Source organism: Halochromatium roseum (assembly GCF_016653315.1).
Taxonomy (GTDB): Bacteria; Pseudomonadota; Gammaproteobacteria; order Chromatiales; family Chromatiaceae; genus Lamprobacter; species Lamprobacter roseus.
Map to the genome: position 1 here is coordinate 1 of NZ_NHSH01000052.1, position 55518 is coordinate 55518.

Sequence of the window (55518 nt, forward strand, 5' to 3'; positions counted from 1 at the left end):
TTTTGACGTGATCCGAACCGCATTGCGGGCATAGCACTGAGATCTCGGCCATACAATAACCTTATAAAAAGCAAATATCGATATTATTCTACAGATTTTACGGATAAACCACGTCTAGAGCACTACCGCCGACTGTTTCTAACCAAGGCTGACGCTCTCCGAGCAAGGCCAGGCAACGTTGCTCGTTGCTGCGTGTCAACCTGCAGTCTAGCAAGGTCGTTGGACGAGGGTGAGCGCATGGGCTCGTCGCTGGCGGATTCGCGACAGATCGTTGGCGCCTTGGTTCAGGGAGACTTAAGCCAACGACTGCACTTCATGAGGTCTAGGCGTTGAGGCCGATCACGACTGAGAGAGGAGAAACCTTGATGCCCAGTTGGTCGAGCTACGCGCTGAGCGATTTTCTGCCGTTCTCGCTCGAGACCTATCAGCGGCTTGCGGAGCTCTACAACGCGCGTTTCAGCGCCGCGGTTGCCATCGGCCTGGGCATCGGCCTACTGGCATTGTTCTCGCTATGGCGACCGACGCCTTGGCGCTTGCGCTGGGTGTTGGCCGGTTTTGGCCTGTGCTGGCTGTGGATCAGTTGGGCCTTCCAGCTTCAGACCCTCGCACCGCTGCTTTGGGCCGGTGAGCTGTTTGCGATCGCCTTTGCCCTGCAAAGCGGGTTGTTGCTTGCCAGCGCAGTCTTGTCGACGCCTCGCTTGACGCACCACTGGGTTGCGCAGGGGTTGGCACCACAGTCACCGGTCGGTCAGCCTCAACGGGGTGTCTGGCTGGGTGCTGGGATGCTGGTGTTTGCCGTCCTGCTGCTGCCGCTGATCGAGCTTGCCGCGGGGCGGGCTTGGCTGGGACTCTCGTGTTTCGGCAGCGCAGCGACCCCCACTGCGATTGGAACACTGGGTCTTGCTGCCATGCTTGGTCCGCGACTCGGGTGGCTATTGATGCCGGTTCCTGTGCTTTGGTGTCTGGTTGTGAGTCTGCTGCTGTTTGGGCTGGATGATCCACTCTGGGTGCTACCGGCGTTTGCGGTCCCTGTCAGCCTGGTCGCGGCACTGCTTGGTCGGCGGACCTGGGAGGCCCCCGGCAGATGAATCCTGTGAGATCCAGGTTAACCGTAAGGACCGAGAAAGATCATCCCTCCCCAGAAGATCGAGCAGACGACCGAAAAAGAAAAGCAGGCGCGGAACATCAGGAAATGTGACGGGCTGACCGACCGTAACGCCTCGCGGAAGAGGCCGACATCGTCTGGCAGGTTCGCTTCGGCCGCCACGATTGCCGTGACCAGTCGGCGCTGGATCTCCATCGACTGCCAAATGAAGAGACTTCCGGTGATCGACCAAAGACAGACGACCGTGTTTGCCGCCCGCGCTGTATCCGGATGGATCTGAACCTTGTCGAATGCCAGCATCAGCGCCACAACGGCCAGGATCTCGATCGCCGCGTAAAGGTTAAACCGCGACCAGAACCGATCCAGTTCCGAATTGATCGTCCTAATGTAGATCTCGAGGTAGCGGGGGATCTGTATCGTCGCTGGAGAATGCATTGCCGGGCCTTGTTAAACCTGTGCCTGTTTGGTCAGAGCGAGCGCTTGCTGGTAAGCGAAGCGAGGTTAAGCGTCAGCGAGCTTTGCTCGCATCGCGGGTCGATCGTTCAACGCCGCCTTTCGGCAGATAGTACAGCGACAGCCCAAGCTGTGCTGCATCGCCGTCTTACTTATCGCGATCATGCTCTGAATCCTGGTCTCAAGGACCGGGTCGTTGGTCGCCGGCCCCCGAGCGAACCAATGTGACCGAGCAGTTGACTGAGGTGAAGGCCGCGCCCCAGCTTACAACCGACGTCCCTCCGATGGCGAACGCATGCTGCTTCCTTAGGGGCTGTAGAGAAACGCGAGGGTGATAAGCGCAGATCGAGTGCGTTTGTGCGTCTTGTATGTTTCATCCCTCATTCAGATCGCCCAGCTTGAGAGGGTTTTTCTGTTTTTCTTTTTTCTGAGGCAAAGAAATCATCGGCCTTGTCGCCTTTTTGAGTGATGATTGGAGCCGGATTTGGTTGACTGCTGTGAGATGTAGTGCGCTGGCATTCTTTGTTCAGCAAGCTTTGTTCAGCAAGCTTTGTTCAGCAAGCTTTGTTCAGCAAGCGGGCGGCTTCTTGCGTTATCTGCCCTAGATTGTGGCTTGGCAGCTATTGCCGTAGTTCTACAGGTTGGCTGCCTGTCATTGTCAAACATCACGTGCGGACGTGGGATCGCGGCAAGGCTATCCGTCCAAGACTGCTATACTGACGAATGGGTTTTCAGCTGCCTGGATAGCCAGTGTTGCGCTTAGCGGCGTTTGCACGGAGGGCTCGGCAACAGAGGTTTTGAACGATGGGCAAAAAAACGCGCGCATGCCGGTTTTGGGTCGTTGGGTTCGGTGTGTTTCTTGTAATCTTGGTGGTGCCGCCTGTCCTCGCTGTCTTCTATGCGGATACGCTGGTCGAGTTTTGGTGGTACCAGTCTCTCGGACTCGGCTTTTATTTCTGGCAACGCCTGCTCTACAACTATTTGATATTAGGCGGCGCAACAGCGCTATTTTTTGCGTTTTTCTATTATAACTTTAACCTTGCCTCGCGCCTGCTCAGGGTCCGTCCCTCAGGGTCGGCAAATTTCTTTCTGCGCCTGCAGCGCAAATTCAAATGGGCGGCGCCGAGAAACGCCTTGGTCATGACGGAACAATCGTGCGCTCCGAGCGATTCGGGTGAAAACAGGAGGTCGTGGCAATGGCTGATCATTAATTCGCGGCGCTTCTATGTGCTCGCGTCACTGATACTTGCACTGTTCGTCGCCTATCCGCTTTACCACCACTGGGAGACTGCACTACTCTTTTTGTTCGCGCCGTCTGCGGGCATCGCTGATCCTGTGTATGGGCTTGATGTTAGTTTTTATTTGTTTGGCCTGCCATTGTTTCGCACCATCGTCTACGAACTGTTGTTAGCTCTGGGTATCTTGCTGATCATTCTTTCCGTCGTTTATTATCTGCAACTGCGAGAACTGAGCAGTCGCCATCTGTTTTTGCCGCCTGGTGTCAGACGGCATCTGAGCGTAATCATTACGCTCATCTTTTTGGTGTCCATTTTCGAGTTGCTGATGCAGCGCTATCTGCTCTTGTATCGTGATAGTAATACGCCGTTATTCTTTGGTCCCGGCTATACTGATATGACGGTCGTGCTACCACTTATCTGGTCATCCATGATGGCGATGGTCATCCTGGGGGCAACTGTGGTCCTATATATCAATAAGCGGTGTAGTCGTATCTTTGTATTAATTTCTACTTTTTTTCTAGTGGCTATCATCGGCCTTAACCAATGGGGTGCATTAGCACAAGGTGTGCAGGATATTGTGGTTGAACCGGATGAGCTTGCACGTCAGGAGCCCTATATTCGCAACAACATTGATGCTACCCTTAATGCTTTCGATCTGACTGAGGTGGAAATCCGTCCCTATGTCGTTGGGGGTGGCGCTGGTCAGGCAAACAGTGGGCCGGGCGGGCTTGAGTTGCGTAATATTCCGGTATGGGACCGGGATATGTTGATCGATGTCTATCGCGAACTCCAGGAGTTGCGAACCTATTATCGCTTCCCGCAGGTAAATAGTGATCGCTATACCATTGAGGGCGAATATCAGCAGGTGTTTGTCGCCGCGCGAGAGTTGGATTTCGACCGCCTACCGCCGGACTCGCGTAATTGGGTCAATCGCTGGTTTAAGTATACCCATGGCTATGGTGCCGTGATGTCACCGGCCGCGCAGGTTGGCGAAGACACCAAAAAGTGGTTTCTTAAGGATATTCCGCCACAGTCCGATGTCGGGGTGACGCTTGAGCAGCCTGCTATCTATTTTGGCATGCAGGATCTCTACGATGTGATTGCGCCAAATGCGCTGCGGGAAATCTCCTACCCAGGTAAGGATGGAGTGGTGCTTGATGATTATAGTAGTGAAAGCGGTATTCCTATTTACAGCTGGTTTCGGCGCGCGATCTTCGCGCTCTACTATCGCGATTACAAGTTGCTTTTTACCCAAGCCATTATTCCTGAGAGTAAGATTCTGATCAGGCGTAATGTGCCGAGTACGATCGAGGTTGTGACTCCTTTCTTGGAGCTTGATAGCGATCCTTATCTCGTGATCACGCCGAAACGGCTGTTTTGGATCGTCGACGCCTATACCCTGTCGGATCTCTACCCTTATGCCGAACCGGTAAACCGTGGCTTGGGCTCAGATCCAGATAGCTCTATGGTTAGTCCGATTCAGAAGGAGTTCAATTACATTCGTAATTCTGTGAAAATCGTGGTCGACGCTTATAATGGCGATATGACCTACTATCTGGCTGATCCCAATGATCCCATCGCGCGTGCCTACCAGCGCATGTATCCTAGTTTAATCAAAGGCATGGATGAGTTCCCAGTCGCGTTGCGAGCGCATATTCGTTATCCACGGGATTTGTTCATCACGCAGATGCAGGTCTACGCGAAGTATCACCAGACAGACCCAGATGCTTTTTACGGCCAAGAGGACCGTTGGATGTTTCCACGTGTCTCGCGCGAGGGCGAGGTTCAATCGCTATTGCCCTACTATGTCACCCTCAATCTGATTGATCCTGCTCGCTTCGAGCATCTCTTGATCGCACCAATGAATCCGGAGGGTCGTGAGAACATGCGTGCCATCGGGTTGGTCAGTTCGGATGGAGATAATTATGGCCGCATCATCGTTTATAGTTTCCCAACTGGAGCGCTGATTCACGGTCCATCGCAGATTGATGCACTCATCAATCAGGATTCCGACATTGCCGAACAGTTTACCCTGTGGGGGCGCGGGGGCGCGGAAATCCACCGAGGAAAATTGATTCTGATCATGGTCAATGGCATCATCACTTATGTTCAGCCGGTTTACTTAAAAGCGGCTGGAAACGTGGCGATCCCGCAACTCAAACGGGTCATTGTGAGTCAAAACGGCAAGGTTGCGATGGAGCCATCCTTGGAGGCTGCCTTCGCCGCATTGTCACGCAACGAGTGAATGCAACAGTGAAAGAGGCAAGGGGAACGACGAAGCAATAAAGTAATGCATCAATTCCGGTCCATGTCGCCTTCTGCTCAACGAGCAAACCAAGTTGACTGAACAGCTCTCGATTGCAAAACATTTGATCCACGAGCGCCTAGGGCTGCATTTCGAGGGGTTGCGCGAGCGCCAGCTGCGGCGTGCGCTGACGCAGCGGCTGCAGGCCACGGCGGCGTCTTCGCCCGCAGCCTATCTCGAGCTGCTGCGTCGCAGCCCGGCCGAGATGGATGCCTTGGCCAGCCTGGTGACCATCAACGAGACCTTTTTTGATCGCGAGCCGCATCATCTGCAGCTGCTAGCTGATCATCTGTTGCCGAGTTTGCTCGCTGCGCGCAAGGGTGCTGAGCCTGTTGGTATCCTGTCGCTGGGCTGCTCAAGCGGCGAGGAACCCTATTCGTTGGCCATGACCGTTCAGGAGCGCTGGGGTCGGCAGGCGACGGCCTTGGTGCGGATCACCGGCGCTGATCTGGATTCGACCCGGATCACGCATGCGCGCGCCGGTTGCTACCACAAACACGCGCTGCGCGAACTCTCTGTGCAGCGTCGGCAGCAGTGGTTCGTGATGCAGGATGCGCACCACTATTGCCTAAAGCCGCAGATTCGGCAGGCGGTTCGGTTTCAGGTGGTCAATGTGTTGGATGCCCGGCTGCCGTCGATCCTGGGTCAGCAGGATCTGGTCTTTTACCGCAACATCTCGATCTATTTCGATATCCCGACGCGCACCAAGGTCTTGCAGAACATCAAGCGCCTGCTGAAGCCGGGTGGCTTCCTAGTGGTCGGTACCACCGAGGTCCTGTCGAACGATCTCGGGGTGTTTCGGCTGCTTGAGCAGCAAGGTATTTGGTACTTCGTCAACGCGCTGCCTAAGGCCTAGCCACCTCGCTAGCCTGGCGTTGGGCCTAGCTGCGACAGCGCGAGCAACCCCCGGCGTCCAGGGTGGTGAGGCGCCATGCTCGCTAGAGCAGATCTCTAAGCCGAAAGCCGTTGCCGTTGTCTCGATAGGCGACCTGAGCGAGGAACAGCTCGGCGGCTGCTAAGGCATCGTAGAAGGCGTTATGGGCGCGATAGCGCGGTAGGTTGTAGCGCTCACAGAGCGAGTGCAGGCGCAGCTCAGACGGCCGAAAGGGGATGTTGCGGCGCTCGAAGGTGCGCCGCGCGAGCACCTCGGTATCGACGCAGCGGATCAGCAGCCCTTCGCCATAGAGTTCGCGGCAGGCGGCGTCCAGAAAGCTGAGCTCGATCTTGGCGTGATGGGCGATCAGCACCCGTCCGGCGAGCACGCCGAGCAGCTCGCGCAGGACGCGGCCTTGGCGTAGGCCGGCGGCCGACTCGTCATCGGTGATTTGGTGGATCACCGCGGTCTCGGCCGGGATGTCGCCCTCGCAGCGCAGCAGCCGGTGGCGGGCGCTGGCAAGATCGATGCGTTGGCCGCGCACCAGCACCCAGCCGATACTCAAGATCTGGTCTCGCTTGGCGTCCAGCCCGGTGGTCTCGAGATCGAGCGCGACATAGTCGACGCAGCGGTAGTCGAGCGCCGGCGCGGGGAACGGGCGCCCGAAATAGTCACGCAAGGGGCCGGCATCAAGCTGCCGCAAGCACTGGCGGCGATGTCCTTCCGTTGGCGATCGCATGTTGCGTTCCTCAAGAACTGCTCAGAAACAACGGCATGATCGCAGACAAAAACAAACAGCGCAGATGAGGCGTGAAAGACGCGATCTTCAGCGGGATCTCCGCTGAATACCGACCGGTTTCACGCGTATCTGGTGGCTGGTGGTTCCAGATTGGGCTCATCCGAAACGTCCTGCTTGATAGCGTTGTCCCAGCGTCTCCTGCATGCGGTCGATCAGCAAGAAGGCGTCCTTCAAATGGCCGCGTTCGAGTGGCGAGAGCTGCTCTGGGGCGAGGAAGTTGTTGGCCTTCTCGCCGTTGCGCAGCTGATTGGCCTGATGGCGGATGCGCAGGCTGTTGATCAGCTCGAAGGCGTCGATCAGGTTGGCGGCGCCGTCGTGGCTGAGCGCGGCGGTCTCGGCGGCGGCCTCGAGTCGTTCAATGGTGTTGATCGGCGCCAGCCCGGTGGAGAGCGCATAGACGCGGGCGAGGTCGATGATCGGCACGGTGCCGCGATGTTTGAGATCGAAGGTGTGGTTGTGGTCACCGCCATGGATGAGCACGAAGTTGCGGAAGAAGCCCAGCGGTGGCCTGTGCTTGATGGCATTGGCGGCCATGTAGGCGATGAAGATGCGATTGTCACGCGAGAGTTCGAGCACTTGCTCATGCAGTCCATCGAACAGCCCAGCCGGGTCATGCAGGGCGCGCAGGTCGAAGAAGACGCTGGCGAGCATCAGCGCTTTGGGGTCCGGGCGTTTGATCCAGTTCTCGAAGTATTGTTGCCAGACCTTGAGTGGCTGGCGCCAGTTGGCGGTCTTGGCCATCACCTCGCCGGGACAGTAGATGTAGCCACAGGCATTCAGACCGTCGTTGACGCGCTCGGCGAGCTGGCGGAAGTAGTGGTCATCGTCCTTGCTCATGCTGTCGGCGATCAGCAGGGCGTTGTCCTGATCGGAATGCGAGGATTGCTCGCGCCTGGCCTGGGAGCCGCCGACCAGCCAGGCGTAGGGCACCGGTGGTGGACCCAGCTCGGCCTCGGCGAGTTCGAGCAGGCGCTTGGTGATGGCGTCGGTGATCGCGCTCACCGCTTGGCCGACATGGCCGCCGGTGGCGCCGCTGCTGATCAACTGCACCTGGAGATCGGGCACCTTGTCACTGATCGCCTCGAGCGCGGCGACCGAGTCGGCCTTGTGGATATCGCCGACCAGGTAGACGCCGCTGGTGCTCTGAAAACGCATGAAGTCACTGGTGGAGAGCATGCCGAGCAACCGCTTGCCATCGACCACCGGCAGGTGATGCACATTGAGCCGGGTCATCTGCAGCAGGGCCTCGAAGCCGAGCGCATCGGCATCGATGGTGGAGAGGGTGGCGGTCATGATCTCGCGCACCGGTTGCTCGGTGGAGAGGCCGGTGGCGACGCAGCGGTTACGCAGATCGCGATCGGTGATGATGCCGCTGAGGCGTTCGTTCTCCATTAGCAGCAGGGCCGAGACGCGCTCGGCGGACATGATGCGGGCGGCCTCGCGGATGCTGATTTCAGGGCTGGCCTTGATTGGCGTGCGGCGCAGTAGATCGCGCGCGCTCACCGTCATCAGCCCGCCGGTGGCGGCGGTGGGCTCGGTGAAGGCGTCGAGGGCCTTGCGCAGGCGCGTGGTCGTGGAGCCGTCGAAGTACTCGGCGAACTCGGGATGCGCGGAGCGGAGTTGCTCGAACTGGGCGCAGGTCATTGAATACAGCAGGCTGTCTTCGACCGTCTCGCCGCTGAGTGTGGGCTTGCCAGCGTTCTTGTTGCTTGGATCGCTGGAATCCTTGCCCTCGCTGCGGTTGCCCTTGTTGGTTTCGCTACCCTTGCTGCGGCGGCCGGCTGAATCAGTGCCGCCGGTGTCACCGCCCTCTACACCGCTGAGACAAACATCGCTAAACAGATCGCCCTCGGCCAGTTTGCCGACCAACTCGCCTTGGGCGTTGCGCAGTTCGATGGCGCCGCGGCGCAGGATATAGAGATGTGCCGCCTGATCATCGTTCGGCGGGAAGGCGGAGCCGCGCTTCAGGTAGCGCACCTTGAATTGGCGCGGCAGCGGTTCGAGCGCCTCGGTCGGCAACTGCTCAAACGGCGGATGCTTGGCGAGAAACTCTTGGATTTCGATCAGCTCGACGTCCATCGGGGGGCATCCTCAGGTGGAAGATTGGTGACGACCCGTTGTCTTTTTTGTGGAGTATGCCGTAAGTCGACCGAGTGCTGCTTGCGCTGGCTGTTCAGCGCGTCTTCGCGCGCTGCGTCAGCAACGCTGTGCATCTGTTGTCCCCACAAAAAAGCCCCGCGAATGCGGGGCAATCTGGGTTGTGGGCAGAGGCGCCGATAGCGCGCCCTGCTCAGCGGTTGGTTTTAGTGGCCAGTGGCCTCGCCGGCGCCACGCGGCACGCGGACATCCTCGACCAGGTGCTGGATGTGCTCTGGCGGCGGTGCGGTGACCGCGGAGACGATGAAGGCGACGACGAAGTTGACCACCGCGCCAACGGCACCAAAGGCATTCGGCGAGATGCCGAAGAACCAATCCGCGCCCATGCCCAGCTGCGGAGCCAGGAACTCGGTACCCGGGATGAAGAAGATGCCCTTGTGCTGGAACACATAGAGCAGGGTCACGGTGATACCAGCAATCATGCCAGCGACCGCGCCGGTGTTGTTCATCCGTTTATAGAAGATACCCATCATCAAGGCCGGGAAGATCGACGAGGCAGCCAGACCAAAGGCGATGGCCACGGTGCCGGCCGCGAAGCCCGGTGGGTTGAGACCCAGGTAACCAGCGACGATGATCGCGCCGATCATCGACAGGCGCCCGGCGTTGAGCTCGGCCTTCTCCGAGATGTCCTTCATGAACACGCTCTTCAGCAGGTCATGCGAGATCGCCGAGGAGATGGCCAGCAGCAGACCAGCCGCGGTCGAGAGCGCGGCGGCCAGACCACCGGCAACGATCAGGGCGATGACCCAATTCGGCAGACCGGCAATCTCCGGGTTTGCCAACACCATGATGTCGAGGTCGGGTCCTGGCTTCAGCGCGTCGCCGGTGCCGTGGAAGATCTCGCTGCCCTTGTAGCCGAGTGCATCGGCCTCCGCGACCGTTGCATCGTTCTTGTCGTTGTAGTACTGAACCTGGCCATCGTCATTCAGGTCTTTCCAGACCAACAGGCCGGTTTGCGACCAGTTCTGGAACCAGCCAGGCAGCTCATCACCGGGCAAGGGCTCGAAGGCCGCTAAGCCCTGCTCGCTGGTCTCGGTCTTCTGAATCATCAGAGTGTCGACGAAGTTCAACCGCGCCATGGCGCCGACCGCCGGGGCGGTGGTGTAGAGGATGGCGATGAAGACCAGCGCCCAACCGGCGGAGAAGCGCGCGGACTTGACCGTGGGAACGGTGAAGAAACGGATGATGACGTGCGGTAGACCGGCGGTGCCGATCATCAGCGACAGGGTGTAGGCAAACATGTTCAGTGTGCTGCCCATGGTCTGCGTGGTGTATTCCTTGAAGCCGAGCTCAGTCACCACCTGGTCGAGCTTGGCGAGCATGCTCATGCCGCTGGGATCGCCACCGGGGGCGTATTCGCTACCGAGACCGAGCTGCGGGAAGGGGTTGCCGGTGAGGTTCAGCGAGATGAAGATGGCCGGGATGGTGTAGGCCATGATCAGCACCACATATTGGGCGATCTGGGTATAGGTGATGCCCTTCATGCCGCCGAGGACCGCATAGACCGCGACGATGGCCATACCGATGTACAGGCCCATGTCGTAGGAGACCTCGAGGAAGCGCGAGAACGCCACGCCGATGCCCTTCATCTGGCCGATGACGTAGGTGATCGAGGCCAGGATCAAGCAGATGACGGCGACGATGCGCGCGGTCTGCGAGTAATAGCGATCGCCAATGAACTCCGGCACCGTGAACTTGCCGAACTTGCGCAGGTAAGGCGCGAGCAAGAGCGCGAGCAGCACGTAGCCGCCGGTCCAGCCCATCAGGAACACCGAGCCGCCGTAGCCGTTGAAGGCGATCAGGCCGGCCATGGAGATAAAGGATGCGGCGGACATCCAGTCAGCGCCGGTGGCCATGCCGTTGAGCACGGGATGAACGCCCTTGCCGGCGACGTAGAACTCGCCGGTGGTTCCGGCACGCGCCCAGATGGCGATGCCGATGTAGGTGGCGAAGGTGAAGCCAACGACCGAATAGGTCCAGATATCGAGATTGCTCAGATTGCTCATGTTAGGTATTGGCTCCTGACTATTCTTCGACGTCGAATTTTTTATCGAGCCGGTTCATGCCGAACGCATAGGCGAAGATCAGCACCAGAAAGACGTAGATCGAGCCCTGCTGGGCGAACCAGAAGCCAAGCGGGTAGCCGCCGAGGTGGAATTGGTTCAGTGGCTCGACCAGGAGGATGGCGAGCCCATACGAGGCAATGAACCAGATGATGAGTAAGATGGTTACAAGGCGAATATTCGCCTTCCAGTAGGCCGAACGGTTTTCGGGTGTCACCGTGATGTCCCTCCCTCAAGAGATCAGAGTGGGTGATAAGGTCGGGGGCTGGCGCCCGGGCCCCGGGCCATGCCAGCAATGTCTCGGACTAGCGCAGGTTGCCGCCGAGATCCCCGCCATTGTTGTTGGGATCGTTTTGCAACGCTGCCGAGCGGCATTTTCGAGGCTTGGCAAGCGGTCGCGCATTGTGTTGCTCGGTGCAATCCCCTGTCAACGACGGGGTGTCCGGGCTGAAGCGGCTGAATATCTGAGAAAAAGTGTCAAACTAACGCGATCTAGTGGTTCTGAGTGGCATCTTTGATCAGGCTTTGATGATCGGCTCGGTGTCGCCGCGGGTAACCATGATGGCTCTGGTGCGGATTTTACAACCTGCTGTTTTGAAAGGATTATTGACGAGATCGCTCGACTTTGCTGGGACTGCTTGTTGCGACTGGCGTGCCTTTTCACTACCTTGGTCTGGCGTTCCTTGGTTTGGTCTCTCTTGGTCGGATCTCTGGCCACAAGGCCCCAGCGCCTTCTCTTCTAGACAACAATTCTTAAGTATGCAATGCGATATCTGAGTACACGCGGTGGCGTTGAGCCGGTCGACTTTGCGGATGCGGTGATGATGGGGCTGGGGACCGACGGCGGGCTGCTGGTGCCGGAGCAGATCCCAAAGATCCCTGCCAAACGCCTCGAGGACTGGTCTCAGCTCAGCTTTCAACAGCTGGCGGTGGAGCTGTTGTCGCCCTTTGTCGGCGAGAGCATCCCGCATGTTGATCTGGTTGAGCTGGTCGAGCGCTCCTACGCGACCTTCCTGCATCCAGAGGTCACGCCGCTGGCGGAGCATGGCGGGCGGCGGTGGCTCGAGCTGTTCCATGGCCCCACCGCGGCCTTCAAGGATGTCGCCCTGCAACTGCTCGGCAACCTGTTCGAGTATCTGATTGCTCGCGAGGGAGGGGTGTTACGCATCCTCGGCGCCACCTCGGGCGATACCGGCTCGGCGGCGATCTATGGGGTGCGCGGCAAGGCCGGCATCGATATCTTCATCCTGCACCCGAAAGGCCGCGTCTCGCCGATCCAAGAGCGGCAGATGACCACGGTGCTGGATGCCAATGTGCACAATATCGCCGTGCTGGGCACCTTCGATGATGCCCAACGCATCGTCAAGACGCTGTTCAATGATCTGCCGTTCAAGCAGCGCTATCGGCTCGGTGCGGTCAATTCGATCAATCTGGCGCGCATCCTGGCGCAGACCATCTACTACTTCTATGCTTGGGGCCGGATCAGTGGTGGTGATCCTGAGCATCGCGTCAGTTTTTCGGTGCCGACGGGTAACTTTGGCGATGTCTTCGCCGGCTGGCTCGCGAAGCGCATGGGGCTGCCGATCGATCGGCTGATCATCGCCACCAATCGTAACGACATCCTGAGTCGTTTCGTCGCCTCGGGTGTCTATCAGGCCGGCGAGGTCTTCCAGACGCTGAGCCCGGCGATGGATATTCAGCTGGCCTCGAACTTCGAGCGCTATCTGTACTATCTGCTCGACGAAGACCCCGCAGCGGTGCGCGCGCTGCTGGCGGAGCTGGAGCAGACGGGCCAGCTGCAGGTCGATGGCGAGCGGCGGCGGCGCGTGGCAGACGACTTCGACGCGCGCGCGGTCTCCGATGCCGAGACCCTCGCCGAGATCCGCCAGGTCTATGCGACCAGCGGTTATATCCTCTGTCCGCATACGGCGGTGGGTGCTCGGGCTGCGGCAGATAACGCTGAGGCCGTGGTGCTGGCGACGGCGCACCCCGCCAAGTTCGATGCCGCCGTGGTTGAGGCCATTGGCATCGAGCCACCGCCGCCGCGCTCGTTACAAGGGCTGCTAGAGCGCGAGACCCGTTGCGCCGAACTCCCCGCGGATGCCGAGGCGATCAGCGGGTTCATGCGCGAGACGCTGGGCGCGGTCGAAGACTGAACTTTGGGCGCGGCGCCTTGGCGCGATGCCGCCACCCCGGGACATGAATCGCATGAGATTCAGGTTAAGCAATGAACAATCGAGCCATGAGCTCCGAGATCCTGTGACCCCAGACGACCCTCGTATCCTGATCCTCGATACCACGCTGCGTGACGGCGAACAGACACAAGGGGTCTCGTTCTCGCCGGATGAGAAGCTCAACATCGCCAAGGCGTTGCTCGAGATGCTGCGCGTCGATCGTATCGAGGTGGCCTCGGCGCGGGTCTCCGAGGGCGAACTCGGGGCGGTGGCACGGATCATCGACTGGGCGCGCGACAAGGGGCTCGATCAACGCATCGAGGTGCTCGGCTTTGTCGATGGTGGCAAGAGCATCGACTGGATTCGCCGCGCCGGTGGTCAGGTGATGAATCTGCTCGCCAAGGGCAGCGAAAAGCATTGCCGCACCCAGCTCGGCAAGACGCCAGAGCAGCATGCCGCCGATGTGCGCGCCAATGTGCGGATGGCGCGCGAGCAGGGGCTGTCGGTGAATCTGTATCTGGAGGACTGGTCGAACGGCTACGCCGACAACCGCGACTATGTTTTCGCACTGACCGAGTCGCTGGCGGATCTGGGCATCGGCCATTTCATGCTGCCCGACACCCTCGGCGTGATGACCCCGGAGCGGGTGTTCGCGGCGATCTCGGACATGATTCGCCGCTTTCCTGACCTGCGGTTCGACTTTCACCCGCATAACGACTACGGGCTGGCGACCGCCAATGTGTTCGCCGCCGCCCAGGCTGGCGCCGCCGGGGTGCATTGCACCGTCAACTGTCTCGGTGAGCGTGCGGGCAATGCCTCGCTTGCTGAGGTGGTGGTGAACCTGCGCGATCAGTTGGGCATGGCGATCGGCATCGACGAGAGCCACTTGGGCCATGTCAGCGAGCTGGTGCAGTATTTTTCGGGCAAGCGGATTAGCGATAACGCGCCGATCGTTGGCGATGACGTCTTCACTCAGACCGCCGGTATCCATGCCGATGGTGACAACAAGGGTAGCCTCTATGTGACGCGCCTGTCACCGGAGCGCTTCGGGCGGCGTCGGGTCTACGCGCTCGGCAAGCTGGCCGGCAAGGCCTCACTGGCGAAGAATCTCGAGCGCATCGGCATTAGTCTCTCCGAAGAGAACCAGCGCAAGGTGCTGAAACGCATCGTTGAGCTGGGTGACTCGAAAAAGACCATCACCGCCGATGATCTGCCATTCATCATCGCCGAGGTGCTGGAGAGCAAGGACTACAGCCATGCCGAGCTGATCGCCTGCAACATCTCCTCGAGCTATGGGCTGGAATCGACCGCCAGCATCAAGGTCTGTCTGCGCGGTGAGCATCTGACCGCCACCGGCAGCGGCAACGGCGGTTTCGATGCCTTCAATCGGGCGCTGGCGCGGGTGGTGAAGACGCAAGGGCTGACCCTGCCGGCGCTGGTCGACTACGAGGTGCGCATCCCCAAGGGCGGCCGCAGCGACGCGCTGACCGAGTGCACCATCACCTGGGAAGATGAGCGCGGCCCGTTCAAGACCCGTGGCGTGCATGCGAATCAGGTCTTCGCGGCGATTGGCGCCACCATGCGCATGCTGAATCTGGTGATCCACTGGTCGGTGAAGCGTCAGCGTGATTTGGCCGGCGCTGCTGATGACGCTGAGGGCACACCTGTCGCGGCCCACCCTCCACCACCGGTTTGCTGATGAAAAAGAAGCTGAATCTCCTCCTGTTCTCCGGGTTTTGGTCATGCGTGCTGGCGCTGGTGATGACCCTGATCGGCTTCCTGCATCAGGAACAGGTCGATCTCACTGAGGCTGCCACCGGCGGTATCGTTTGGTCGCGGGTGCTGTACCTGTTTCTGGGCTGGTTCGGCTTTTCGATGGTGGTGATGCTGATTGGCTCGCTGATTTACATCCTGATGACCCGGGGGAGGCGTGGTTGATGCACAGGGGTTGATACACAGGAGGTTGACGCGAAGCCTGCTGAGGCTCGTGCGGATCTGCCAGAGCCGCGGTGACAAGGCCGATCATAGGCGCGGCACCTCGGCCGGGTAGGTACTCACGCGCAGTTGAAGGCGCAACTGATGGAGGCGTTGATGCGATGAAGATCCAGGAACTCGACCTTTACCGCGACCTGCTCAGCGACATCAAGACTCGTGTCCGCCAGGCCCAGCACCGCGCCGCCCTCTCGGCCAATGCTGAGATGATCCACCTTTATTGGGACATCGGCCGAATGATTGCCGCGAGGCAGGAGCGGGAAGGCTGGGGCGCCGGGGTGCTCCCGAGGCTGGCCGTGGATCTCAAGAACGAGCTTCCTGACGAAAAGGGATTTTCGCTCAGAAACTTAAAACTGATGGTTCAGTTCTATCGCGCGTATCCCGAGCGCCTCGCAATTGGGCAACGGGCCGTTGCCCAATTGATGGAGCCGTCGTTATCGACGGAAATTGGGCAACCAGCCGTTGCCCAAACAGGGGTGCCGAGCGTGCCTGAATCAGAGCAGATCTCTGCCGCCGCGATGTTAAAGCGGGCCGTCGTGCAACTGAGCTGGGCTCACAACGTCATCCTCATCCAGAAGATCAAGCATCTCCCCACCCGCCTCTGGTATGCCCACCAGGCACTGGAGCAGGGTTGGAGCCGGGACATCCTCACCGTTCAGATCAAGAACCGCGCCCACGAACGTCAGGGTGCCGCCGTCACAAACTTCTCCACGACACTGCCCCAGCCTCACGCCGCGCTTGCTCAGGGGCTGCTGAAAGACCCCTACCTCTTCGACTTTCTGACGCTGGACGAACCCTTCCGCGAGCGCGAACTCGAAACCGGGCTGCTGACCCACATTCAGAAATTTCTGATCGAACTCGGACGCGGCTTTGCCTTCGTCGGTCGCCAGTATCGGCTGGAGGTCAGCGACCGCGAGTTCTATCTCGACCTGCTGTTTTTTCACCTGCACCTGCGCTGTTTCGTCGTGGTTGATCTCAAGAAGGGTGACTTCAAGCCCGAATATGCCGGGAAGATGAATTTCTACTGTTCGGTCGTCGACGAACAGCTTCGCCACCAAGAGGACGCACCAACCATCGGGCTCATCCTGTGCCAGACGAAAGACCGCATCCTCGCGGAATATGCCCTGCGCGACATTAAGAAGCCGATTGGTGTTGTTGACTACGAGCTGACGCGGGCGTTGCCAGCGGAATTGGAGAGCAGCTTGCCGAGTATTGATGATATTGAGACGGAGTTGTCTTTAAGTATGAAAGATGAAGGTTGAAGTATGAAAACAGATCGCGCTTATCCTTCAGCCCTGATCCTTCAACCTTCATGCTTCTTCGAGAGGTTTGCCCCCTTCGCCGACGCTCCCGGTGCGTTGGAGAAGACACCCCTCCCCGAGCAACGCCGCATCGTCGCCAAAGTCGACCAACTGATGGCCTTGGTCGACCAATTGGAAGCTCAACTCACCACCTTCCGCGCCACCGCCGCGAATCTACTCGAAGCCCTCGTCGCCAAACTCACCGCCGCCTGATCGCCGCCTGATCGCTCATGCCACAATTTGAACGCTACCTTGGCATCGACTATTCCGGCGCGCAGACTCCCAGCAGCAGCCTCAAGGGCCTGCGCCTCTACGCCGCGACGCGCACGGAGCCGCCGGTCGAGATTCCACCGCCGCCGAGCCCGCGCAAGTATTGGACGCGCCTCGGCCTCGCGCAGTACCTGGCAGAGCGACTGGCAGAAGACCGGCCCACACTGGTCGGCATCGATCACGCCTTCTCGTTTCCCTTGGCCTATTTCGAGGCCCACCAGCTGCCGCTCGACTGGCCGGCCTTCCTCGAAGACTTCCAGCGGCATTGGCCAACCGATCAGGACATCTATGTCGACTTCGTCCGCGACGGCGACGTCGGCCAAGGGGCGCTACGTACCGGTAATCCCCGTTGGCGACGGCTGACGGAGGTGCGCGCCGGCACGGCCAAGTCGGTCTTCCACTTCGATGTCCAGGGGCAAGTCGCCAAGTCCACGCACGCTGGCCTGCCTTGGCTACTGTCGCTGCGTCGGCAGCTCGGCGATCGACTGCACTGCTGGCCCTTCGACGGTTGGGAGATCCCGGCAGGTCGGTCAGCCGTGACTGAGGTCTACCCAGCCCTTTGGAAACATGACTTCCCGACCGAAGGCCGCACCCCGGACCAACACGACGCCTATGCGGTCGCCGCCTGGCTTCGTCAAGCCGATCTCGATGATCGACTGCAAGGATTCCTCTGCCCCTGCTTAGCGCCGTCAGAGCGCGCCCTGGCCGAGGTGGAAGGGTGGATTCTCGGAGTGGTGTTGAGCTGAATGCCGGTCCAAGGCGCCGGCATCTAAAGATGGGAATTGTCCGTGGGCGCTAGGAGTGCTCGCGGTGCTGGAGCCATTCGCGCAGCGCCGCGTTGGCTCGCGTCTGCCAGCCTTTGCCGGTCGCGCGCAGTCCTGCGAGCACGTCCGGGTCGAGCGGGATGGTGGCTGGGATCTTGGTCGGCGCCTTCTGCGGACCGCGCAAGCGGCGCCGTTCAGCTAACGCGGCCTTGACCGCTTCTGGCCCACCACCCGCAACGAAGACTGCGTTCTCCCAGAACTCAGGCTCAAGCGGTGGGTTGTCTGGGTCGAACACGGCTTCCTCCGGAGCCGCATCGATCATCGCCTGTATCTGCTCAGGGCTGAAGCTGTTTGAAGAAGTCTCGGGTTTCACGCTTGTCACCATATCGCAGTGAGATCAAATGCAGGTCGTCGTCCCGTTCGGTCCAGACGAGCACGATGACGCGGCCGTGAAGGACGCCCAGGGTCTTAAACCGTGGCTCACCATAGGCTTCACGAATATCCTGCTCGGTAAAGATCGGTCCATCGAAGATCGCGTCGGCTTCGGCAAAGTCCAAACCGTGCTTGGCGATGTTGCTGCGCCGCTTGGCGTCATCCCAGGTGATCATGTCTAGACCCTAGTCACAGGCTGATTCGCGGTCAAGCAGATGGTCAATACAGAGAAGCGAGCCATCTCTCCTGCTGCTCTGAGTGGCGATCCACTAGAACCGCCGAACCGCCCTCTCAACCCCCAGTCCAAAACCGATCCAAGGCCTCAAACAGCGCCTCCGGCTGCTCCCACTGCGGCAGGCTGAGATGCGGGGCGAGCGTTTCGTGCCGCCAGTTGGGCTGACGCGAGACCAGGTCGTCGAGCTCTTCGAAGGTGACGTAGGGATCGCGGTCGGCGATCGCCAACACCGGGAGCTTGGTCAGGCGGGCGTAGAGCTTGTCGACGGCGTTGCGGGTGAACAACTGGGTCGAGAGGAAGATCAGCGGTGCGTAGCGGGCGCCCGGCTGGTGCGAGGTGGCATAGGCGTAGTCGAGGAACGCCTGCGGTGGCTGGCCGCGGAAGGACTTGCCGAGGTAGTAACGGATGCTGCGTCTGGAGGCGACCAGATCATAGAGCCCCTGGCTCCAGAGCGGCGCACCGAGCACGCCATGCAGGCCGCGACCGAGGCCCATGGGCGGTAGCGGTCGGCGTGAGAAACCGGTGGGCGAGATCAGCACCAATGAGGCGACGCTGGCCGGCGAGCCCGGTGAGGCGATGCTGGCCGGTGAGCCAAGCGCCGCGCGCGCGGCAAACTCGGCGCTCAGTGAGAGGGCGAGTAGGTCCGCCGGCGCTTGCACCACGTCTTCGAGCAGGGCGCGGATGGCGTTGGCATACAACTCAGCGGAGTAGCGGCGATCGGCGCGCTCGGAATGGCCGAAGCCGGGCAGCTCGATGCTATAGACCGGGCGGCGGCCGGCGTAATGCTCGAAGATCGGTTTGACCTCGTAGCTGCTCGGCGCGGCATTGATGCTGTGCACCAAGACCAGCGGTCGACCCTCGCCGGCTGGGTCATGGTAATAGGCGATGCGTCCGGCCTGAGCGGTGCGGAGCTCGGCCCGTGGAGCGTTGAGTGCCTCCGGTAAAGGCGGGATCTGGGGCGATTGGCTCATAAGGTAGAGGCGCCTGTGCGCGGTGAGCGAGCGGCGGACGGCGCTCAGCGCTGAAGCCCGCGGCACCAAATCGGTATAGGATACGCGCCTGACCTACGACTGTCCGCGTTGTACGAGGAGAACCGCATGAATCCCGAGAAGGTTGTCTTTGGATTCTTCATCCTGCTGGCCCTGACGCTGAACTTTGGCTTCGTCTACGGCGAGATCGACAATCCGGATCATCATCATGCGCTCGAGCTTGCCGTGGTGTTGGTGGTGAACCTGATCGCCACCGTGCTCAAGCTCGGTGATCGCTCACAGATGGGCGCGGTGCTGCTGGCGACCAGTCTGGTGGCGATCCTGCAGCTGATTGGCGGGGCGGTGATCTGGACTATCGCCGCGCATGCCTCGGCGGAGGGGTTCACTCCGGCTGTGCTGGCCAGTGTCGTCTCGCTTGCCGCTGGCGCCATGGTGGCCAACGTCGTCTCGGTGATCTTGCTGATCATCGAAACCACCATGCTGCGACGCTAAGCGGCTGAGATAACTGCTCAGCCATCGGGGCCTGCGCTTGGACAGCGTCATCTTTCTCATCCTTCGGCGCATGCGTGCGCCGCTGCTCACGCTGATCGTGCTCTATTCGGTCGCGATCATCGGGCTCGTGCTGATCCCTGGACAACATCCAGACGGTAGCCGCTGGCATCTGAGCATCTTCCATGCCTTCTACTTCGTCAGCTATATGTCGACCACGATCGGCTTTGGTGAGCTGCCGCAAGCATTTAGTGACGCGCAGCGGATCTGGGTCACGCTTTGTATCTACGCCACCGTCACCGGCTGGCTGTATTCGGTCGGCTCGATGATCGCGCTGCTGCAGGACAAGGCGCTGCGCCGGACCATGGAGGAGCATCGTTTTGCCGGCCATGTGCGACGCCTCAAGGAGGACTTCTATCTGGTCTGCGGTTATGGGCAGACCGGCAGTGGGCTGGTGCGGGCGCTGACCGAGCGTAGTCAGCGGGCCGTGGTGCTCGACAATAATCCGGAGCGGATCGACCTGCTCAAGCTCGAGTCGCTGCAAGAGTTCGTACCCGCGCTGCGTGCCGACGTGCGCCGCCCCGATTCTTTGCTCTTGGCTGGGCTACGCAGTCCTTACTGTGCTGGCGTATTGGCGCTGACCTCATCCAATGAGGTGAACCTGAAGGTGGCGTTGGCGGCCAAGCTGATGCATCCTGATGCCAAGGTGATTTGCCGTGCGGACTCGCATGATGTCGAGGCCAACATGGCCTCGTTTGGTACCGACCACATCTATGACCCCTTTGATATCTTCGCCCGCTATCTCAGCACCGCGATCGACTCGCCCTGCCTGACCGCATTGCAGGACTGGCTCGGCCAGCTGCACAGCTCGATGTTGCCTGAGCCCGTCTACCCGCCAGCCGAGGGGCTGTGGATCATCTGTGGCTATGGTCGCTTCGGCAAGGCGTTGTATTCTCAGCTCGCCGCACAGGGGGTTGAGCTGATCGTGGTGGAGATGGAGCCGGAACGCACCGGCCTGCCGCCGGGGCTGTTGATCAAGGGGCGCGGCACCGAGGCGGTGACCTTGGAGCAGGCCGACATCCATCGCGCGGTCGGCATCATTGCAGGCACCGATAACGACGCCAACAATCTGTCCATCATCATGACGGCAAAGGAGCTGAACCCGAACCTGTTTACCGTGGTGCGGGAAAATCAGCTGATGAATGAGGAGCTGTTCCGAGCGGTGGATGCGGATATCCTGATGCATCCGAGCCTGATCGTGGCGCAGCGGATTCGTATCCTACTGAGTGCCCCGCTGCTGACCGAATTCGTGAGTCAGGCGGACAAGGAACCCGATAGCTGGTCTTGCGAGCTGTTTAGTCGCATCGTTGCGCTGGCGGACGAACGCCCGCCGATCCTGTGGGAGTTCAAGGTAGGCGGAACCTTCGGGCTGGTTGCTTACCAACTGGCCGGTCAAGGCCAGGAGCCGAGCTTGCAAGACCTGATCCGCGATCCCCGCAACCGCGATGATCCGCTCGCGGCGATCTGTTTGATGCACACCCGCGGCTCAAGCTGCTGTGTGCTGCCCGACCTCAGCCAGCGGTTACGTGTGGGCGATCAACTGCTACTCTGCGGTCGTCCTGAGGCGCGTGACTGGATGCAGTGGACGCTCAATAACCCCGACGTGCTGACCTATGTGGTAACCGGTGTCAGCCTGCCGCGGGGTAGCTTTTGGCGCTGGCTACGGCGGCGCCAGTTCTGATTGCAACGCATCACCGAGAGGTGGCCGGAATGAACGAGCTATTGCAGCGTCTCGATCAAGATCATCGCCGGCTTGAGCAATTGCTTAGGCTGCTTGAGGGACTGCTCGATGAGTTTCGCGATGGGCTCGAGCCTGACTACGAGCTGATGTGCGAGCTGATGGAATACCTGATCGATTATGCCGATCAGGTCCACCATCCCAGCGAAGATCTGATCTTTGCGCGCGTGTTGGCGCAGCAAGGTGCCGGACACGCGTTATTGCAACAGTTGATGCAACAGCATCAGGCCTTGGTTCAGCTCAATCGGCGTTTCAAAGAAGCGCTGGAGGGTATCGTGCACGAGGAGGTGTTGCGGCGTGACGAAGTGGAGCGCCGTGGACGTGAGCTGATCGGGCAGCTGCGTGCCCACATGCGGATCGAGGACGAACAGGCGTTTCCGTTGGCTTTGGCCTGTTTGTCGGCGGCTGATTGGGATGAGCTGCTGGCCGCAGCGCCGGACGTGCAGGATCCGGTCTTTGGCCAGGATGATCCGCTGCGATTTCGGGCGATTCTGCGCCAGCTCAAGGGCTCGCAGGAGGTTTGACAGCCATTGGCACTGCCCTTGGTTGGTCATGAAGTGGCTGGGGGCTTTGATGATAATTGCGCAATCCGGTTGAAACCCGGCTCGGCGTGCGCCAATCTGTGGACTTGGTGATGAAGATCAGGGAAAACGCGCACAACCCATGGGACCCCGATGAAATATAAGAGCATCGTCGGCTTTGAGCACGACATGTCAGAGCACCTGGGCGTGCTCATGTTGAACCTTGGTACTCCGGAGGCGCCGACGCCAACGGCGGTCCGCCGTTATTTGGCGGAATTTCTGAAAGATCCGCGCGTGGTCGAGATACCTAGACCAATCTGGTGGCTGGTTCTGCATGGGGTGATCCTGCGCGTGCGCCCGAGCCGCTCGGCCAAGGCCTATCAGGCGGTCTGGACCGACAAGGGCTCGCCGCTGCTCGATGTCGCCCGGCGGCAGGCGGCTGGGCTGCAGCCGATCCTCAGCGAGCGACTCGGCGGCCGGGTGCATGTCGAGCTGGGCATGCGCTACGGCAAGCCATCGGTGCCCGAGGCCTTGAATCGACTCAAGGCGTTGAACGTGCGCCGGCTGCTGGTGCTGCCGCTGTATCCGCAGTATTCGGCGACCACCACCGCCTCGACCTTCGATGCGGTGACCAATGAGCTGACCACCTGGCGCTGGCTGCCCGAGCTGCGCTTCATCAACCATTACCACGACGAGCCCGGCTATATCGACGCGCTCTGCAACAGCATCCGCGCCGCCCGCGCCGAGCATGGCGAGCCGGAGCGGCTGCTGTTCTCGTTCCACGGTATCCCCAAGCGCTACTTCATGGCCGGTGATCCCTACCACTGTCATTGCCATAAGACCGCGCGCCTGGTCGCCGAGCGCCTGGGGCTGGAGGATGACCGCTGGATGGTGTCGTTCCAATCGCGGGTGGGTCGCGATGAGTGGCTGCAGCCCTATACCGACGAGACGCTGAAGCTGTGGGGTGGGGATGGCGTCGAGAGTGTGCATGTGATCGCCCCCGGGTTCTCGGCGGATTGCCTAGAGACCCTGGAGGAGATCGATGTCGAGAATCGCGGCTACTTCATCGAGGCCGGCGGCAAGGAGTATCACTACATCCCCTGCCTCAATGATGATCCGGCGCATCTGGAGATGCTCGCCGGACTGATCGAGCGGCATTGCGGCGGTTGGCCGGAGGTCGAACGGCTTGCTCAGGCAGCGGCGGCCTGAGATCCAATCCCCGCGTTCTCTCGGCGCGGCAACATTGCAAACCCGGTCGACGTCCGCACCTGAGTCGGCAGATGAACGACGAACACCGTGACGGAGTTGCCGACCGATGGAACAGCATCCGCTGCCGACCGAGATCAACCTGCATCAACAATCCCGCATCCTCGAGATCGTCTACGACGACGGGGCGCGCTTCCGACTGCCCTGCGAATACCTGCGCGTCTATTCGCCCTCCGCCGAGGTCCGTGGCCATACCCCGGATCAGGCCAAGCTGCAGGTGGGCAAGGAGGCGGTGAACATCACCGATCTGCAACAGATCGGCAGCTATGCGGTGAAGATCGTCTTCGACGATAACCACCGCTCTGGTCTCTACGACTGGCAGTACCTATATAAGCTTGGCCGCGGCTGGCAGCCATTGTGGCTGGATTATCTGAGCCGACTCAATGATGTTGGCCGCAAGCGCACCGCGCCGGACCCGTTCGAGGTCTTGCGCGAGCGTGGCGAGTTGCCCTCCGAGCTGCCTGCGGTAAATGCCGGAGCCTGATGCGCCCCACTCATGAAGTTGCTGGTACCTGCTTCAGGGCGGGTCGGGTGTATCCGGCAGGAGCCTCCACGGGTACAGTTTCAACCGTCCACCTGTTAAGAACGCCGCGGCTCAGCGGCCGCGACGACGCCCAGCCACGCGCAACCGCAGGGCATTCAGCTTGATAAAGCCGGTGGCGTCGCTCTGATCGTAGGCGCCGGCGTCATCCTCAAAGGTGGCGATCGACTCATCGAACAGGCTGTCGCTGTCTGACTGGCGACCGACCACCAGCACATTGCCCTTGTAGAGCTTGAGCCGGACCTGGCCGTTGACCACACGCTGGCTCTCATCGATGGCGGCCTGCAGCATCATCCGCTCGGGGCTGAACCAGTAGCCGTTGTAGATCAGCGTGGCATAACGTGGCATCAGCTCGTCTTTCAGGTGCGCGGCCTCGCGGTCGAGGGTGAGGGATTCCATCGCCCGATGCGCCTTGAGCATGATGGTGCCGCCGGGGGTCTCGTAGCAGCCGCGGGATTTCATGCCGACGTAGCGGTTCTCGACGATATCGGCGCGGCCGATGCCATGCTCGCCGCCGATACGGTTGAGTTCGGCGAGGATCTCGGCGGGAGACATCGGCTGGCCATCGATGGCGGTGATGTCGCCGGCGCGATAGGTCAGCTCGATCTCCTGCGGGGTGTTGGGCGCATCGACAGGGTCGCGCGTCCAGCGCCACATGCCCGAGCCCGGCTCGACCCAGGGGTCTTCTAGATCGTAGCCTTCATAAGAGATGTGCAGCAGGTTGGCGTCCATCGAGTAGGGCGATTTGGTGCCGTCGCGCTTCTGCTCGACCGGCACGCCGTGCTCGGCCGCGTAGGCCATCAGCTTCTCGCGCGAGAGCAGGTCCCATTCGCGCCAGGGGGCGATGATCTTGATGTCGGGCCGCAGCGCCAGCGCGTTGATCTCGAAGCGGACCTGGTCGTTGCCCTTGCCGGTGGCGCCGTGGCTGATGGCATCGGCGCCGGTCTCGGCGGCGATCTCGACCAGGCGCTTGGCGATCAGTGGCCGGGCGATCGAGGTGCCGAGTAGGTATTCGCCCTCGTAGATGGCGTTGGCGCGGAACATCGGATAGACGAAATCGCGCACGAATTCCTCGCGCAGGTCTTCGATATAGATCTCTTTGATGCCAGCGGCCTCGGCCTTGGCGCGGGCCGGCTCGACCTCCTCGCCCTGACCAATGTCGGCGGTGAAGGTGACCACCTCGCAGCCGTATTCCTCCTGCAGCCAGGTCAGGATCACCGAGGTATCGAGCCCGCCGGAGTAGGCGAGGACGACCTTGTTCACGGATTCGCGTGCCATGGAAAAACGCCTCGTTTCAGTTTCAAGTCTGGTGTTAAAGGGGGTTCGCCGATGCTTTGCTTGCCTGCCCTGAGGGGCACGGGTTGGTAAGCATCGGCAAGTCGGACATCGACCGCCGCTGAGTCGCTGTCTAAATTCCACTTCCCAGTGATGGCCCTACAGTGGTGCTCAAATCGGGAAGCAGTTGATGGACATTGTCTTAAGGGGTGCCAGTATACGCATGCACGGCCGCGTGCTGCGGGCGGCAACCTGCCTCGGCGGCGCGACCGCAGCGCGGGCGTTTTCACCAGATCTTCATCGCCTGTGCATCCTCTCGCAACAAAGACGCGAGACCATGGCCGCCACGTCATTTTACTGGGGCCTGATCAGCATGAGCCAGGTAACACATCTACGGCCGTTGAAGTACCGGAGCATCTGGATCTCGGACGTCCATCTCGGGTTTCGCGGCTGTCAAGCCGAGTTCTTGCTCGATTTTCTGCAAGCGACCGACTGCAAGCAACTGTACCTGGTCGGCGACATCATCGATGTCTGGGCGATGAAGAGCGGGCTGTTCTGGCCGCAGTCGCACAACAATGTGGTGCGGGCGATCTTGGACAAGGCGCGCGATGGCACCGAGGTGGTCTATGTGCCGGGCAATCACGACGAGATCCTGCGCGATCACCTGGACTCGGAGTACGGTCAGGTGAAGCTGCGCGACGAATTGGTGCATACCACCGCCGATGGCCGGCAGTTTCTGATCATGCACGGCGATAAGTTCGATCAGGTAGTGCAGAACGGGCGCTGGCTGGCGATGCTCGGGTCGCGGTTGTACGATTTGCTGCTTTCGGCTAATCATCGGCTGAATGCTGTGCGACGGCGGTTCGGTTTCGGCTACTGGTCGTTAGCGGCCTACTTGAAGCACCGCGTCAAGGATGCCGTCAACTACATCGGCAACTTTGAAGAGGCGGTGGCCGAGGAGGCGCGGCGGCGCGCTGTCGACGGCATGATCTGTGGTCATATCCATCATGCCGAGATCCGTGACATCGAGGGCGTGACCTATTGCAACTGTGGCGATTGGGTCGAGAGCTGCACGGCGCTGGTCGAGCATCACGATGGCACTATCGAATTGCTGCGCTGGACCGAGGGCCATCAAGTGCTGACCTCGGAGCAGCCGCTGACTCAGCAGCAGCCGGTCTCTCGTCCTGCCGCTGCCGCCGCGGCGGCTATTGCCGCACGCGCCGGCTAGTCTTGATCTTCCGGGAGCATCAGTCGGGCAGGCTGTTGAGGTAACGCGGCCAGTCGAATGCCGGGCCGGGGTCAGTCTTGCGACCCGGGGCAATGTGCTCATGGCCGGTGATCCGGTCGCGAGTGATGGCGGGATAGCGGGCGCGGATCAGCTGTGTTGCCTGCGCAAGCCGCTCGTACTGTGCATCCGAAAAGGCGACATTATCCGCCCCTTCTAGCTCGATGCCGATGCTGTAGTCGTTGCACTCTGGGCGACCCTGGAACGACGAGCGTCCAGCATGCCAAGCGCGGCGTCCAAGCTCGACGAATTGTAGCAGCTCGCCATCACGGCGGATCAGTAGATGCGCCGAGACCCGAAGTCCGGCAATGCTGGCAAAGAAGGGGTCGGCGCTGGGGTCGAGCTGGTTCAAGAACAGCTGCTCGATCCAGGGGCCGCCAAACCGCCCTGGTGGCAGGCTGATGTTATGGATGACCAGCAGGTCGGGCTCGAGGCCTTCTGGGCGCTCGTTGGCATTCGCAGAGGCGGTCCAACGCGCGATGCTCAGTCGACCGGCTGCATCAAGCTTGGGATCGGTTATATCGATCATCCGTTCATCATCCGGGTTCATCGCCAGCCTGCACTGAATCAATCGTTCTGCGCGGACCACATTCAGTGATCGCAAAGTCGCAACTATAGGCGACAATTGAGGCCGCGCGCATGTCTCGGACACGAGCGCAATAAGGACGATGACCTGCCTCAGTGCGCTCTATCTGATCTCCTTGTTGCCCGTGCTCCTGATCCATGTGCTTGTTATTTCTCTATGCCGAGGATCTGATCTCATGCCTACTGCTGTCCCTGTCTGCGACCCGAGTGCAGCGTCGTTGTCGCGATATCTGCCGCCGCCAGCACTGATCGAGAGGCAAGTCCGCGATGCCTTGGCTGAGGATGTTGGCGCTGGGGATCTTACCGCCCAGCTGCTGCCGGTGGATGCCGTGGCGCGGGCAGAGGTGATCACTCGGGACGACGCCGTGCTCTGTGGGGTGGCCTGGTTCGATCAGGTGTTCCGTCAGCTCGATCCGTTGGTCGAGATTGAATGGCACGCACGCGACGGCGAGCGGGTGTTGCCGGGGCAACTGCTCTGTTCATTGCGGGGGAATCTGCGCCAACTGCTGACCGGTGAGCGCACCGCGCTGAACTACCTGCAGCTGCTGTCCGGAACCGCGACCCGCGCGCGCCGTTATGCCGATGCCGTGGCGGGGCTGCCGGTGCGTATCCTCGACACCCGCAAGACCTTGCCCGGTTTGCGGCGGCAGCAGAAATATGCGGTGGTCTGCGGCGGTTGCGATAATCACCGGATGGGCCTGTTCGACGCGATCCTGATCAAAGAGAACCACATCCGCGCGGCGGGATCGATCCGTGCGGCGATCGCTGCAGCAAGGCGACTGGCCGGGGATGCGCCGGTCGAGATCGAGGTCGAGTCGCTGGATGAGCTGAGCGAGGCCTTGGACACTGGGGTCGAGCGTGTGCTGTTGGATAACTTCGGCTTGCCCGAGCTGCGACGGGCGGTGGAGTTGACGGCGGGGCGTTCGAGGTTGGAGGCCTCTGGCGGCATCACCCGGGATCGGCTGCGGGTGATCGCGGAGACCGGGGTCGACGATATTTCGGTTGGAGGTCTGACGAAGCACGTTGAGGCGGTCGACCTTTCCATGCGTTTGCTCTCAGCACCGTTAGCCTGAGCCATGTTGTCGGGGCGCGTGATGCTGTGCCGGCTGTGCCGCTGCGCCATGTTAATGTTGGGCGTGCGAGCCCTCTATTTGTCATGTCTATCGAGATGGGGGGTGTGATAGGCATTACTGAATATCAATTTTAGAAAACGCTAATATAATGATCTCCGTTGTCGCAGTACATGCGGCGACGCTTGCAACCCAGACAAAATCGAATTCGGAGAAATTAGATGAAAAAGCTTGCTACTGCCGCAGCCGTTGCCGTTCTTCTTGGTGTGTCCGCTTCTGCTAGCGCATGGTGGGGTGGTCCTGGTTACGGCGACCGTGGATATGGCAATGGTTGGGGTGACGGCATGGGCGACATGTTCAGCGACATGTTCGGCGATGGCTACGGCGACTTCAACATGAGCATGAGTGGCGGTGGTCGCGGCTATGGTCGTGGGCGTGGTTACGGCTATGGCCGCGGCGACGGCTATGGCTACGGTTACGGCAATCCCTACTATGGTGGCTACGGCGCTCCTTACTATGGCGTACCTTATGGTGGCGCTCCTTACGCAGCTCCGTATGGTGCCGTGCCATATGGCGCCCCAGTCGCCCCTGCTGCGCCTGAAGCCAAGTAAGCTGAGCGATAAGCCAACTTAACGGCCCCGAATCTGGCGGTCGGCCCCGAGCTCGGGGTCGGCCGCCGGATTTTTTTGCGTCTGACGCTCAGGCCGGCAGATGCGAGCGCGGTTTGCCTGGCCGCGGCCCGATTAAGCGACCAACAACAGGCTGCTGTAGGCAAGCGCGAGCCCGATGGCGGATGCAACGAGGACGTCGCTCGGGTAGTGCAAGCCGAGCACAACTCGTGATGCCGCCACCAGTAGGGTGAACGGGATCAAGAGCCAACCCAGCTTCGGATAGTAGAAGAGCGCGATGGTCGAGTAGTTGACCGCGTGCAGCGTATGCCCGGACGGAAAGCTGAAGCGATCTAGCGGCGGGACGCTGGCAGCAATGTCGGCCGCATAATGGCAGGGCCGTACTCGTCGGGTATAGCCCTTTAGGCTCTTGTAGAGGACGAGCGCAACCCCGCTCGTTAACAGCATGTGCAAAGCCGCTTTGAGGCCGTCGATGCCGTCAACGATCGGCAGTATGGCCATCAAGCTGTACCAGAAGACGCCGTTGCCGAGCCGGCTGATCAGCGCAAAAGGATGTAACAGCCAAGGGCGTTGATGGGCCCGGCTCCAACGTCGACAGACGGGAGTCTCTAACTCATTCAGCAGTCGCAGGAATGGGTTCATGGCGCTCACCCTGGTTGCTGGCGCAGTCGATCACTGAGTATAGATGCTGTTCAAGGTCTCTGATCACAGGGTCCCAGCTCAGCGCTTCCGCTGTTCGCCGGGCTTCTTGTCCAAACAGCCGCAGCCGCGTGCGATCACTGGCGGCCTGTTCTGCGCGCAGAAGAAAGGCCTCGCGATCGCCCATCGCCACACTATAGCCGTTTCGGTCATCGTGCAGGTGCTCGCGAGCGGCCGCATAGTCAAATGCGAGTGCTGCGACGCCACTGGCGAGTGCCTCGGTGAGGACGTTGCCGAAGGTTTCGGTGAGACTCGGGAAGACGAACAAGTCGGCCGAGGCATAGTGTGCGGCCAGTTCTTCCCCTACCTTGGCGCCGGTGTAGATATGGTGACCATGCTGGCGGCGCAGATGTGCGAGCTCCGGCCCATCGCCGACTAGAACACATCGGCTGTTCGGCTCAACACGCTGAATGCGCTCGAAGGCTTCGATCGCAAGGTCGATGTGCTTTTCTGCGGCGATTCGCCCGACATAGAGCGCGACCAGCGTGTCCTCACTGCAGCCCCAGGAGCTGCGCAGCCTCTCGCTACGATAATGCGGCGAAAAACGCTCGGTGTCGACGCCCCGGCTGAGCACATGCATGTTCTTGAAGCCGGCGGCGGCAAGATCGTCTCGCAACGCTTGTGTCGGCACCAGCGTTGCCCCGGATCGGTTGTGGAAGCGTTTCAGGATCTCGATGATTGGCCGCATCAGCAAGCCAACCCCGTAATGGCTGCAGTATTGCTGGAACTGGGTATGAAAGCCGGTAAGCGTGGGGATGCCTTGACGTGCGGCGACCTGGAGAGCTGCGTGACCGAGCGGGCCTTCGGTGGCAATGTAGACCGCGTCCGGTCGTGCGTCGCGCCATCGACGATGAATCTTGCCGAGTGCAGGGAGGCCAAAGCGCAGCCCGCGGTAGCCAGGCAAGGGCAGGCCGCCGACGAGCAGTTCGGCAGGTTCTGGTTGCCGATTGCGCTCAGTGTTGCCGGCGCCTGATCGCCGCCGATCTGCAGGTTGTCGGGGTCTGACCAAGCTGACCTGATGTCCTCGGCGCTCGAGCCCACGTGCGATCTGCGCCAGGGTATTGGCGACGCCGTTGATCTCTGGCAGGTAGGTCTCGGTGACCAGCGCGATGTGCAGTTTCGGCCGCGCGATCGGCGACCCTGGGCTCTGGGTGTCGGCTTGGGGGGTCGTCATCGGTGTTTTTCTTCGTCGACACGCCGCCGGGCGTTGGCGCGATCTGCGGTGACAGTGATGTCGAGGGCCTGCGTAATCTGGGACTCGCATTTAGCGGCGAGCGTGCGTCGGTCCATGAGCGTGCTGGCGATGATGTCGAGGAAGTGCACCTTGACCTCAGTCTGTGGTTGGCAGAGAACGCGCCATAGATGTGCGATCAGTGTGTCGTCATCGATAAAGGGTGCGATGTGATCAGGGCTGTTGTTCGAGCCGTAACGGATCGCAACCGGCTGTACATCGATTCTGGATTGTTGCGCTGCAGCAAGCAGCCGCGGGTGAAAGCGTCGCAGTTGGTGGCCGTCGCTGGTGGTTCCTTCCGGAAAGATCACGACCGCCTGTCGCTCGCGAACCTGTTCAGCGATGCGTGCGATCAGGTCAGCGGTTTGGTTGCCGCCGCGCTTGATGAAGAGGGTTCCGATCTGTGCCGACATCCAGCCGATCATCGGCCAGCCGCGTACCTCTGACTTGGAGAGGAAATTGATCGGCGCGAGTGAGCCGAGTACTGGCACATCGAGCCAGGAAATGTGGTTGGCAACGAGCAAGACGCGTTTCGCTGAGCGTCCCTGAGCGCGGATCTTGAGTCCGAGCATCGGTGTGAGCCGCCGGTACCACCAGTGAACGATGATCGGACGTGCGTTGTTGATGCCACCGATGCCAAGCGTACGCCAGAGCGCCAAGCCGACAACGATGAGCGCGCCAAACAGAAGATGTCCGCCGATTGCGACGACGCGCATCGTCGCTCGCAGGCTGCCCGGGTTCGGTCGAGCCATCTGTGATTCCTAGATGCGCTCCAGAAAGTGCCGAGCATAGCTCGGGTTGAGCGAGCGCATATCGAGCAACATCAAGACGTCGGCGACCTCAAAATCGGGGTCGCGACAGGGCTCACCGCAGGCAACGGCACCGAGGCGGACATAGCCCTTGAGCAATGCCGGGAGGGGCGCGTCGAGCACATCGGTGGCGCCGACAGCTGTCAGAAGTGGGACTCGGGGAATGACTTGCATGGTGTCCGGTGCCATGGCCTGGCGACGTAGGCGGTTCATGATGGCGGCGGCTTGGCAGTCGTTCTCGCCGAGCGGAACGCTGGCGCAGCCAAACAGGTAATCGATCTGGTGTTGCTGAATATACTGGGCAACGCCTGACCAGAGTACCGCAATGACGGAGCCGTGGCGGCATTCATGAGACACGCAGGTGCGACCAAGCTCTAACAGGCGGCCGGGCAACGATGGGATGATGCCAAGCTCGAACTCGCTCTCGGAATAGAACCTGCCGATCCGTTCAGCGCTCTGGTTACTGAGCAAGCGCGTGCAGCCGACGACGCGGTTGGTTCTGGTCTCGCGCACCAAGAGATGCTCGCAAAAGGCGTCGAATTCATCGATATCGAGTCCATGCTCGCCGGTTTTGAGCTTGGCGCCGAGTTCTTCGCCAAAGACTTGGTAGCGCAGCGCTTGTGCCTCTCGAACCGCCTCCGGGGAATCGGCTAGCTCGACGAACAGACGCTCACCGCGTTTGAAGCTAAGCGCAGCTGTACTTGCTCCCATATTCGCTCCCATATTCGCTCCCATATTCGCTCCCATATTCGCTCCCATATTCGCTCCCATATCCGCTCTTATGTTCGCTTCGACCATCGCTACGGGATAACGGATCAGTGTAGCGGAGGCCGATGTCGATCAAATGGCACTTGGGTGACAGGTGGATGACGGAACGGGGTCTGGACGCGCTCTGCTGGTCGCGCTTTGTCGTTAGCTGCGCAGTGATCGGATCGGCCAGCCGCGCTCATGGGCGATGGCGGCCAGGCGCTCGTCAGGATCGATCGCGACCGGGAAGTCCACCGTTTCGAGCAATGGCAGATCGTTGATCGAATCGCTGTAGAAGATGCTGCCGCTCAAGCTTGCCGCATGCGCATCTAGCCACTGACGGAGGCGTTCAACCTTGCCTTCGCGAAACGCCGGTGTGCCGACGGTTTGGCCGCTATAGTGTCCGTCAACGAGGGCGGGCTCGGTCGCTATCAGGTGTTCGATGCCGAACCGCTCGGCAATGGGCGCGGTAACAAAGGCGTTGGTTGCGGTAATGATCATGAGCGTATCACCGTTGCTTCGGTGCTGCTCGACCAGGGCATGCGCTGCTGGCAGCATGATTGGCTCGATGCGCTCGCGGACGAAGGTTTCGCGCCAGCGCTCGAGCTGTGCGCGCGGGTGCTGGCTCAGGGGCGCGAGCGAGAAGCGCAGAAAGGCGTCGATATCAAGCCGTCCAGCGCGGTAGTCGTCGTAGAACTGCTGGTTGGCTCGCTCGTACTGTTCGCCGTCGACGACGCCGAGGTCGATGAGGTGACGCCCCCACAGGTAATCGGAATCTCCGCCGAGCAGTGTATTGTCAAGATCGAAGATGGCAAGAGGCATGGTTTGGCCTTAAAGGCGGCTTGGGCTGATGAGGCTAGGATTATCTCGGATTTGGCCATACCCTCGCCCGGCTTTGGCGCTGGCATGGCCCAAAAGGGCCTGCGCTTAAGTCTGAATCGGGTGTGAAATGCGATAGCCAGTGTTGTTCAGGGAAAGCATCGAGTCTCTGTGGCCCTTCGCGGGATTTGAAGCGGCTAGGCAGATTGTGGAAGAATGCCAACGAAACTCAAAAAGGTACAGCAACTTGATCGACGGGGACGGTTTCCGGCCAAACGTCGGCATCATCTTGAGCAACGCAGACCGCCGCCTGTTCTGGGGGCGCCGTGTCGGGCAAAACGCGTGGCAGTTTCCACAGGGTGGGATCAAGTCCGACGAGACACCGCTCGAGGCGATGTATCGCGAATTGGAGGAGGAAGTTGGCCTGTTGCCAGGACATGTCAAAGTTCTTGGCTGCACGCGAGGCTGGCTTCGCTACCGCTTGCCCAAGCGCTTTATCCGGCGTCACTGCGGTCCGATCTGCATTGGCCAAAAGCAGGTGTGGTACTTGCTCAGGGTCCAATGCGGGGAAGGCGACTTTTGCCTCGATCGCAGCGAAAAGCCTGAGTTCGATGCCTGGCGCTGGGTCCGCTACTGGTATCCGGTACAGGATGTCGTCTACTTCAAGCGCCGCGTTTATGAACGTGCATTGCACGAGTTGGCGCCGCTGCTGTATCCGGATGGCGTTCCGGCATTCGATATCATGGCTCCGCAGGTCCAGCAGAGTAGCCGCGGCTACTTGCGCCAACGCCGGCGTTAGCTGAGGACCTTATAGGCCGCCTGACTCTGACTCGGGCACGACAAGCGGGAGCCCCTTGCCGGGGTTCAGGATGTCGTTCGGATCAAACTGCGCCTTGATGGCGCGCATCAGAGCGAGCGCGGGTGGGTCGATCTCGCGGTCGACGAAGTCGCGTTTCTCGAGCCCGACCCCGTGCTCACCGGAGAGGGTGCCACCAAGCGCGACGACGCAATCGAAGACGCCGGCGAGGCAGTCGGCTGCGCGCGCCATCTCATCAACGTCGTCTGGATTGACCAGCAGGTTGACATGGATGTTGCCATTACCAGCATGGCCGAAGTTGACGATGCGGATGCGATGCTGGCGTCCAAGCTGCTCTAGGGTGTCGATAAAGGTTGCGATCCTGGAGACCGGCACCACCACATCTTCATTGATCTTCTTGGGTGCGACATGCCTCAGCGCCGGAGAGAGGGCCTTACGGGTGCGCCAGAGTGCAGCGATTTGTTCACGGTCGCGGGCGACGCTGAGGTCAAGCAGGCCGGGATTGCGAGCCGCTGAAGCGACGGCATCGGCGGTGGTCGAAACGCAGTCAGCCGGTCCGTCGACCTCGATCATCAGGAGCGCGCCAGTGTCGGCGCTGACGCCGAGGTCGGAGTATTGGCGCACCATGTCGATCGCCGCGGCGTCCATGAATTCCAGCGCGCAGGGGGTGATTGGCTGCGCCATGATGGCTGCCACTGCGTCCGCTGCGGCCTGGATATTGCGATAGGTTGCTCGCAGGGTCTGCTTCGCTTCGGCCCTTGGAGTGAGCTTCAGCGTCGCTTCAGTGATCAGCGCTAGGGTTCCTTCGGAGCCGATGATCAAGCGAGTCAGGTCATAGCCGACCACGCCCTTGGTGGTGAGGACGCCAGTGCGAATGCACTGGCCGCTGCCGGTGACCGCCGCTAGGCCCAGGGTGTTCTCGCGCGGGGTACCGTACTTCACTGCGCGCGGGCCGGCCGAGTTATACGCTAGGTTGCCGCCAATGGTGCAGATCGCGGCGCTGGTGGGGTCGGGCGGCCAAAAGAAACCCTGTTCGCCCAAGGCGCGCTGCAGGGTCTCGTTGACGACCCCGGGCTCGACCACGGCGAGTCGGTTGGCCGGGTCGATGCGCAGGATGCGGTTCATGCGCTCGAAGGCGATGACGATGCCGTTGCGCTCCGGCACCGTGGCGCCGGTGGTTCCGGTGCCGAGTCCGCGTGCGGTGATGGGAAAGCCGTGTTGGTTCGCGAGTTGAACCAGCGCCTCGACTTGCTCGGCGTTGGTGACGAAGGCAACCGCTGCGGGCAGGCCTTGGCGGCGACTATTGTCGTAGCCGTAAGGCCAGCAGTCGCCTGGGTCGGTCAGCAGAGACTTCGGGCCAACGATCTCTGTTAGGCCCTGGATGGCGGAAGGATCAAGCGCCATCAGTCTGTGTCTGTGCTGACGAATCGGTTGCTGATGGGCTGCTTGATGGCGATTTCGGCTCGATATACTCGAACAACTTGACGACGCGAACGACGCCGGGCAGTCGGCGTACGACCTCGGTCGTGGTATCAGCCTCTTCACGCGTGACCAGGCCCATCAGGTAGACGATGCCGTCTTCGGTGACGATCTTGACGCGGGTTGCGTCGAACCCCTTGACGCCTCTGCCACCGCCGATCGCGATCTTGGCGCGTGAGGTGATCAAGGCATCCTGACTCTCTTGCGCGAGCGAGATCGACGGTCCGATCTGGACCTCATCGTAGACCCTGGTGACCTTCGGTAGCTGACTGACGATCTCGGCGAAGCGCCTCTTCACCTCGGCGCTGTCGGCTTGGCCGGTCAGGAGCACCTGGTAGTTATAGCTGGTGATCGAGATGCGGCTCGCCTGCTCGACCTCCGGGGTCTGGAAGAAGTGGTGTTTCGCCTTGATCTCGATCATCTCGTCGTCGAGCACGGTACTTGCTGACCGGCGCTCATGCAGGACCGAGGCGCCGTATGCGGTTCCGACCACTGCTGCTGGCGCGCAGCCCTGGAGGAGCGGGGTTAGGCCGCTGGCTATGACGACCAGGAGCGCTCGAATCAGATTAGGAACTGGCAGCAAAGGCATGACGAATCCATTGGATGGCGCCGGCGCCATCGATGGCGATGACGTCAAACCGGCATGGCAGATTGATCGAGTGGCGTTGTAGATAATAGGCCGCAGCGGCGCTGAGGCGCGCCTGTTTGCGTGGGTCGACACTGGCCGCAGCACCGCCGAAACGAGCGGATGCACGAAAGCGGACTTCAACAAACACCAGTGTCTCGCCATCGCGCATCACCAGGTCCAGCTCACCACGTTTGCAACGCACATTGCTGGCGACATGATCGAGCCCTTGTCGCTCCAAATAGCGGCGGGCTTGCTGCTCCTGATAGTCGCCGAGCCGTTTGCGCCAGGGGGTTGCCTTGGTGGTCAAGATCGCGCGCTCGAGGTGCGAGCTGGTCGATGGGCTTGCATGGGCTCAATCCCCACTGGATTCAGGTTCGGTCGTGTCGATGCGGTCTGCTGTGGTCACCCCCGAACCGGTAAAACGCGCCAGCGTCAACTGTCGTTGCACCTGGCCGCGCGAGTCGACGCTCAGCCCACCGGTCTCGCCGGGAAAGAAGGTGCCAGGCTGGCGGCCCATCTCGCTGATGCGCGGGCTGAGCCGATAAGCGTCGATGCCCATCGCGTAGAGTCTCGCAAGCGGACCGCTGACGTCGCCTAGGGTTCCTTGCAGGGCCTGACGTGAGAGTCTATCGGAGCGTTGTTGGTCGAGCAGCCAGGGGATGTCGACGAAGTACAGGCCGGCCAAGGTTTGATCTCGCGAGGGGTTGAAGGCGCCGTCGTAGACATGCGAGGTGGCGATGACGGGGACCGCAACCCCGGTGAGCCGCAGCGCCTCCCAAAGCGAGGCGACGTTCTGGGTTGTGGCGACAAGAAAGACGACTTGTGCATCGCTGCTGGCCACGGATTCGGCGGCGTTGCTGACTGAGCCATAGGTGGGCTGTGCAACGAGGGTGCCGCCAAGCGCCCGCCACTGGCTGCGGAACGCGTCCGCCATTCTTGAGCCCCAAGCGCTCTGGGGATAGACCAGTGCCGCGCGCTTCAACCCCGCTGCAAAGGCGTAGTTGGCGGCGTTCATGGCCTCGTCTTCTGGGGCGAGCGAGAATTGGTAAAGGTTCGGTGTCGTCGCACCGCTGGCGCGGTTGAGGGCAAGGGTCGGCACCGGCAGCGCGCCCTGGCGGGCAAGCGCGGTCACGGATGATTTCTGCAGCGGTCCGATCACCAGGCTGGCGCCGGCATCGACATCCTGTGCGTATGCGGAGGCGCTATCTGCCCCGAAGCTCAGCCTGGGGCGGGTGCCGCTGCGGTCGGCTTCGTAGGCAGCCATGATGCCGTCTTTAATGGCCCTGCCCGCAGCACCGAATTGTCCGCTGGTCGGCAGCAGAACCAGTGCGTTGGTGCCAGCAGCGTAGCCGCCGGCAAGCGTTGTGAAGTAGGCGTCATCAAGTCCGGCAAGGGCGGGATGGCTCGAGTGGTTCTTGTCCCACCAGGATTTTAGGCTGGCATTGAGTTCGGGGGTGGCGATGCTCTTCCCTGCGAGGATCTGTGCCAGTTCAATCCAGCCACGCATGCGTCCTTTGGCGGCCTTTTCGGCCTCTGCAAGACGCGCCTGACTGAGACTGCTCAGGGTGAAGAGAAGCGAGACTTGGTTGTCCATGCGCGCATCGGGTGAGGTGAGCAGCCGGTCGAGTTGATCGAGCTTCTCGGCGGCCCGCACGTGCTCTTTGTTGAGCCGATAAGCCGCCGCAAGGGAACCGAAGTATTGCGTTTTCAGCTCCTTTGTCAGTGCGCCTGAGTTGACGCGATCGAGGGTGCTGATGGCTTCGGCGGCGCGGCCGCGGCTGAGTGCGACATCGGCCTGCAGCAGCAGTGCGGCCTGGCGTTGCGAGGCGGTTAATGCCGCTTGATCCAGTGCCAGCAGGATGCGGCTTGCGCGCTGTGCGTCACCGGCCCGGAGCAGTGCTTTCGCTGCTTCGATCTCAAGCTGTTGGCGTGCTGGTGGTGCGGTGGTCTTGGCCAGTGCGAGATAGGCGTCAGCCGCCGCACCGGGTTGATCTTCGCGCTCCAATCTACGGGCTTCCGCGAGTGCATTTGGCGGTAGGGTTTCGAGCAAGCGGTTGGCGTCTTTGACGGGGTCCATGGCGCAGCCAGCAATCAGGCTGAGACCGATGATCAACGCCAGGGCAGCAAGCCGCGCGGTTGAGCTGATTTTCGCGTGCAGCAATCGCTGCAGCTTCCGCGGTCGTGATGCGCGATGACCATGAGCCTTCGCCTGTGTTGGAGGGCGCGAATGGCCTTGACAAAGCGTTGTCGAGATTATTTGTTGGAGCTGTCGATCGAGGTGATGAGCAGGCATCATTGACTCCGAAGATATAACCGATGGGATCGAGCCGAAAGAGACTCCGCTCCGGTACCAAGCGTCTTTTTCACGGCGATCGGTCATCGCGTGCACTGATCGGCTGAGGGTAGGGCGGAATGTTTTGGGTTTAATCGTTTAGGTTTGATGGTTGTTTGATTTTTATTTAATGGTTGTTATGTTTAATTGTTGTTAATGGTTTCGATGCAACGATACGCGCAAGAGGTGGTCACCAGCCCTTTTCGTCGAGCATTGCGCGTAGATTATTATCGAGGGGCAGGCTGAGATCGGCTGTCGCTAACACCATGGAATCCCTAGTATTGACAACACGCACGCTGATGTAGACTCGATTTGAGCCTACGGCATAAGTGCCCATCAAAATCGAGTTGGCTGAGTAGGCGGCATTGAGACGCTTAACCTCGCGCGTCAGAATCAGCTCGCCGAGCTTCTCCTCAACAAAGAGGCTGTCGCGCATCTTGACCTCGCGCATGCGGACACCGGCCTGAGAGAGCGCGGATGCAAAGAGCTCTGAGCTGATGCGCCCGAAGGTTGAGGAGACTCTCAGGTTATTGATGTCGACGAAGGTTGATGCGATCATCGGGCTATATTGCGCCAATTCCGGCTTGACGCTGATTAGGCGTGTTGCGGCGTCTGTGATCTCGGCAGATAGATTCGCTGGTTGTACGTTCTGATAATAAGTGACGGGAGGGTCTGTTTTATAGTTGGGGAGACAGCCTATCAGCAGTACGCCGGGCAGGATCGCCAGTAGGCTCGTCCAAGCTCGCTGCAGGGTAAGCAGGGATGATTGACTCATTGCTGATCCCTTACCATTGGTTATCTAAGGGCACACGAGGTATGGGCTTCGGTTTTGGAATCCGCGTCGGATCATAGTGTTGGCGGTCGCCCTGATTGATATAATAGATATTGGATGAGGAATAGAGGACGCGTTCGTTATCTGTGATCTTAGTGGTAATAATGACCTCCTCTTGACTCACGGAGGTCCAGCTGCCGCTGGTAACATCGGCGCCCGCGACCGGTGGTATCAAGGCCAGTGCGGCATTGCTTGAGGGCGCCACGAGTACAGAGATGCCGGTGGCAAGGGCGGCTAAGGTGAGCGTCCCTGGATAGGGGCGAATGAAGCCACGGTCGCTGTGGTTGATCACCTCGACGTCGAAATCGACTGTGGCAGCGCCTCCTGGCTCTTTCTGAACGATCGCCCCACCGGAAACGAGCTCGCTGGTGAGGAGCGAGCGGTATCCGCGGGCGAACTCACCGCGGGGGTGATCTCTGTGCTTGGGTAAGTACAGAGGGGTCGACCTCAGATGCGGTTGTTGCAGTATGCCCGTGGCTTCATATTCGGCAAGCACCTGCCAATGGTGGGCGGCTTGCATGCGCTGTTGCTCGCTGTACGGGTAGGTCTTCGCCATGGGAACCTGAGCGGCGTTGGTATAAAAGCAGCCGCTCAGGACCAGACTGACTGTGCTAACTATGGCAATGAGGGCGAGTCGCGATAAGGCCACCAGCATCTCCCGTTGGCTGGGTCGAGTGCCCAGGCTTCCGCACCTGGATTGCTAGGCCCCTAGTGAGGAATGTAGGTTGTGCAGGCAACATGCACGCTTGTCAGATAAAAACCACGAGGCCGATGACTAGGGGGATGATTTGACTGGAATACTATACGTGGTAGCGACACCGATCGGCAATCGAGATGACCTCAGTCCGCGGGCCCAAGCGGTGCTGGCTGAGGCCGATGTGATCGCCTGCGAAGACACCAGGCACAGTCGTCCACTGCTCGCAGCATTCGGCATTGCTGGCGAGCTATTGTCCTATCACGAGCACAACGAAGATCAGCTGACTCCGCGCCTGCTGAGGCGACTGCAAGCGGGTGAGTCGATCGCGTTGATCAGCGATGCCGGCACGCCGCTGATCAGTGATCCCGGGTTCTTGTTGGTGCGGGCGGCGCGAGAAGAGGGCATTCGGGTTGAGCCGATCCCGGGTCCCTGTGCGGCGATCTGCGCCTTGTCGGCCGCCGGCTTGCCGAGTGACCGCTTCTTGTTTGTCGGTTTCCCGCCACGTACGCGTCCTCAACGTCTGGCCTGGTGCCAAGGTTTCGCCAAAGAGCCGGGTACCCTGATCTGTTACGAGAGTGCTCGCCGTGCCGCGGCGACCCTCAGCGATCTCGCCGAGGGCTTGGGTTCAGCACGGCGCGCCGTGGTCGCGCGGGAGTTGACCAAGCGCTTCGAGACCTTTCTGGTTGGTCGCCTCGCTGAGCTTGCCCAGCAGGTGGCCACAAGCCCTGAGCAGCAGCTCGGCGAGATGGTGATCATGATCGAGGGCGATGCGCGCGTTGACGATGAGCGTGATCGCGCCGAGCAATTGCGGGTACTGGGGATCTTGGCGGCGGAGCTGCCGTTGAAGCAGGCGGCGGCGCTCGCTGCGGCGATCACCGGGGGGGCACGGAATCAGTTGTATACAGCAGCCTTGAGGGCGCGTGATTGAGCTGATTAGGCCGTCAACGGGTCATCTACTACTTTGTTGATGTGAGCGCCACTGTCGGCGGAGGCCGCACACCCGGCTTGCCGGCGGTGGCCAGGTTGGGGCAATGGCCAGTTCGGGCGCAAAACGCTAGACTGTTTATTGGGAGTCGGCCGGACAGTCGCGGCTTGGCGCATGCGTCAGGCGGAGGAAAGTCCGGGCTCCACAGGGCAGGGTGCCAGGTAACGCCTGGGAGGCGAGAGCCTACGGAAAGTGCCGCAGAAAACAAACCGCCAACCCCGCGTGAGCGGGCGGTAAGGGTGAAAAGGTGCGGTAAGAGCGCACCGCGTCGGTGGCAACACGCGACGGCAGGGTAAACCCCATCCGGAGCAAGACCAAATAGGGGAGCGAGCAGCTTTGGCTGCAACATGCGGCCCGCATGGGCTCCCGGGTAGGTCGCTTGAGGCGCGGGGTGATCCGCGTCCCAGATGAATGACTGTCCACGACAGAACCCGGCTTACAGGCCGGCTCCCTTCTTCATTTTTACCGAGGCCTGTGGCTTTAAGGTCGAGTGTACTGGAGCACGACGTCATTGGCGCGCACCGTGGCGTCGACCGCTCGATCAGTCTCCACGACGCAAAAGGGCTTTTCGGCTGTCGCCTGCTCAGGTATGATGGCGTGTTACGTCATGTGGAAATAGCGTCGTGCCCTATCTCGACGCACCACGACATCGGTTTTCTCAACGCGAGCATTTTGGATCAATAGCGATGGTCAAGATTCGACTCACCCGCGGTGGCGCCAAGAAGCGTCCCTTCTATCAGATCGTCGTCACCGACATGCGTAAGCCACGGGACGGTGGCTGCATCGAGCGTCTGGGCTTTTTCAATCCCTGCGCGACCGGGGGTGAAAGTCGTTTGCGCGTCGACCGAGCGCGTGCTCAGCACTGGCTCGACCAAGGTGCGCAGCCGTCTGAGCGTGTCGCAAAGCTCCTGAAAGACGCCGCCAAGCAGGCTGAGGCTGCCGTTGCGGCCTGAGTGCTGACGTCGATTGCTGCCGCGCCGGTTGCCAACGGGCGATGACGGGTAGCGCTGAAGCCTCGGACCACGCTGCACCCAACAAGATCGTCCTTGGTCGTATCCTTGGCGTCTATGGTGTGCGCGGATGGCTGAAGATTTTTTCCGAGACAAGCCCACTCGAAAACATCTTCAGCTACTCGCCCTGGTTGGTCGATGGCGATGAGCAGCAGGTCGTTGCCTGGCGAAACCATAGTAAGGGCCTTGTTGCGCAGCTTCAGGGCTATGACGACCGCGATCATGCGCGGACCCTGACCGGAAAATCGATCTCGATACGACGTGATCAGTTGCCGCCGCCATCGCCGGATGAATTCTATTGGATTGATCTGCAGGGGCTGCAGGTCGAGACGCGTGAGGGTATCTCGCTCGGACAGGTGAGTCATTTGATCGAGACTGGCGCCAATGATGTGATGGTTGTACGAGGAGAGCGCGAACGCCTTCTGCCGTTCGTTTGGGGGCGGTTTGTGCTGGATGTCGATTTCGAGGCAAGGCGTTTGTTGGTCGATTGGGACCCTGAGTTTTAACGGCCAAGCCAACGTATCGACCCGGCTGAGCGGAAGCGATGCGGTTTGATGTCATCACCCTGTTTCCAGCGCAGTTCGCCGCACTCACCGAAGAGGGGGTCGTAGCGCGGGCATTGCAGCGGCAGGTTGCTCAGATCCACCTACACACGCCGCGTGATTACACCACGGACGTTCATCGTACCGTCGACGATCGTCCGTACGGCGGTGGACCAGGCATGGTGATGCGCTACACCCCGCTGCGGTTGGCGATTGAGGCGGCCCAGGCGGAGGCTGCGACTGAGGGTGTGCAGAGTCGTGTCGCCTATCTGTCCCCGCAGGGCGATCGCCTCGACCAGCGGCAAATCGAGCGGATCAGCGCGGCCCCTGGCTGGGTGTTGGTGGCTGGTCGCTACGAAGGAGTAGATGAGCGACTGATCGAGGATTGTGTCGACGAGGAATGGTCGATCGGCGACTACGTCCTCAGCGGTGGTGAGCTTGCGGCGATGGTGGTCATGGATGCGGCGATCCGGCTTCTGCCGGGCGTGCTCGGGCATGCGGACTCGGCGCGCCAGGATTCACACTCCAACGGGCTGCTCGATTGTCCCCACTACACCCGGCCGGAGAGGATCGGCGAGTGCAGCGTGCCAGAGGTGCTGCTGAGTGGCGATCATCAGGCGATTGAGCGTTGGCGATTGCAGCAGGCATTGGGCCGCACCTGGCAGCGGCGCCCTGACCTGCTACAAAGGCGAGGCATCAGTGCGTTCGAGCAGCGACTGCTCGACGACTATCTTCTGGAGGCGGCGCGGTCGCGGCCGCGTGTCGGATCGGAACAGAGTGAGTAATGACATGAGCAACATCATTCAGCAAATCGAGCAAGAGCAGATGCGCCCGTCGGTGCCTGAATTCGCGCCAGGGGACACCATTGTGGTGCAGGTGCGTGTCAAGGAAGGCGAGCGTGAGCGTCTGCAGGCGTTTGAGGGCGTCTGCATCGCCAAGCGCAACCGCGGCCTCAACTCCGCCTTTACGGTGCGCAAGATCTCGCATGGCGAAGGGGTGGAGCGGGTCTTCCAGACCCACAGCCCGTCTATCGCTGACATCAAGGTGAAGCGTCGTGGCGACGTGCGTCGTGCCAAGCTCTATTACCTGCGGGGCCTCACCGGCAAGGCCGCTCGCATCAAAGAGAAGGTCTGAGTCGCGCTTGGCTGTGGTTTCAGCAGCGCGCCAATGGGGCTCGGGCGATTGCCGGCGGCCGCGGTTGGTATCCGTCGTCGTTTAACTGATGACGGCGAGCTTTTACTGGTACGACTACGAGACCTGGGGCAATGATCCTGCGCTCGATCGGCCCTGTCAGTTCGCGGGTCTTAGAACCGATGCTGAACTCAATGAGGTCGATGAGCCGTTGTTGTTGTTCGCCCGGCCGGCCGCTGATCTGCTGCCGCAGCCGGAGGCCTGCTTCGTCACCGGCATCACGCCGGATCAGGCGCTCAAGCAAGGCCTCCCTGAGGCTGAGTTTGCCCGGCTGATCCAGCAGGCGCTGGCGATGCCTGGCAGCTGTTCGGTCGGCTACAACAGCTTGCGCTTCGATGATCGAGTCAATAACTGGTTGTTCTACCGGAATCTGCTCGATCCCTATGCGCATGCATGGCAAAACGGGAATTCTCGTTGGGACTTGATTGACGTCTTGAGGTTGGCGCACGCGTTGCGGCCGCAGGGCATCCTGTGGCCAGAGCGTGAGCCTGGTGTCACCTCATTCAAACTCGAGGCGCTGACTGCCGCCAACTCCATCGAGCATCTCGGTGCTCACGATGCATTGGCTGATGTGCGGGCGACCCTGGCGCTGGCGCGGCGGCTGAAGGCGGCACAGCCGCGGCTCTTTGCCTACGCGCTAAAGCTGCGTGAGAAGCCGTATGTTGCCGAGCTGTTTGCCACGGGTGCGCCGTTGCTGCATGTTTCGGCGCGCTACGCAGCGGCGCAAGGCTGTATTGCGCCCGTGCTCAAGGTTGCGTCGCACCCAAGCCAAAAGAATCAGGTGATCTGTTTCGATCTGCGCCAAGACCCGGCGCAACTGCTGGATCTGTCGGCCGAGGAACTGCAGCAGCGCTTGTTCACGCGCCGCGAAGACTTGCCAGAGGGCGTCGAGCGGTTGCCGGCCAAAGGTGTGAAGATCAACGCGTCGCCAATGCTGGCGCCGATGAAGACCTTAACGCCGGACGCTGCTGCGCGCTGGCAGATCGATCCAGAACGGGTCGCTGTGCATGCGGCTCGCGCAGACCAGTATCGGCGCGAGATTGCTGAACGGCTTGGGCAAGCCTTCTCCGCCCGGCCCGAGCTGCAGTCTTCGACTGATCCTGAGCGCATGCTTTACACGGGCGGATTTTTTTCGGATCAGGATCGGCGGCTGATGGATCAGCTCGGACGCCTGACGCCGTCTGAGCTGGCTCAGGCGCAGCCGCGTTTCGATGATCCGCGCTTGCCGACGCTACTGTTTCGGATGCGGGCGCGCAGTTGGCCTGAGACGCTGAGCGAGGATGAACGCGAAGAGTGGGATGCTTGGCGTTTCGAGCGCTTAACCGAGCCGCAGGCCGGCGCCTCGATCACGATCGACGGTTATGAGGCCAAACTTGCCAGTCTGCGCACAGAGCACCTCAGCGATGAGGGCGCGCTCGCTATTCTCGACCGGCTTGAACGCTGGGGCGAGCATGTGATGACGGCTGAGGAGATTTGACGCCATTTTCGATAGTCGAGATGGTTGCGGGGTCCGCCGGGATTGTTTATCCTAGGCGGTCTATCTTTTTACTGACGACTCGCTGGGAGCGACCGTGATGACAACCCAAAGCGCAAAGCCGGCTGAAGTTCGGCGAGCTTGGTATTTAATTGATGCCGAGGGCAAGACACTTGGTCGGCTCGCCAGCGAATGTGCACGCAGGCTCCGCGGCAAGCATAAGCCGACCTATACTCCGCATGTCGATACCGGTGATTACCTGGTCATCGTTAATGCCGAGAAGGTGCGGGTGACCGGCAATAAGCTATCGGACAAGATGTACTACCGGCACACTGGCTACATCGGGAACCTCCGCTCAGCGAGCTTACAGCAGATGCTAGACAAGCACCCAGAACGGGTCATCCAGTTTGCCGTGAAAGGCATGTTGCCGCGTAATCCGCTTGGCCGCGCGATGATCAAGAAGATGAAAGTCTTTGCTGGCCCAACGCATCGCCACGCGGCACAGCAACCGCAGCCTCTAGAGATCTAACGCGCGACTTGCGCTGGTCCGCTTTATCCTGAAGCAATCTCTTCGATCGTCCAGGGTAGTTGTGCGCGATGAACGCTAGCTTGAGCTGATATCAGACACTCAGAACTAAGACTCTCGGAAACCTGAACCATGGAAAAACAGTACGCCACAGGGCGTCGCAAAAGCTCCTCGGCGCGCGTGTTCCTGAGCACCGGCTCCGGGCAGATCAACGTCAACGGGCGGCCGCTTGATGAATACTTCGGTCGTGAGACTGCTCGGATGCTTGTGCGGCAGGCCCTTGAGGCGGTCGATATGGTGGATCGAATCGACATTAACGCAACTGTCGTCGGTGGAGGCTCAAGTGGACAAGCAGGCGCCATTCGTCATGGCATTGCCCGCGCTCTAGTTGGGCACGATGAACGTCTGCGCTCGCCACTACGTCGTGCGGGCTTCCTAACCCGCGATGCCCGTGAGGTTGAGCGCAAGAAGGTGGGTCTGCACAAGGCACGTAAGCGCCCGCAATTCTCCAAGCGTTAATCGATGCGTTAGCATCGTCGGTGTTGAGCTGAGTAGGCTTCGTTACCGCGGTAAGCTCACACTGTCAAAATTGGGGGATCGTCTAGCGGCAGGACTACGGACTCTGACTCCGTCAACCTAGGTTCGAATCCTAGTCCCCCAGCCATCCTAAGCCCGCAGCTCCGTGGGCTTTTTTATGTTTATGCCATGCGCACAAAAATGCCCAGCGTGATGCTGGGCATTAGTTGCTGTGAGGATCAGCCTCTTATCAGGATGATCCTCAACGCGGTGTTGCGTTTAGGCTGCGAAGTTCTCGGCAACAAAATCCCAGTTGATCTTGTCCCAGATCGCTTCCAGATACTTTGGCCGGGCGTTGCGGTAGTCGACGTAGTAGGCGTGCTCCCAAACGTCCACGGTCAGTAGCGCGGTCTTGCCCTCTGTCATCGGCGTGCCGGCGTTGGAGGTGTTCATGATCTCGACGCTGCCGTCGCCGTTCTTGACCAGCCAGGTCCAGCCGGAGCCGAAGTTGGTGGCGGCTGACTGGCTGAACTGCTTCTTGAATTCGTCGAAGCTGCCGAACTTGGCGTTGATCGCATCGGCGAGCGCGCCGCTTGGCTCGCCGCCGCCGTTGGGGCTGAGGCAGTTCCAGTAGAAGCTGTGATTCCAGACCTGAGCCGCATTGTTGAAGATGCCGCCGGACGCTGTCTTGACGATCTCCTCAAGCGTTTTGCCCTCAAACTCAGTGCCGGGCACCAAGTTGTTGAGGTTGTTGACATAGGTCTGGTGATGCTTGCCGTAGTGGTAATCGATCGTCTCGGCCGAGATCACAGGCTCAAGAGCGTTCTTCTCGTAAGGGAGTGGTGGAAGTTCGTGTGCCATACTGACTCTCCTGGCGGTTTGGCTAGGGATGGGTGAATGAACTGCTTGCGACGAAAACGTAGGCCCGAGACAGGGGATATCAAGGGAATGCTGTTCGCGTCCGGTGAACTTGATGTGGCGAAGCGCAGCCTGGAGAGGCGCCGAGCTTGGCCACAAGCAGAATAATGGCGGAGGATCCGAGCTTATGTGTGGTATCTGCGGAGAGCTGCGCTTCGATGGCGGGCCGGCAGACTTGGGCGCGATCGAGCGGATGATGCAGCGATTAGCGCCGCGTGGGCCGGATCATGGCGGCAGCTACAGTGATGGTGCCTTGGCCTTTGGGCATCGGCGGCTATCGATCATCGATCTCTCGGCACGCTCGAATCAGCCGATGGTTGACCAGGGGTTGGGCCTCGCGCTGGTCTTCAACGGCACCATCTACAATCATCCCGAACTGCGTCGCGAGCTGCGCGACAAGGGCTACAGCTTTTTCTCTGATGGAGATACCGAGGTCATCCTCAAGGCCTGGCATGCTTGGGGTGAAGGCTGTGTCGAGCGGCTGCACGGGATGTTCGCGTTTGCGATCTGGGATACCAACCGCCGCCAGCTCTTCCTCGCGCGCGATCGCTTCGGCATAAAGCCGCTCTATTGGAGTGATGCCAATGGTCGGCTGCGCTTCGCCTCGACCACCCAGGCGCTGGTTGCGGCGGGTGGGGTTGGTGCCGGCATCGATCCAGTGGCGCTCCACAATCTGTTCACGCTGCACGCGGTGGTGCCGGCACCGCGTACCATTCTCAGCGATCTGCGCAAGTTGCCGCCGGCACACTGGTTGCGCATCGACGCCGATGGGCGCCGCACCGAGCAGCGCTATTGGCAGCTGGACGCGACCCGAGGCGCGAGCGGATCGGGCCTGCCGAGCAGTGATGCCGAATGGGTCGAGGCCATCCATGACGCGCTTGAGCAGGCGGTGCGCAAGCGTCGCGAGATCGCTGATGTGCCGGTTGGCGTGCTGCTCTCGGGTGGACTCGACTCCAGCCTGCTGGTCGCATTGCTCGCGGAGCATGGCGTCAATGATCTGCACACCTTCTCGGTCGGTTTTGAGGACACCCCGGAGGAGGCTGGCAGCGAATTCGAATACTCAGATCAAGTCGTCGAGCATTTTGGGACCCACCACCATCGCTTCCAGGTGCCGAACGATGAGGTTCTGCGCCGCTTGCCCGAGGCGGTCGATGCGATGACCGAACCGATGTTCGGCCAGGATGCCGTCGCCTTCTATCTGCTCGCCGAGCAGGTCTCGCGCGAGATCAAGGTAGTGCAGTCAGGGCAAGGGGCCGACGAGGTCTTCGGCGGCTATTTCTGGTATGCGCGGATCGCCGCTGAGACCGAGGGGAGCCCGACCGACCGCCTGCGCCGACACTACTTCGATCGCGACCACGATGAGTACCTGCAGATGGTCGCTCCGGCCTATGCGGGGGCGGATCACACGGCTGCCTTGGTGGCCGAGCGCCTCGCCGAGCCCGGCGCCGACGAACTCATCGATGCGGTACTTCGGCTCGATGTCACGACTTTGATCGTTGATGACCCAGTGAAGCGGGTCGACAACATGACCATGGCCTGGGGGCTCGAGGCGCGGGTGCCCTTCCTCGACCATCAGCTCGTCGAGCTTGCTGCCCGTTGCCCACCGGAGCTACGACTGCGCGATGGCGGCAAGTATCCGCTCAAGGCCATTGCGCGCGGGCGCTTGCCAGATGCCGTGATCGATCGGCCCAAGGGCTATTTTCCGATGCCGGCGCTCAAATACGTGCGCGGGGCCTTTCTGGACTTCATGCGTGACATCCTCAACTCCCAAGCCTGCCGCGAACGTGGGCTTTACCGCCGCGGCTATATCGAGCGGCTTCTGGATGAGCCCGACCAGCATCACACCCGCATCCAGGGTAGCAAGCTCTGGCATGTCGCCTTGCTCGAGTACTGGCTGCAGCGCCACATCGATGGACGCTAGTGCCTCCCTAGCCCAGGGGCAATCGGGTATCTGGACGCGTCCAGCTGAGTCGGCGCTGGGGATGGGGGCGGTTTAACTGCGATTGCCCTGAGCAGAAACGCGGGTGACCTCGAGATTGCGGTTTCGCATGGCGTAGGCCGTTGCGCCTTGATAAGCGCGGCAGCTATCCCGACCTTGGCCAGACCTAACACCCAGTATTCGACGAGGTATTGCGATGGATGTCATCGAGCGTATCGACCAACAGGTCAAGGGCCATCCAGCTGTCATCTACATGAAAGGAACCCCGCAGATGCCGCAGTGCGGTTTCTCGATGCGCGCTTCACAGGCGCTCGGTGACACTGGAGTGCCGTTCGCCTATGTGAATGTGCTTCAAGATCCAGAGATCTTTGAGAACCTTCCGCGCTACGCGGACTGGCCGACCTTCCCACAGATCTACATCGACGGCGAATTGGTCGGTGGCTGCGACATTACCCTGGAGCTAGCGGCCAGCGGCGAACTCAAAACCATGATGGAATCGGCCGCTTCGAAGCAAGAGCAGGCTGCAAGTTAGACCGCCCCGAGGCAAGTAAGGGTCTGAACGATGTCGCGTTGATCAGGCCTAGACCATCAAGCCCCCGCTGCAGGGGGCTTTCACATTGAGCGCATCAGATTGAGCGCATCAGATTAAGCGCATCAGGATGTGGTTGCAGCTCGCCAGCGATTGACGATGGTGCAAAACAACCGCGCGGTCTGCTCGGCATCGTAGATCGCGGAATGGGCGGCACTGTTATCCCAACCAAGCCCGGCGGCCTGAGCCGCCTTTGCGAGTACGGTCTGTCCGTAGGCCAAACCGGCGAGTGAAACCGTATCGAACACGCTAAAGGCATGGAACGGGTTGCGCTTATAGTCGTTCCGATCCACGGCCGCTTTCACGAAGCCGAGGTCGAAATGTGCGTTGTGTCCGACCAAGATGGCGCGATTGCAGCCATGCGATGCAACCGCCTTGCGAATTGGGTCGAGAATCTTGGGTAGGGCGTGCCGTTCGGCGAGGGCATCCCGAAACGGATGCTCAGGGTCGATCTTGTTGAATGCGAGTGCGCTTTGATCGAGTTCGGAGCCGAGGAAGGGGAGGACATGGCAGGCGTGGGTTGCGCCTGGTGCCAGCCAGCCGTCCGCGTCCATCCGAATCATCACCGCAGCAATCTCGAGCAACGCGTGACGTTGGGGGTCAAAACCCGCAGTTTCGACGTCGACGACCACTGGTAAAAAGCCACGGAAGCGGCCAGCGATCCCCTTGTGCACTTTGTCTTGGTCTTGGTATTCCATACCGGCAGCATAAGAGGGTTGCCGACAAAAGCCAAACCTTGGAAGACTTGGGGCTGGGAGAGGAGGTTAAGGCGAGAAGATGAGAGAGCAGGAAGAGGAGAGCAGGAAGAGGAGAGCAGGATGCGCGAGAAGGTGAGCAGCTCGGTTTGGTGATGATCATGAATAGCGGTGCGCGGTTGAGGTGCGGGCTGCTGAGCCGGTGTGGGCGTTGGCTGGTGTTGGTGATCCTCTGCGGATTCCTCGCTGAGACCGCCCTCGCTGAGCCTTGTTGCGAGCAGGGTCTCCTGTTTCGTCTAGACCCAGAGGTGAGTGCTCAGCCATCGAGCTGGTTGTTCGGAACCATGCATAGTGATGATCCACGTGTGACGCGCTTGCCGGCGCCAGTGCTTGCCGCCTTCGATTCGGCGCTCGGGGTGGTGTTAGAGGTGGTTCCAGACGCGGCGATGCAAGAGGCGTCGCGTGCAGCCATGGTGTTGAGCCCAGGCGAGCGCCTCTCTGAACAGTTGCCACCTGCGGTCTATCAAGAGATCCTCATCGCCCTGTCCGAGCGTGGCATACCACAGGCAGCGGCTGAGCGGCTCGCGCCCTGGGCGATCTTGCTGGTCCTGAGTATGCCTCCGCCGAGTTCCGCTCCGGTACTTGACCTCGTTCTCTATCAACGCGCAGCCGAGTTGGACAAGCCGGTTGTGGGGCTTGAGAGCATTGCTGAACAGCTTTCCGTGTTCCAGGCGCTCAGTCTTGAGGAGCAAGTTGTATTGCTCGAATCGACTCTGCGTCACCGTGCACAACTACCGCAGATCTTTGCTGCCTTGCTGGATGCCTACCTTGACGGCGACCTTGTGACCCTGATGAGGCTTGGGCAGACCCTAGCGGCCGAAGATCCTGAGTTAGATGAGCGCCTGCGCCGGGCGTTGATTGACGATCGCAATCGGCGCATGTTCGCACGGCTGGTCCCGATGCTCCAACAGGGAAGACAGTTCATTGCCGTGGGCGCGCTGCATTTGCCTGGTCCCGGTGGATTGTTGCAGCGCCTGCAAGCGGCAGGCGTCGAGGTCACGCGCGTCTACTGATACTCAGCCGCGCTGGAGTGCTGTGCTAACATCGTGATCGAGCCATCGCGCTCGAGCGATCGCGATGTTCGATGAGATGCGGGAGTCCGGTCTATGCACAGAGTGCGCCTTTTTCACACCCTTTGCTTGGCGCTCTTGGCGGCGTCATTGGCTGGGGGCTGTAGCTCGATCCCAAAGGAGCAGCGCGATCCACGCGATCCTTGGCAGCCCTACAACCGGGCGATGTTCAAGTTCAACACCGACTTCGACAACGCCTTCTTCAAGCCAGTGGCTCGGGGCTATCAGGCTGTCATCCCAGAGCCGATGAACCATGGCATCACTAACTTTTTTAACAACATCGCCGATGTGACTTCGGCGGTGAACAATGTGCTCCAGTTCAAGCTCTCGCGCGCTGGCAGCGATGTCGGCCGCGTGGTGGTGAATACCACCGTGGGTCTGGTCGGCTTTATCGATGTCGCCACCAATGTCGGCATCCCGAGCTATAAGGAAGACTTCGGTCAGACACTGGGCTATTGGGGGTTCGGCGACGGCCCCTACTTCGTGATGCCGATCTTGGGCCCCAGCTCAGTGCGCGACACCGTCGGCTTTGCCGGCGATGTGGTGATCGACCCGTTCTTTAGTCTGGAGGCGGATGAGATCTACTGGGGTTTCGTGGTGGTGCGGGCAATTGACACTCGCGCTGGGCTGCTTGCCGCCGGCGATCTGATGGATGAAGCCGCCCTTGATCGCTACGTCTTCGTGCGCGATGCCTATCTGCAGCGACGCCGTAACCTTGTCCATGACGGCAATCCGCCAGAGGACCAAGACTACGATCTGTTCTGGGACGAGGACGCCATCGACGAGTAATCGGCGTGGGATGTCGGCTCGGCTATCGGGCCCTTTCAGGAACAGCCGCTCACCAAGCTTGACCGGGACTCCGGTCCGCTCGGCAAGCAGCTGGTCGACTGAGGCGATTGCCGGAACATCTCGTACCAAATTGCGGTGAATTTTCGTTTGCTTTCGAGCAATGTCGCCGGACGGTAGCGCCGGGTTATGTAACCCTGATGCGGCGCACAAGGCGGTCGAAAAGACCAGCAGGGCAGTATGAGATTTGACAACAATGGCCTTGGAAACTGTCCATTAACTGCTTCTCGATTGGAGGGCCAGGGTTGGGCGATTTTCGGGAACGATTATCGGGAAGTAGAAAATGGACAGCCACTTAGTTCGAGCTACTGCTCGAGCTGCTGCTCGAGCTTGACGATTTCTTCCCGCCCTTGCCTCGACAATAGCCGCTGACCTCTACGCCATCCTTGCGCTTATAACCGTCTACCCAGGTACAGGCGTCTTGGCGTTCGCAAGAGGATTTTTCCATCCCTTTGCATTCGGCTGAGAGTGCCGATTGGGAGGCCAGCGTTAGCGCCCCCGTTATCGTGAGCATTGCAATTAAACTGACTGAGCGAGTGGGCCTTTTCATCACTTCGTCTTCCTCTCTATCCACCGAGTCCGCCGTTTGGCGGGCGTTATTAGGCAAGGTTTCCATCGTGGCCTCAAGAGCCACGAGACTGAGGATAACCAGCCTCTAGGCGGAGGTGCAACTCATCAATGACCGATCCGTTGTGAGCTGATCGAGGTTGTCCACTGCTTGATGGTCCTTCCCTGGGCTTGGACGAGCTATCGAGACTGGCGGGCGAGGTGGACTGGCGGACGGTCGTCGTGCAGCTGTGCAAGCTTGAGATAGGCCTGGTGCAGGCGCTCGACCTGTGGCCAAAGGCTGGCTGGATCGCCGCCGTTATCAATCCGGTCATCGGCCGCAGCAAGGCGCTCGGCGCGACTGACCTGGCTGGCGATGATGCGTTGAATCTGATCGGGCTCCAGGCCGCTGCGTGCCTGCACGCGCGCGATCTGCATCGCTTCGGGCAGATCGACGACCAGCACCCGGTCGACCAACGATTGTTGGCCGGTCTCCAGGAGGAGTGGGATCACCAGCAGAGCGTAAGGGCCGCTGATTGCTTCGGTCTCGGCAAGCATGTCGGTGCGGATCAAAGGATGCAGGATGCCCTCGAGGCGCTGGCGCGCGGCCGGGTCGGCGAAGACCTGCTGTCGCATCCGCGCGCGATCGAGGGCGCCTGTCGCATCAATCATTTCGGCGCCGAATGTGGCGGCGATTGCCGGTAGTGCCTCGCCACCCGGCGCGGTCAGACGGTGCGATATCGCGTCGGCATCACTGACGGTGACGCCAAAGGATGCAAACTCCTCGGCAACCGTACTTTTCCCGCTGCCGATTCCGCCTGTTAGGGCAACACGATAGGTCATGGGTGTCAGGCCAGCCCCGACCAGCTCAGATAAGCGCCTGTGATGGTATCGCCCCAGAGCAGGCTGATCCAACCGGCAATGGCCAGGAATGGTCCATAGGGAATCGGTTGTCCAGCTTGCTGACGTCCGCTTGCAATCAGTAAAACACCGACAATGGCGCCCGGGAGCGCCGAGAGTAGGATGATCTGCGGCACGGCTTGCCAGCCGAGCCAGGCACCAAAGAGCGCCAGTAGTTTGAAGTCACCGCGCCCCATGCCCTCCTTGCCGGTCGTGATTCGGAAGGCTTGGAATACCAGCCACAGCAGCAGGTAGCCCGCAGTGGCGCCGAGAATCGCCGAGGTTGCGTCGGTGAAGGTGCCGCCGAGGCTCAGCAACAGGCCGAGCCACAGGAGCGGTAGGGTCAGGCTGTCTGGTAGCAGCTGCGTATCGAAGTCAATGATCGCAAGGGCGATGAGCCCCCAGGTCAGGATCAAGGCGGCGAGCGCCGCGCTGGTCGGACCCAGCTGCCAGACCACCACCACCGACAGCAGGGCGGTGAGTGCCTCGACCAGCGGATAGCGGATCGCGATCGTTGCCTCGCAGGCGCGACAACGGCCACGCAAGCGCATCCAGCTGAGGATCGGGATGTTATCGAGCGGTCTGATGGCGGTGCCGCAAGACGGGCAGTGCGAGCCAGGCCGGGACAGGCTGAGGCGCGGTGCTCTGGCCATCTCTGATGTCGGAGGCGGTTGTTGCGATGTTGTGGCTGCCGGCTCGGTTGCGTCCTGTTGCGACGCGGTTACCCTTGCTGAGGCGAGGAGTTCGGCGCATTCCTCGCGCCATTCCTGTTCCATGATGCGCGGGAGCCGTAAAATCAGCACGTTGAGAAAGCTGCCGACGGCCAGACCGAACAGCGCCGTGGTCAAGTAGAGCAGCGCAGGTGCTTGCTCGAAGAGGCTGATGATATCGATCAAGTGAACGGGCTCCAGGCTTCGCTTGCTTGTTCAGTCAGGCGCTTCAGATGCGTCGCTCAGACCACGGCCGCGAGCTTGAAAATGGGCAGATACATCGCGACGACGAGACCACCGACGAGGCCGCCAATCACCACCATGATGAGCGGCTCAAGCAGGCTACTCAGGGCATCGACCGCGTTGTCGACCTGCTCTTCGTAGAAATCGGCGGCCTTGCCAAGCATGGCGTCTAACGCTCCTGACTCTTCGCCGATGGCTGTCATCTGGATCACCATGTGTGGGAAAACATTGGCCTGACGCATCGCCAGTTGCAGGCTTTGGCCGGTGGCGACGTCTTCGCGCATCTTGCTGACTGCGTTGGCGTAGACGACGCTGCCAGTGGCGCCTGAGACCGAGTCCAGCGCGTCCACAAGGGGAACACCGGCGGCGAACATGGTGGACAGTGTGCGCGCAAAACGGGCGACAGCGGCTTTATGCAAGATGGGACCGATCACCGGCAGTCGCAGCGCAGTCCGGTCGACGGCGTCGCGGAACGCCTTCGAGCGTTTGAAGGCGTAGATCATCGCATAGACGAGCGCGGCGATCCCAGCCGCAATGAGCCACCAGTAATCGCGCAAGAAGTCGGACATGGCGATCACCAGCAAGGTGAACGCGGGCAGATCGGCGCCAAAGCTCGAGAACAGCTCTTTGAACTGCGGTATCACGAAGAGCATGATCACGACGGTGACGACGATCGCAACCAAGATCACCGCGGCCGGGTAAAACATCGCCTTCTTGATCTTGCCCTTGATCGATTCGGTCTTCTCCTTGTAGGTCGCGATCTTGTCCAGCAAGACATCGAGGACGCCGGCTTGCTCGCCGGCAGCGACCAGGTTGCAGACCAGGTCGTCAAATTGGAGCGGAAACTTACGCAGTGCCGTCGCCATACTCGTGCCGCTCTCGATATCGCCCTTGATGTTGAGCAAGAGCTCCTGCATCGAAGGGTTATCGTGTCCGCGACCGACGATATCGAAGGACTGCACCAAAGGGACGCCAGCGGCCATCATGGTCGCGAGTTGGCGGCTAAAGATGCTGATATCGGCCGCGGTGATCTTCCGCTTGCCGCTGCCGAACAGTGG

The 55518-nt window shown here is 60.7% G+C and carries 57 protein-coding genes, 1 tRNA gene and 1 other RNA gene (1 of these 59 only partly in view); 32 read left to right on the top strand and 27 right to left on the bottom strand.

What is annotated here, in order from left to right; all coding sequences use genetic code 11:
- The first annotated feature begins 365 nt into the window (after window positions 1–365).
- A complete protein-coding gene (locus CCR96_RS09775) occupies window positions 366–1088 on the top strand; it encodes a DUF6064 family protein (protein WP_201219949.1) in 723 nt (240 codons plus the stop codon).
- A gap of 17 nt (window positions 1089–1105) precedes the next feature.
- Here CCR96_RS09775 and CCR96_RS09780 read toward each other — a convergent pair whose 3' ends face one another.
- Entirely contained in the window at window positions 1106–1414 is a 309-nt protein-coding gene (locus CCR96_RS09780) for a hypothetical protein (protein WP_201219950.1), read from the bottom strand.
- A 524-nt stretch (window positions 1415–1938) separates the two neighbouring features.
- Window positions 1939–2091, bottom strand: a complete 153-nt coding sequence (locus CCR96_RS09785) for a hypothetical protein (RefSeq protein WP_201219951.1) — start codon at window positions 2089–2091, stop codon at window positions 1939–1941.
- A 271-nt stretch (window positions 2092–2362) separates the two neighbouring features.
- On the opposite strand from CCR96_RS09785, the gene CCR96_RS09790 reads away from it, so the two are divergent.
- Window positions 2363–5041 carry a UPF0182 family protein gene (locus CCR96_RS09790; RefSeq protein ID WP_201219952.1) on the top strand — a complete coding sequence of 893 codons (2679 nt, stop codon included), beginning with the start codon at window positions 2363–2365 and terminating at the stop codon, window positions 5039–5041.
- Window positions 5042–5135: 94 nt separating this feature from the next.
- Window positions 5136–5957, top strand: coding sequence for a CheR family methyltransferase (locus CCR96_RS09795; protein WP_201219953.1), 822 nt, complete (start codon window positions 5136–5138; stop codon window positions 5955–5957).
- 82 nt (window positions 5958–6039) lie between these two features.
- On the opposite strand, the gene CCR96_RS09800 is transcribed toward CCR96_RS09795, so the two are convergent.
- From CCR96_RS09800 to CCR96_RS09820, 4 genes are all read right to left on the bottom strand, one after another.
- Window positions 6040–6714, bottom strand: a complete 675-nt coding sequence (locus CCR96_RS09800) for an exonuclease domain-containing protein (RefSeq protein ID WP_201219954.1) — start codon at window positions 6712–6714, stop codon at window positions 6040–6042.
- A gap of 156 nt (window positions 6715–6870) precedes the next feature.
- The gene (locus tag CCR96_RS09805; protein ID WP_242518856.1) at window positions 6871–8853 is read right to left on the bottom strand and encodes a putative nucleotidyltransferase substrate binding domain-containing protein; all 1983 of its coding nucleotides are present in this window, start codon (window positions 8851–8853) and stop codon (window positions 6871–6873) included.
- Window positions 8854–9077: 224 nt separating this feature from the next.
- A complete protein-coding gene (locus CCR96_RS09815) occupies window positions 9078–10937 on the bottom strand; it encodes a sodium:solute symporter family protein (protein ID WP_420827260.1) in 1860 nt (619 codons plus the stop codon).
- A 19-nt stretch (window positions 10938–10956) separates the two neighbouring features.
- A complete protein-coding gene (locus CCR96_RS09820) occupies window positions 10957–11211 on the bottom strand; it encodes a sodium/substrate symporter small subunit (protein WP_201219955.1) in 255 nt (84 codons plus the stop codon).
- Between the two features lie 547 nt (window positions 11212–11758).
- On the opposite strand from CCR96_RS09820, the gene thrC reads away from it, so the two are divergent.
- From thrC to CCR96_RS09850, 6 genes are all read left to right on the top strand, one after another.
- Window positions 11759–13150 (top strand): threonine synthase, encoded by a 1392-nt coding sequence (gene thrC / locus CCR96_RS09825; protein WP_201219956.1) that lies wholly within the window; start codon window positions 11759–11761, stop codon window positions 13148–13150.
- A gap of 103 nt (window positions 13151–13253) precedes the next feature.
- On the top strand, window positions 13254–14867 hold the full coding sequence (locus tag CCR96_RS09830; protein ID WP_338035860.1) for an alpha-isopropylmalate synthase regulatory domain-containing protein: 1614 nt from the start codon (window positions 13254–13256) through the stop codon (window positions 14865–14867).
- Window positions 14867–15106 carry a hypothetical protein gene (locus tag CCR96_RS09835; RefSeq protein ID WP_201219958.1) on the top strand — a complete coding sequence of 80 codons (240 nt, stop codon included), beginning with the start codon at window positions 14867–14869 and terminating at the stop codon, window positions 15104–15106. Before CCR96_RS09830 ends, CCR96_RS09835 begins: the two co-directional genes overlap by 1 nt.
- 158 nt (window positions 15107–15264) lie before the next feature.
- Window positions 15265–16422, top strand: coding sequence for a PDDEXK nuclease domain-containing protein (locus CCR96_RS09840; protein ID WP_201219959.1), 1158 nt, complete (start codon window positions 15265–15267; stop codon window positions 16420–16422).
- 3 nt (window positions 16423–16425) lie between these two features.
- Window positions 16426–16674 (top strand): restriction endonuclease subunit S domain-containing protein, encoded by a 249-nt coding sequence (locus CCR96_RS09845; protein ID WP_201219960.1) that lies wholly within the window; start codon window positions 16426–16428, stop codon window positions 16672–16674.
- A 17-nt stretch (window positions 16675–16691) separates the two neighbouring features.
- Window positions 16692–17477 (top strand): hypothetical protein, encoded by a 786-nt coding sequence (locus CCR96_RS09850; protein ID WP_201219961.1) that lies wholly within the window; start codon window positions 16692–16694, stop codon window positions 17475–17477.
- Window positions 17478–17526: 49 nt separating this feature from the next.
- Here CCR96_RS09850 and CCR96_RS09855 read toward each other — a convergent pair whose 3' ends face one another.
- The 3 genes from CCR96_RS09855 to CCR96_RS09865 all read right to left on the bottom strand — a co-directional run bounded on the left by CCR96_RS09855 (window position 17527) and on the right by CCR96_RS09865 (window position 19133).
- Window positions 17527–17817, bottom strand: coding sequence for a BrnA antitoxin family protein (locus tag CCR96_RS09855; protein WP_201219962.1), 291 nt, complete (start codon window positions 17815–17817; stop codon window positions 17527–17529).
- 13 nt (window positions 17818–17830) lie between these two features.
- Window positions 17831–18103 (bottom strand): BrnT family toxin, encoded by a 273-nt coding sequence (locus tag CCR96_RS09860; RefSeq protein WP_201219963.1) that lies wholly within the window; start codon window positions 18101–18103, stop codon window positions 17831–17833.
- Between the two features lie 115 nt (window positions 18104–18218).
- Entirely contained in the window at window positions 18219–19133 is a 915-nt protein-coding gene (locus CCR96_RS09865) for an alpha/beta fold hydrolase (RefSeq protein WP_201219964.1), read from the bottom strand.
- Between the two features lie 126 nt (window positions 19134–19259).
- On the opposite strand from CCR96_RS09865, the gene CCR96_RS09870 reads away from it, so the two are divergent.
- The 5 genes from CCR96_RS09870 (at window position 19260) to CCR96_RS09890 (ending at window position 23709) form a co-directional block, all read left to right on the top strand.
- On the top strand, window positions 19260–19643 hold the full coding sequence (locus tag CCR96_RS09870) for a DUF6394 family protein (RefSeq protein ID WP_201219965.1): 384 nt from the start codon (window positions 19260–19262) through the stop codon (window positions 19641–19643).
- A gap of 37 nt (window positions 19644–19680) precedes the next feature.
- A complete protein-coding gene (locus CCR96_RS09875; protein WP_201219966.1) occupies window positions 19681–21381 on the top strand; it encodes a potassium channel family protein in 1701 nt (566 codons plus the stop codon).
- A gap of 29 nt (window positions 21382–21410) precedes the next feature.
- Complete coding sequence (locus tag CCR96_RS09880) at window positions 21411–21962, top strand: hemerythrin domain-containing protein (RefSeq protein WP_201219967.1); 552 nt, start codon at window positions 21411–21413, stop codon at window positions 21960–21962.
- Window positions 21963–22112: 150 nt separating this feature from the next.
- A complete protein-coding gene (gene hemH / locus CCR96_RS09885) occupies window positions 22113–23168 on the top strand; it encodes a ferrochelatase (protein WP_201219968.1) in 1056 nt (351 codons plus the stop codon).
- 106 nt (window positions 23169–23274) lie between these two features.
- A complete protein-coding gene (locus CCR96_RS09890) occupies window positions 23275–23709 on the top strand; it encodes a gamma-butyrobetaine hydroxylase family protein (RefSeq protein ID WP_201219969.1) in 435 nt (144 codons plus the stop codon).
- A 111-nt stretch (window positions 23710–23820) separates the two neighbouring features.
- On the opposite strand, the gene CCR96_RS09895 is transcribed toward CCR96_RS09890, so the two are convergent.
- Window positions 23821–25044 (bottom strand): argininosuccinate synthase, encoded by a 1224-nt coding sequence (locus tag CCR96_RS09895; protein WP_201219970.1) that lies wholly within the window; start codon window positions 25042–25044, stop codon window positions 23821–23823.
- Between the two features lie 370 nt (window positions 25045–25414).
- On the opposite strand from CCR96_RS09895, the gene CCR96_RS09900 reads away from it, so the two are divergent.
- Window positions 25415–26269 (top strand): UDP-2,3-diacylglucosamine diphosphatase, encoded by an 855-nt coding sequence (locus CCR96_RS09900; RefSeq protein ID WP_201219971.1) that lies wholly within the window; start codon window positions 25415–25417, stop codon window positions 26267–26269.
- A 19-nt stretch (window positions 26270–26288) separates the two neighbouring features.
- Here the strand turns inward: CCR96_RS09900 and ampD are convergent, their stop codons facing one another.
- Window positions 26289–26855 (bottom strand): 1,6-anhydro-N-acetylmuramyl-L-alanine amidase AmpD, encoded by a 567-nt coding sequence (gene ampD, locus CCR96_RS09905; RefSeq protein WP_201219972.1) that lies wholly within the window; start codon window positions 26853–26855, stop codon window positions 26289–26291.
- 232 nt (window positions 26856–27087) lie between these two features.
- On the opposite strand from ampD, the gene nadC reads away from it, so the two are divergent.
- Together nadC and CCR96_RS09915 are read left to right on the top strand one after the other, a co-directional pair.
- Window positions 27088–27984, top strand: a complete 897-nt coding sequence (gene nadC / locus CCR96_RS09910) for a carboxylating nicotinate-nucleotide diphosphorylase (protein WP_201219973.1) — start codon at window positions 27088–27090, stop codon at window positions 27982–27984.
- Window positions 27985–28202: 218 nt separating this feature from the next.
- Window positions 28203–28592, top strand: a complete 390-nt coding sequence (locus CCR96_RS09915; protein WP_201219974.1) for a sulfur globule family protein — start codon at window positions 28203–28205, stop codon at window positions 28590–28592.
- 132 nt (window positions 28593–28724) lie between these two features.
- Here CCR96_RS09915 and CCR96_RS09920 read toward each other — a convergent pair whose 3' ends face one another.
- The 5 genes from CCR96_RS09920 to CCR96_RS09940 all read right to left on the bottom strand — a co-directional run bounded on the left by CCR96_RS09920 (window position 28725) and on the right by CCR96_RS09940 (window position 32918).
- The gene (locus CCR96_RS09920; protein WP_201219975.1) at window positions 28725–29252 is read right to left on the bottom strand and encodes a phosphatase PAP2 family protein; all 528 of its coding nucleotides are present in this window, start codon (window positions 29250–29252) and stop codon (window positions 28725–28727) included.
- A complete protein-coding gene (locus tag CCR96_RS09925) occupies window positions 29224–30483 on the bottom strand; it encodes a glycosyltransferase family 4 protein (protein ID WP_201219976.1) in 1260 nt (419 codons plus the stop codon). The genes CCR96_RS09920 and CCR96_RS09925 overlap by 29 nt, the downstream gene beginning before the upstream one ends.
- Window positions 30480–31292 carry a lysophospholipid acyltransferase family protein gene (locus CCR96_RS09930; protein ID WP_201219977.1) on the bottom strand — a complete coding sequence of 271 codons (813 nt, stop codon included), beginning with the start codon at window positions 31290–31292 and terminating at the stop codon, window positions 30480–30482. Before CCR96_RS09930 ends, CCR96_RS09925 begins: the two co-directional genes overlap by 4 nt.
- Before the next feature lie 9 nt (window positions 31293–31301).
- Window positions 31302–32060, bottom strand: coding sequence for a GNAT family N-acetyltransferase (locus tag CCR96_RS09935; protein ID WP_201219978.1), 759 nt, complete (start codon window positions 32058–32060; stop codon window positions 31302–31304).
- A 201-nt stretch (window positions 32061–32261) separates the two neighbouring features.
- Window positions 32262–32918 (bottom strand): histidinol-phosphatase, encoded by a 657-nt coding sequence (locus CCR96_RS09940; protein ID WP_201219979.1) that lies wholly within the window; start codon window positions 32916–32918, stop codon window positions 32262–32264.
- A 244-nt stretch (window positions 32919–33162) separates the two neighbouring features.
- Here CCR96_RS09940 and CCR96_RS09945 point away from each other — a divergent pair, with 244 nt between their 5' ends.
- Entirely contained in the window at window positions 33163–33714 is a 552-nt protein-coding gene (locus CCR96_RS09945) for an RNA pyrophosphohydrolase (protein WP_201219980.1), read from the top strand.
- Between the two features lie 9 nt (window positions 33715–33723).
- On the opposite strand, the gene CCR96_RS09950 is transcribed toward CCR96_RS09945, so the two are convergent.
- The 6 genes from CCR96_RS09950 to CCR96_RS09975 all read right to left on the bottom strand — a co-directional run bounded on the left by CCR96_RS09950 (window position 33724) and on the right by CCR96_RS09975 (window position 39559).
- Window positions 33724–35136: an FAD-binding oxidoreductase gene (locus tag CCR96_RS09950; RefSeq protein ID WP_201219981.1), complete on the bottom strand. Its 1413-nt coding sequence runs from the start codon at window positions 35134–35136 to the stop codon at window positions 33724–33726.
- Window positions 35126–35704, bottom strand: coding sequence for a BON domain-containing protein (locus CCR96_RS09955; protein ID WP_338035861.1), 579 nt, complete (start codon window positions 35702–35704; stop codon window positions 35126–35128). The genes CCR96_RS09950 and CCR96_RS09955 overlap by 11 nt, the downstream gene beginning before the upstream one ends.
- Before the next feature lie 73 nt (window positions 35705–35777).
- The gene (locus CCR96_RS09960; protein WP_207191938.1) at window positions 35778–36146 is read right to left on the bottom strand and encodes a YraN family protein; all 369 of its coding nucleotides are present in this window, start codon (window positions 36144–36146) and stop codon (window positions 35778–35780) included.
- Between the two features lie 45 nt (window positions 36147–36191).
- Window positions 36192–38000 (bottom strand): penicillin-binding protein activator, encoded by a 1809-nt coding sequence (locus CCR96_RS09965; RefSeq protein ID WP_201219983.1) that lies wholly within the window; start codon window positions 37998–38000, stop codon window positions 36192–36194.
- A gap of 361 nt (window positions 38001–38361) precedes the next feature.
- A complete protein-coding gene (locus CCR96_RS09970) occupies window positions 38362–38946 on the bottom strand; it encodes a FlgO family outer membrane protein (protein ID WP_201219984.1) in 585 nt (194 codons plus the stop codon).
- Window positions 38947–38956: 10 nt separating this feature from the next.
- Entirely contained in the window at window positions 38957–39559 is a 603-nt protein-coding gene (locus tag CCR96_RS09975; RefSeq protein WP_201219985.1) for a hypothetical protein, read from the bottom strand.
- A gap of 250 nt (window positions 39560–39809) precedes the next feature.
- Here CCR96_RS09975 and rsmI point away from each other — a divergent pair, with 250 nt between their 5' ends.
- The 10 genes from rsmI (at window position 39810) to CCR96_RS10025 (ending at window position 46092) form a co-directional block, all read left to right on the top strand.
- Window positions 39810–40628 carry a 16S rRNA (cytidine(1402)-2'-O)-methyltransferase gene (gene rsmI, locus CCR96_RS09980; RefSeq protein WP_201219986.1) on the top strand — a complete coding sequence of 273 codons (819 nt, stop codon included), beginning with the start codon at window positions 39810–39812 and terminating at the stop codon, window positions 40626–40628.
- A gap of 141 nt (window positions 40629–40769) precedes the next feature.
- Window positions 40770–41140, top strand: an RNA gene (rnpB, locus tag CCR96_RS09985) — RNase P RNA component class A.
- Window positions 41141–41371: 231 nt separating this feature from the next.
- A complete protein-coding gene (rpsP, locus tag CCR96_RS09990) occupies window positions 41372–41638 on the top strand; it encodes a 30S ribosomal protein S16 (RefSeq protein ID WP_200237098.1) in 267 nt (88 codons plus the stop codon).
- Between the two features lie 41 nt (window positions 41639–41679).
- Window positions 41680–42201 carry a ribosome maturation factor RimM gene (gene rimM, locus CCR96_RS09995; RefSeq protein ID WP_201219987.1) on the top strand — a complete coding sequence of 174 codons (522 nt, stop codon included), beginning with the start codon at window positions 41680–41682 and terminating at the stop codon, window positions 42199–42201.
- A gap of 38 nt (window positions 42202–42239) precedes the next feature.
- Window positions 42240–43022, top strand: a complete 783-nt coding sequence (gene trmD / locus CCR96_RS10000; protein ID WP_201219988.1) for a tRNA (guanosine(37)-N1)-methyltransferase TrmD — start codon at window positions 42240–42242, stop codon at window positions 43020–43022.
- Window positions 43023–43026: 4 nt separating this feature from the next.
- Window positions 43027–43371 (top strand): 50S ribosomal protein L19, encoded by a 345-nt coding sequence (gene rplS / locus CCR96_RS10005; RefSeq protein WP_201219989.1) that lies wholly within the window; start codon window positions 43027–43029, stop codon window positions 43369–43371.
- Between the two features lie 88 nt (window positions 43372–43459).
- Window positions 43460–44905: an exodeoxyribonuclease I gene (gene sbcB / locus CCR96_RS10010; protein ID WP_201219990.1), complete on the top strand. Its 1446-nt coding sequence runs from the start codon at window positions 43460–43462 to the stop codon at window positions 44903–44905.
- 97 nt (window positions 44906–45002) lie between these two features.
- Complete coding sequence (rplM, locus tag CCR96_RS10015) at window positions 45003–45431, top strand: 50S ribosomal protein L13 (RefSeq protein WP_201219991.1); 429 nt, start codon at window positions 45003–45005, stop codon at window positions 45429–45431.
- Window positions 45432–45560: 129 nt separating this feature from the next.
- The gene (gene rpsI / locus CCR96_RS10020; protein ID WP_201219992.1) at window positions 45561–45947 is read left to right on the top strand and encodes a 30S ribosomal protein S9; all 387 of its coding nucleotides are present in this window, start codon (window positions 45561–45563) and stop codon (window positions 45945–45947) included.
- Window positions 45948–46018: 71 nt separating this feature from the next.
- Window positions 46019–46092, top strand: a tRNA-Gln gene (locus CCR96_RS10025).
- A gap of 131 nt (window positions 46093–46223) precedes the next feature.
- On the opposite strand, the gene CCR96_RS10030 is transcribed toward CCR96_RS10025, so the two are convergent.
- Window positions 46224–46805 carry a superoxide dismutase gene (locus tag CCR96_RS10030; protein ID WP_201219993.1) on the bottom strand — a complete coding sequence of 194 codons (582 nt, stop codon included), beginning with the start codon at window positions 46803–46805 and terminating at the stop codon, window positions 46224–46226.
- Between the two features lie 184 nt (window positions 46806–46989).
- On the opposite strand from CCR96_RS10030, the gene CCR96_RS10035 reads away from it, so the two are divergent.
- Both CCR96_RS10035 and grxD read left to right on the top strand, forming a co-directional pair.
- Window positions 46990–48783, top strand: a complete 1794-nt coding sequence (locus tag CCR96_RS10035) for an N-acetylglutaminylglutamine amidotransferase (protein ID WP_201219994.1) — start codon at window positions 46990–46992, stop codon at window positions 48781–48783.
- A gap of 214 nt (window positions 48784–48997) precedes the next feature.
- A complete protein-coding gene (gene grxD / locus CCR96_RS10040; protein ID WP_201219995.1) occupies window positions 48998–49333 on the top strand; it encodes a Grx4 family monothiol glutaredoxin in 336 nt (111 codons plus the stop codon).
- A gap of 122 nt (window positions 49334–49455) precedes the next feature.
- Here grxD and rnt read toward each other — a convergent pair whose 3' ends face one another.
- Window positions 49456–50088, bottom strand: a complete 633-nt coding sequence (rnt, locus tag CCR96_RS10045; RefSeq protein ID WP_201219996.1) for a ribonuclease T — start codon at window positions 50086–50088, stop codon at window positions 49456–49458.
- 158 nt (window positions 50089–50246) lie between these two features.
- On the opposite strand from rnt, the gene CCR96_RS10050 reads away from it, so the two are divergent.
- A complete protein-coding gene (locus CCR96_RS10050; protein ID WP_201219997.1) occupies window positions 50247–51158 on the top strand; it encodes a TraB/GumN family protein in 912 nt (303 codons plus the stop codon).
- A gap of 93 nt (window positions 51159–51251) precedes the next feature.
- Window positions 51252–52004: an MlaA family lipoprotein gene (locus CCR96_RS10055; protein WP_201219998.1), complete on the top strand. Its 753-nt coding sequence runs from the start codon at window positions 51252–51254 to the stop codon at window positions 52002–52004.
- Window positions 52005–52808: 804 nt separating this feature from the next.
- On the opposite strand, the gene coaE is transcribed toward CCR96_RS10055, so the two are convergent.
- The 3 genes in view from coaE to CCR96_RS10070 are tightly spaced (at most 59 nt apart) and all read right to left on the bottom strand, a layout consistent with a single transcriptional unit that may run on beyond the window.
- Window positions 52809–53450 (bottom strand): dephospho-CoA kinase, encoded by a 642-nt coding sequence (gene coaE / locus CCR96_RS10060; RefSeq protein ID WP_201219999.1) that lies wholly within the window; start codon window positions 53448–53450, stop codon window positions 52809–52811.
- 5 nt (window positions 53451–53455) lie between these two features.
- A complete protein-coding gene (locus CCR96_RS10065; protein WP_420827261.1) occupies window positions 53456–54400 on the bottom strand; it encodes a prepilin peptidase in 945 nt (314 codons plus the stop codon).
- Window positions 54401–54459: 59 nt separating this feature from the next.
- Window positions 54460–55518, bottom strand: partial view of a type II secretion system F family protein gene (locus CCR96_RS10070; protein WP_201220001.1) — the 3' portion only. 207 nt of this gene lie beyond the right edge of the window; the window shows 1059 of its 1266 coding nt (coding positions 208–1266); its start codon lies off the right edge, out of view; it ends in the stop codon at window positions 54460–54462.

Coding starts and splice junctions, on each gene's coding strand:
- CCR96_RS09915 (WP_201219974.1), top strand. CDS start 28,203: ATGAAAAAGCTTGCTACTGCCGCAGCCGTTGCCGTTCTTCTTGGTGTG.
- CCR96_RS09815 (WP_420827260.1), bottom strand. CDS start 10,937: ATGAGCAATCTGAGCAATCTCGATATCTGGACCTATTCGGTCGTTGGC.
- CCR96_RS09975 (WP_201219985.1), bottom strand. CDS start 39,559: ATGGCGAAGACCTACCCGTACAGCGAGCAACAGCGCATGCAAGCCGCC.
- CCR96_RS09860 (WP_201219963.1), bottom strand. CDS start 18,103: ATGATCACCTGGGATGACGCCAAGCGGCGCAGCAACATCGCCAAGCAC.
- CCR96_RS09925 (WP_201219976.1), bottom strand. CDS start 30,483: ATGACGACCCCCCAAGCCGACACCCAGAGCCCAGGGTCGCCGATCGCG.
- thrC (WP_201219956.1), top strand. CDS start 11,759: ATGCGATATCTGAGTACACGCGGTGGCGTTGAGCCGGTCGACTTTGCG.
- rimM (WP_201219987.1), top strand. CDS start 41,680: ATGACGGGTAGCGCTGAAGCCTCGGACCACGCTGCACCCAACAAGATC.
- CCR96_RS09855 (WP_201219962.1), bottom strand. CDS start 17,817: ATGATCGATGCGGCTCCGGAGGAAGCCGTGTTCGACCCAGACAACCCA.
- CCR96_RS09870 (WP_201219965.1), top strand. CDS start 19,260: ATGAATCCCGAGAAGGTTGTCTTTGGATTCTTCATCCTGCTGGCCCTG.
- CCR96_RS09880 (WP_201219967.1), top strand. CDS start 21,411: ATGAACGAGCTATTGCAGCGTCTCGATCAAGATCATCGCCGGCTTGAG.
- CCR96_RS10035 (WP_201219994.1), top strand. CDS start 46,990: ATGTGTGGTATCTGCGGAGAGCTGCGCTTCGATGGCGGGCCGGCAGAC.
- sbcB (WP_201219990.1), top strand. CDS start 43,460: ATGACGGCGAGCTTTTACTGGTACGACTACGAGACCTGGGGCAATGAT.
- CCR96_RS10050 (WP_201219997.1), top strand. CDS start 50,247: ATGAATAGCGGTGCGCGGTTGAGGTGCGGGCTGCTGAGCCGGTGTGGG.
- CCR96_RS09935 (WP_201219978.1), bottom strand. CDS start 32,060: ATGGGAGCAAGTACAGCTGCGCTTAGCTTCAAACGCGGTGAGCGTCTG.
- rplS (WP_201219989.1), top strand. CDS start 43,027: ATGAGCAACATCATTCAGCAAATCGAGCAAGAGCAGATGCGCCCGTCG.
- CCR96_RS09805 (WP_242518856.1), bottom strand. CDS start 8,853: ATGGACGTCGAGCTGATCGAAATCCAAGAGTTTCTCGCCAAGCATCCG.
- CCR96_RS09920 (WP_201219975.1), bottom strand. CDS start 29,252: ATGAACCCATTCCTGCGACTGCTGAATGAGTTAGAGACTCCCGTCTGT.
- rnt (WP_201219996.1), bottom strand. CDS start 50,088: ATGGAATACCAAGACCAAGACAAAGTGCACAAGGGGATCGCTGGCCGC.
- rpsP (WP_200237098.1), top strand. CDS start 41,372: ATGGTCAAGATTCGACTCACCCGCGGTGGCGCCAAGAAGCGTCCCTTC.
- coaE (WP_201219999.1), bottom strand. CDS start 53,450: ATGACCTATCGTGTTGCCCTAACAGGCGGAATCGGCAGCGGGAAAAGT.
- hemH (WP_201219968.1), top strand. CDS start 22,113: ATGAAATATAAGAGCATCGTCGGCTTTGAGCACGACATGTCAGAGCAC.
- ampD (WP_201219972.1), bottom strand. CDS start 26,855: ATGATCGATATAACCGATCCCAAGCTTGATGCAGCCGGTCGACTGAGC.
- CCR96_RS10055 (WP_201219998.1), top strand. CDS start 51,252: ATGCACAGAGTGCGCCTTTTTCACACCCTTTGCTTGGCGCTCTTGGCG.
- CCR96_RS09840 (WP_201219959.1), top strand. CDS start 15,265: ATGAAGATCCAGGAACTCGACCTTTACCGCGACCTGCTCAGCGACATC.
- rpsI (WP_201219992.1), top strand. CDS start 45,561: ATGGAAAAACAGTACGCCACAGGGCGTCGCAAAAGCTCCTCGGCGCGC.
- CCR96_RS10030 (WP_201219993.1), bottom strand. CDS start 46,805: ATGGCACACGAACTTCCACCACTCCCTTACGAGAAGAACGCTCTTGAG.
- CCR96_RS09865 (WP_201219964.1), bottom strand. CDS start 19,133: ATGAGCCAATCGCCCCAGATCCCGCCTTTACCGGAGGCACTCAACGCT.
- CCR96_RS09890 (WP_201219969.1), top strand. CDS start 23,275: ATGGAACAGCATCCGCTGCCGACCGAGATCAACCTGCATCAACAATCC.
- CCR96_RS09970 (WP_201219984.1), bottom strand. CDS start 38,946: ATGAGTCAATCATCCCTGCTTACCCTGCAGCGAGCTTGGACGAGCCTA.
- CCR96_RS09790 (WP_201219952.1), top strand. CDS start 2,363: ATGGGCAAAAAAACGCGCGCATGCCGGTTTTGGGTCGTTGGGTTCGGT.
- CCR96_RS09850 (WP_201219961.1), top strand. CDS start 16,692: ATGCCACAATTTGAACGCTACCTTGGCATCGACTATTCCGGCGCGCAG.
- CCR96_RS09835 (WP_201219958.1), top strand. CDS start 14,867: ATGAAAAAGAAGCTGAATCTCCTCCTGTTCTCCGGGTTTTGGTCATGC.
- nadC (WP_201219973.1), top strand. CDS start 27,088: ATGCCTACTGCTGTCCCTGTCTGCGACCCGAGTGCAGCGTCGTTGTCG.
- rplM (WP_201219991.1), top strand. CDS start 45,003: ATGACAACCCAAAGCGCAAAGCCGGCTGAAGTTCGGCGAGCTTGGTAT.
- CCR96_RS09950 (WP_201219981.1), bottom strand. CDS start 35,136: ATGGCGCTTGATCCTTCCGCCATCCAGGGCCTAACAGAGATCGTTGGC.
- CCR96_RS09800 (WP_201219954.1), bottom strand. CDS start 6,714: ATGCGATCGCCAACGGAAGGACATCGCCGCCAGTGCTTGCGGCAGCTT.
- CCR96_RS09900 (WP_201219971.1), top strand. CDS start 25,415: ATGAGCCAGGTAACACATCTACGGCCGTTGAAGTACCGGAGCATCTGG.
- trmD (WP_201219988.1), top strand. CDS start 42,240: ATGCGGTTTGATGTCATCACCCTGTTTCCAGCGCAGTTCGCCGCACTC.
- CCR96_RS09895 (WP_201219970.1), bottom strand. CDS start 25,044: ATGGCACGCGAATCCGTGAACAAGGTCGTCCTCGCCTACTCCGGCGGG.
- CCR96_RS09940 (WP_201219979.1), bottom strand. CDS start 32,918: ATGCCTCTTGCCATCTTCGATCTTGACAATACACTGCTCGGCGGAGAT.
- CCR96_RS09775 (WP_201219949.1), top strand. CDS start 366: ATGCCCAGTTGGTCGAGCTACGCGCTGAGCGATTTTCTGCCGTTCTCG.
- CCR96_RS09930 (WP_201219977.1), bottom strand. CDS start 31,292: ATGGCTCGACCGAACCCGGGCAGCCTGCGAGCGACGATGCGCGTCGTC.
- grxD (WP_201219995.1), top strand. CDS start 48,998: ATGGATGTCATCGAGCGTATCGACCAACAGGTCAAGGGCCATCCAGCT.
- CCR96_RS09845 (WP_201219960.1), top strand. CDS start 16,426: ATGAAAACAGATCGCGCTTATCCTTCAGCCCTGATCCTTCAACCTTCA.